The organism is Chitinophagales bacterium, from assembly GCA_020636535.1.
Lineage (GTDB): Bacteria > Bacteroidota > Bacteroidia > Chitinophagales > JADIYW01 > JADJSS01.
This window is the reverse complement of the sequence record JACJXT010000013.1, coordinates 1-57,671: the sequence shown is the minus strand read 5'-3', so window position 1 is coordinate 57,671 and position 57,671 is coordinate 1. Positions and strand designations below refer to the sequence as shown.

General features: G+C 31.0%; 54 protein-coding genes and 1 pseudogene (1 of these 55 running past the window's edge). 22 read left to right on the top strand and 33 right to left on the bottom strand.

Annotated features, from left to right (window positions below):
• From H6553_12400 to H6553_12380, 5 genes are all read left to right on the top strand, one after another.
• A protein-coding gene (locus H6553_12400; GenBank protein ID MCB9034632.1) for a ParB/RepB/Spo0J family partition protein crosses the window boundary here: on the top strand, window positions 1-381 show its final stretch. 540 nt of this gene lie to the left of the window's left edge; only the last 381 of its 921 coding nucleotides appear in the window; its start codon lies beyond the left edge, outside the window; it ends in the stop codon at window positions 379-381.
• Window positions 382-421: 40 nt separating this feature from the next.
• Window positions 422-1,087, top strand: a complete 666-nt coding sequence (locus H6553_12395; GenBank protein MCB9034631.1) for a hypothetical protein — start codon at window positions 422-424, stop codon at window positions 1,085-1,087.
• Between the two features lies 1 nt (window position 1,088).
• On the top strand, window positions 1,089-1,820 hold the full coding sequence (gene dapB / locus H6553_12390; GenBank protein ID MCB9034630.1) for a 4-hydroxy-tetrahydrodipicolinate reductase: 732 nt from the start codon (window positions 1,089-1,091) through the stop codon (window positions 1,818-1,820).
• A 426-nt stretch (window positions 1,821-2,246) separates the two neighbouring features.
• A complete protein-coding gene (gene lepB, locus H6553_12385) occupies window positions 2,247-3,761 on the top strand; it encodes a signal peptidase I (GenBank protein MCB9034629.1) in 1,515 nt (504 codons plus the stop codon).
• Between the two features lie 11 nt (window positions 3,762-3,772).
• The gene (locus tag H6553_12380; GenBank protein ID MCB9034628.1) at window positions 3,773-5,065 is read left to right on the top strand and encodes a hypothetical protein; all 1,293 of its coding nucleotides are present in this window, start codon (window positions 3,773-3,775) and stop codon (window positions 5,063-5,065) included.
• 399 nt (window positions 5,066-5,464) lie between these two features.
• On the opposite strand, the gene H6553_12375 is transcribed toward H6553_12380, so the two are convergent.
• Window positions 5,465-6,448 (bottom strand): transposase, encoded by a 984-nt coding sequence (locus H6553_12375; GenBank protein ID MCB9034627.1) that lies wholly within the window; start codon window positions 6,446-6,448, stop codon window positions 5,465-5,467.
• A 181-nt stretch (window positions 6,449-6,629) separates the two neighbouring features.
• Entirely contained in the window at window positions 6,630-7,928 is a 1,299-nt protein-coding gene (locus H6553_12370; protein MCB9034626.1) for an NAD(P)/FAD-dependent oxidoreductase, read from the bottom strand.
• Between the two features lie 95 nt (window positions 7,929-8,023).
• Between H6553_12370 and H6553_12365 the strand changes: the two genes are divergently transcribed.
• Window positions 8,024-8,785: an enoyl-CoA hydratase/isomerase family protein gene (locus H6553_12365; protein ID MCB9034625.1), complete on the top strand. Its 762-nt coding sequence runs from the start codon at window positions 8,024-8,026 to the stop codon at window positions 8,783-8,785.
• A gap of 67 nt (window positions 8,786-8,852) precedes the next feature.
• Here H6553_12365 and H6553_12360 read toward each other — a convergent pair whose 3' ends face one another.
• Window positions 8,853-9,896, bottom strand: a complete 1,044-nt coding sequence (locus H6553_12360) for an endonuclease/exonuclease/phosphatase family protein (GenBank protein ID MCB9034624.1) — start codon at window positions 9,894-9,896, stop codon at window positions 8,853-8,855.
• A gap of 131 nt (window positions 9,897-10,027) precedes the next feature.
• Between H6553_12360 and H6553_12355 the strand changes: the two genes are divergently transcribed.
• Together H6553_12355 and H6553_12350 are read left to right on the top strand one after the other, a co-directional pair.
• Window positions 10,028-12,631, top strand: coding sequence for a TonB-dependent receptor (locus H6553_12355; protein MCB9034623.1), 2,604 nt, complete (start codon window positions 10,028-10,030; stop codon window positions 12,629-12,631).
• 22 nt (window positions 12,632-12,653) lie between these two features.
• Window positions 12,654-14,006 carry a choice-of-anchor J domain-containing protein gene (locus H6553_12350; GenBank protein MCB9034622.1) on the top strand — a complete coding sequence of 451 codons (1,353 nt, stop codon included), beginning with the start codon at window positions 12,654-12,656 and terminating at the stop codon, window positions 14,004-14,006.
• Between the two features lie 90 nt (window positions 14,007-14,096).
• Here the strand turns inward: H6553_12350 and H6553_12345 are convergent, their stop codons facing one another.
• From H6553_12345 to H6553_12335, 3 genes are all read right to left on the bottom strand, one after another.
• The gene (locus H6553_12345; protein ID MCB9034621.1) at window positions 14,097-15,041 is read right to left on the bottom strand and encodes an N-acetylornithine carbamoyltransferase; all 945 of its coding nucleotides are present in this window, start codon (window positions 15,039-15,041) and stop codon (window positions 14,097-14,099) included.
• Window positions 15,042-15,330: 289 nt separating this feature from the next.
• Window positions 15,331-15,720: a group III truncated hemoglobin gene (locus tag H6553_12340; GenBank protein MCB9034620.1), complete on the bottom strand. Its 390-nt coding sequence runs from the start codon at window positions 15,718-15,720 to the stop codon at window positions 15,331-15,333.
• Window positions 15,704-16,156 carry a hypothetical protein gene (locus H6553_12335; GenBank protein MCB9034619.1) on the bottom strand — a complete coding sequence of 151 codons (453 nt, stop codon included), beginning with the start codon at window positions 16,154-16,156 and terminating at the stop codon, window positions 15,704-15,706. Before H6553_12335 ends, H6553_12340 begins: the two co-directional genes overlap by 17 nt.
• A 76-nt stretch (window positions 16,157-16,232) precedes the next feature.
• Here H6553_12335 and obgE point away from each other — a divergent pair, with 76 nt between their 5' ends.
• Together obgE and H6553_12325 are read left to right on the top strand one after the other, a co-directional pair.
• A complete protein-coding gene (obgE, locus tag H6553_12330) occupies window positions 16,233-17,225 on the top strand; it encodes a GTPase ObgE (protein MCB9034618.1) in 993 nt (330 codons plus the stop codon).
• 113 nt (window positions 17,226-17,338) lie between these two features.
• The gene (locus tag H6553_12325; protein MCB9034617.1) at window positions 17,339-19,756 is read left to right on the top strand and encodes an outer membrane beta-barrel protein; all 2,418 of its coding nucleotides are present in this window, start codon (window positions 17,339-17,341) and stop codon (window positions 19,754-19,756) included.
• Window positions 19,757-19,763: 7 nt separating this feature from the next.
• Here the strand turns inward: H6553_12325 and H6553_12320 are convergent, their stop codons facing one another.
• A complete protein-coding gene (locus H6553_12320) occupies window positions 19,764-20,393 on the bottom strand; it encodes a carboxypeptidase-like regulatory domain-containing protein (protein ID MCB9034616.1) in 630 nt (209 codons plus the stop codon).
• 130 nt (window positions 20,394-20,523) lie between these two features.
• Between H6553_12320 and H6553_12315 the strand changes: the two genes are divergently transcribed.
• Together H6553_12315 and H6553_12310 are read left to right on the top strand one after the other, a co-directional pair.
• The gene (locus H6553_12315; protein MCB9034615.1) at window positions 20,524-22,947 is read left to right on the top strand and encodes a penicillin acylase family protein; all 2,424 of its coding nucleotides are present in this window, start codon (window positions 20,524-20,526) and stop codon (window positions 22,945-22,947) included.
• An 11-nt stretch (window positions 22,948-22,958) separates the two neighbouring features.
• Window positions 22,959-23,354, top strand: coding sequence for a hypothetical protein (locus H6553_12310; GenBank protein ID MCB9034614.1), 396 nt, complete (start codon window positions 22,959-22,961; stop codon window positions 23,352-23,354).
• A gap of 286 nt (window positions 23,355-23,640) precedes the next feature.
• On the opposite strand, the gene H6553_12305 is transcribed toward H6553_12310, so the two are convergent.
• Entirely contained in the window at window positions 23,641-24,354 is a 714-nt protein-coding gene (locus H6553_12305; GenBank protein MCB9034613.1) for an ATP-binding cassette domain-containing protein, read from the bottom strand.
• A gap of 73 nt (window positions 24,355-24,427) precedes the next feature.
• Between H6553_12305 and hemE the strand changes: the two genes are divergently transcribed.
• Both hemE and H6553_12295 read left to right on the top strand, forming a co-directional pair.
• On the top strand, window positions 24,428-25,444 hold the full coding sequence (hemE, locus tag H6553_12300; protein MCB9034612.1) for a uroporphyrinogen decarboxylase: 1,017 nt from the start codon (window positions 24,428-24,430) through the stop codon (window positions 25,442-25,444).
• A gap of 114 nt (window positions 25,445-25,558) precedes the next feature.
• Entirely contained in the window at window positions 25,559-26,107 is a 549-nt protein-coding gene (locus H6553_12295) for a GNAT family N-acetyltransferase (GenBank protein ID MCB9034611.1), read from the top strand.
• An 8-nt stretch (window positions 26,108-26,115) separates the two neighbouring features.
• On the opposite strand, the gene purD is transcribed toward H6553_12295, so the two are convergent.
• Window positions 26,116-27,387 (bottom strand): phosphoribosylamine--glycine ligase, encoded by a 1,272-nt coding sequence (purD, locus tag H6553_12290; GenBank protein ID MCB9034610.1) that lies wholly within the window; start codon window positions 27,385-27,387, stop codon window positions 26,116-26,118.
• A 225-nt stretch (window positions 27,388-27,612) separates the two neighbouring features.
• On the opposite strand from purD, the gene secA reads away from it, so the two are divergent.
• The 7 genes from secA to H6553_12255 all read left to right on the top strand — a co-directional run bounded on the left by secA (window position 27,613) and on the right by H6553_12255 (window position 36,271).
• Entirely contained in the window at window positions 27,613-30,927 is a 3,315-nt protein-coding gene (secA, locus tag H6553_12285) for a preprotein translocase subunit SecA (GenBank protein MCB9034609.1), read from the top strand.
• Window positions 30,928-30,930: 3 nt separating this feature from the next.
• Entirely contained in the window at window positions 30,931-31,335 is a 405-nt protein-coding gene (locus H6553_12280; protein MCB9034608.1) for a hypothetical protein, read from the top strand.
• Window positions 31,336-31,420: 85 nt separating this feature from the next.
• Entirely contained in the window at window positions 31,421-33,580 is a 2,160-nt protein-coding gene (locus H6553_12275; protein ID MCB9034607.1) for a S9 family peptidase, read from the top strand.
• Entirely contained in the window at window positions 33,573-34,448 is an 876-nt protein-coding gene (locus tag H6553_12270; protein MCB9034606.1) for a GNAT family N-acetyltransferase, read from the top strand. The genes H6553_12275 and H6553_12270 overlap by 8 nt, the downstream gene beginning before the upstream one ends.
• A 65-nt stretch (window positions 34,449-34,513) precedes the next feature.
• Entirely contained in the window at window positions 34,514-35,068 is a 555-nt protein-coding gene (locus H6553_12265; GenBank protein MCB9034605.1) for a hypothetical protein, read from the top strand.
• Window positions 35,069-35,297: 229 nt separating this feature from the next.
• Window positions 35,298-35,810 carry a DUF2384 domain-containing protein gene (locus H6553_12260; protein MCB9034604.1) on the top strand — a complete coding sequence of 171 codons (513 nt, stop codon included), beginning with the start codon at window positions 35,298-35,300 and terminating at the stop codon, window positions 35,808-35,810.
• The gene (locus H6553_12255) at window positions 35,810-36,271 is read left to right on the top strand and encodes an RES family NAD+ phosphorylase (GenBank protein ID MCB9034603.1); all 462 of its coding nucleotides are present in this window, start codon (window positions 35,810-35,812) and stop codon (window positions 36,269-36,271) included. Before H6553_12260 ends, H6553_12255 begins: the two co-directional genes overlap by 1 nt.
• A gap of 692 nt (window positions 36,272-36,963) precedes the next feature.
• On the opposite strand, the gene H6553_12250 is transcribed toward H6553_12255, so the two are convergent.
• From H6553_12250 to H6553_12235, 4 genes are all read right to left on the bottom strand, one after another.
• Entirely contained in the window at window positions 36,964-37,131 is a 168-nt protein-coding gene (locus H6553_12250) for a hypothetical protein (GenBank protein MCB9034602.1), read from the bottom strand.
• Window positions 37,112-37,576, bottom strand: coding sequence for a PIN domain-containing protein (locus H6553_12245; GenBank protein ID MCB9034601.1), 465 nt, complete (start codon window positions 37,574-37,576; stop codon window positions 37,112-37,114). Before H6553_12245 ends, H6553_12250 begins: the two co-directional genes overlap by 20 nt.
• 38 nt (window positions 37,577-37,614) lie before the next feature.
• Window positions 37,615-37,758 (bottom strand): hypothetical protein, encoded by a 144-nt coding sequence (locus H6553_12240; protein ID MCB9034600.1) that lies wholly within the window; start codon window positions 37,756-37,758, stop codon window positions 37,615-37,617.
• A gap of 115 nt (window positions 37,759-37,873) precedes the next feature.
• Window positions 37,874-38,407: a GNAT family N-acetyltransferase gene (locus H6553_12235; protein ID MCB9034599.1), complete on the bottom strand. Its 534-nt coding sequence runs from the start codon at window positions 38,405-38,407 to the stop codon at window positions 37,874-37,876.
• A gap of 216 nt (window positions 38,408-38,623) precedes the next feature.
• On the opposite strand from H6553_12235, the gene H6553_12230 reads away from it, so the two are divergent.
• Window positions 38,624-40,165, top strand: coding sequence for an IS1182 family transposase (locus H6553_12230; protein MCB9034598.1), 1,542 nt, complete (start codon window positions 38,624-38,626; stop codon window positions 40,163-40,165).
• A 139-nt stretch (window positions 40,166-40,304) separates the two neighbouring features.
• Here H6553_12230 and H6553_12225 read toward each other — a convergent pair whose 3' ends face one another.
• The 20 genes and pseudogenes from H6553_12225 to H6553_12130 form a co-directional block, all read right to left on the bottom strand.
• A complete protein-coding gene (locus H6553_12225) occupies window positions 40,305-41,402 on the bottom strand; it encodes a YncE family protein (protein ID MCB9034597.1) in 1,098 nt (365 codons plus the stop codon).
• Window positions 41,403-41,499: 97 nt separating this feature from the next.
• Complete coding sequence (locus H6553_12220; GenBank protein MCB9034596.1) at window positions 41,500-42,231, bottom strand: ATP-binding cassette domain-containing protein; 732 nt, start codon at window positions 42,229-42,231, stop codon at window positions 41,500-41,502.
• Window positions 42,228-43,106 (bottom strand): hypothetical protein, encoded by an 879-nt coding sequence (locus H6553_12215; GenBank protein MCB9034595.1) that lies wholly within the window; start codon window positions 43,104-43,106, stop codon window positions 42,228-42,230. Before H6553_12215 ends, H6553_12220 begins: the two co-directional genes overlap by 4 nt.
• A complete protein-coding gene (locus H6553_12210; GenBank protein MCB9034594.1) occupies window positions 43,106-44,098 on the bottom strand; it encodes an ABC transporter substrate-binding protein in 993 nt (330 codons plus the stop codon). The genes H6553_12215 and H6553_12210 overlap by 1 nt, the downstream gene beginning before the upstream one ends.
• Window positions 44,082-45,122, bottom strand: coding sequence for a hypothetical protein (locus H6553_12205; protein MCB9034593.1), 1,041 nt, complete (start codon window positions 45,120-45,122; stop codon window positions 44,082-44,084). The genes H6553_12210 and H6553_12205 overlap by 17 nt, the downstream gene beginning before the upstream one ends.
• Window positions 45,119-45,307 (bottom strand): hypothetical protein, encoded by a 189-nt coding sequence (locus H6553_12200; protein ID MCB9034592.1) that lies wholly within the window; start codon window positions 45,305-45,307, stop codon window positions 45,119-45,121. The genes H6553_12205 and H6553_12200 overlap by 4 nt, the downstream gene beginning before the upstream one ends.
• 69 nt (window positions 45,308-45,376) lie before the next feature.
• Complete coding sequence (locus H6553_12195; protein MCB9034591.1) at window positions 45,377-46,342, bottom strand: IS3 family transposase; 966 nt, start codon at window positions 46,340-46,342, stop codon at window positions 45,377-45,379.
• Window positions 46,339-46,737: a transposase gene (locus tag H6553_12190; GenBank protein ID MCB9034590.1), complete on the bottom strand. Its 399-nt coding sequence runs from the start codon at window positions 46,735-46,737 to the stop codon at window positions 46,339-46,341. Before H6553_12190 ends, H6553_12195 begins: the two co-directional genes overlap by 4 nt.
• 28 nt (window positions 46,738-46,765) lie before the next feature.
• The gene (locus H6553_12185; protein MCB9034589.1) at window positions 46,766-47,260 is read right to left on the bottom strand and encodes a class I SAM-dependent methyltransferase; all 495 of its coding nucleotides are present in this window, start codon (window positions 47,258-47,260) and stop codon (window positions 46,766-46,768) included.
• Window positions 47,261-47,441: 181 nt separating this feature from the next.
• Window positions 47,442-47,972, bottom strand: a complete 531-nt coding sequence (locus H6553_12180; protein ID MCB9034588.1) for a hypothetical protein — start codon at window positions 47,970-47,972, stop codon at window positions 47,442-47,444.
• 60 nt (window positions 47,973-48,032) lie between these two features.
• Window positions 48,033-48,392 (bottom strand): annotated as a pseudogene (locus H6553_12175) (VOC family protein).
• A gap of 171 nt (window positions 48,393-48,563) precedes the next feature.
• Window positions 48,564-48,752, bottom strand: coding sequence for an HNH endonuclease (locus tag H6553_12170; protein MCB9034587.1), 189 nt, complete (start codon window positions 48,750-48,752; stop codon window positions 48,564-48,566).
• An 889-nt stretch (window positions 48,753-49,641) separates the two neighbouring features.
• Window positions 49,642-50,367: a G-D-S-L family lipolytic protein gene (locus H6553_12165; protein ID MCB9034586.1), complete on the bottom strand. Its 726-nt coding sequence runs from the start codon at window positions 50,365-50,367 to the stop codon at window positions 49,642-49,644.
• 173 nt (window positions 50,368-50,540) lie between these two features.
• On the bottom strand, window positions 50,541-52,268 hold the full coding sequence (locus H6553_12160) for a hypothetical protein (GenBank protein ID MCB9034585.1): 1,728 nt from the start codon (window positions 52,266-52,268) through the stop codon (window positions 50,541-50,543).
• A gap of 537 nt (window positions 52,269-52,805) precedes the next feature.
• Window positions 52,806-53,537 carry a hypothetical protein gene (locus H6553_12155; protein ID MCB9034584.1) on the bottom strand — a complete coding sequence of 244 codons (732 nt, stop codon included), beginning with the start codon at window positions 53,535-53,537 and terminating at the stop codon, window positions 52,806-52,808.
• 48 nt (window positions 53,538-53,585) lie between these two features.
• On the bottom strand, window positions 53,586-54,407 hold the full coding sequence (locus H6553_12150; GenBank protein MCB9034583.1) for a hypothetical protein: 822 nt from the start codon (window positions 54,405-54,407) through the stop codon (window positions 53,586-53,588).
• Window positions 54,408-54,475: 68 nt separating this feature from the next.
• The gene (locus tag H6553_12145) at window positions 54,476-54,769 is read right to left on the bottom strand and encodes a type II toxin-antitoxin system RelE/ParE family toxin (protein MCB9034582.1); all 294 of its coding nucleotides are present in this window, start codon (window positions 54,767-54,769) and stop codon (window positions 54,476-54,478) included.
• Window positions 54,769-55,011, bottom strand: a complete 243-nt coding sequence (locus H6553_12140) for a hypothetical protein (protein MCB9034581.1) — start codon at window positions 55,009-55,011, stop codon at window positions 54,769-54,771. Before H6553_12140 ends, H6553_12145 begins: the two co-directional genes overlap by 1 nt.
• 86 nt (window positions 55,012-55,097) lie before the next feature.
• A complete protein-coding gene (locus H6553_12135; protein ID MCB9034580.1) occupies window positions 55,098-57,116 on the bottom strand; it encodes a PKD domain-containing protein in 2,019 nt (672 codons plus the stop codon).
• 412 nt (window positions 57,117-57,528) lie between these two features.
• On the bottom strand, window positions 57,529-57,671 hold a 143-nt coding region (locus tag H6553_12130), incomplete at its 5' end, for a T9SS type A sorting domain-containing protein (GenBank protein MCB9034579.1).

Genomic DNA, 57,671 nt, shown 5'->3' with positions numbered 1-57,671 from the left:
AAGTTGCCACCAGAAATTCAAAAAGCATTGAGTCATAATGTAATTTCTATGGGACACGCAAGAGCCATTATTAATGTTCCAGAAGTAGAAAAACAATTATATATTTTACAAGAAATTAATGCTAAATCATTATCAGTTAGAAAAACAGAAGAATTAGCAAAACTAGTAGGCAATAAACCAACTACCACTAAAAAAGAAGTAAAAGACAATAAAGACTTGCCTGTTGCTTATAAAAAAATAGAACAGCGACTAATGGATGTTTTAGAAACCAAAGTAAAAATTAAAAAAGGCAAAGAAGATAAAGGCGAAATTGTAATTCCTTTTTATTCTTCATCCGATTTAAATAGAATTTTAGATATCTTAGAGCAAGAAGATTATTAAAATGTGCCGATGCTTTAGTTTATTTATTATACTATTTTTATTGTTTAATATAAGCAAAGCTCAAATTAGTGCAAATAATATTGATAGTAGTACTATAATAAGTAGTATAGATAGTAATTTTAGCGAGCTAGATAGCTTTACTCAAAAGAAATTTAAAACAAAATTTTTTAAAGATTCACTAAGTCTAGTTCAAACAGATACTTTGTTAGAATCTAATATAAATATAAACAATAAGAAAAAATTAAAAATATTCGATAGCATACCAAACAGTCCAAAAAAAGCAGCATTACTAGCATTAGCTTGTCCAGGACTAGGTCAGATTTACAATAAAAAATACTGGAAACTACCTATTGTTTACGGAGCAATGGCTGGCACTATCTTTTGGTTAGCACGACAAGCAAAGCAATTAAAACAATACAATGGCTATATTGTTGCTAAAGAAAATGGAGGCAATTTACCAACAAATATTGCAGCTTATAGTAAAAGCGAAATTATATATTATAGAGATAACTATAGAAAAAACACACAACTAGCAGCTTTTGCAACTTTTTTTGTTTGGGGTTTAAGCATTGTAGATGCAGCTGTAGATGCACATATGCAAGGTTTCGATATTTCTGATGATTTAACCATGAAGATTACACCAAAAATTGGTTTACAAAACGAACAAATGGTAACAGGTATAAATATTAAATTTAATTTTAAATGATATGACAAAAATAGCTTTAATAGGATATGGAAAAATGGGAAAAGCCATTCACGAAATTGCAAATGCTAGTAACGACTGTGAAATAGCTTTAATCATTGATATTGATAACAGAAACGAAATTACTATAGAACAATTGCAAGCAGTAGATGTTGCTATAGAATTTACATCACCACATACAGCTGTAGGCAATATTAATTGGTGTTTAGATGCCAATGTGCCAGTAGTAATTGGTAGCACAGGTTGGTTAGATGAATTGCCAATCATTCAAGAAAGAGTCATCAATGAGAATAAATCATTATTGCATTCGCCAAACTTTTCTATAGGTGTCAATATCTTTTTTGAGATGAACCGACAGCTAGCAAAAATTATGAATCAGCATGCAGAATATAATGTAACTATGGAAGAAATTCATCACACAGAAAAAAAAGATGCACCAAGTGGTACAGCACTTTTTGCTGGTTTAGATATCATTAAACATTTAGATAGAAAAATGACTTGGAAAAATGAGCAATCTAATGATACGAATAATTTAGATATTATTTCATTGAGAGAACCAAATGTTCCAGGCACACATACGGTCATTTATGCTAGTGAGATTGACGATATCGAACTAAAGCATACAGCACACAGTAGAAAAGGTTTTGCTAGTGGAGCATTACTAGCAGCCAAGTGGCTCGTAGGTAAAAAAGGCATCTTTACCATGGACGATGTATTAGGATTTAATTCAAAATAAATTATTTTTATAATAATGTGAATTACAGAAATCATTGCGAATTTTTGAGGAACGAAAAAATGATGCAATCTATTTAGAATAAATTGCATCATTCTGAGCGAAGCGAAGAATCTCTAATTAGTTAATATAACAACCTATAATAAATTTAGTTTTCATAAGCTTGTTTTTTGTGGTATTCAAAAACGACCTACAATAAATTTAGAGAGAACAAATAAAAAAGCGTAAAAAATATTACTGTTTGAGCGAAGCGAGTTTTAAGATTTTTAGCATTTTATTCCAAGCAGCGTCTCTCGAAGAGGACGCTGCGTATAGTAAAACACCAATCATTGCAAATTAACAAATCTTAATAGCGTTTTACTCTACTATAGAAATATTTTAGAAATTTTTCCACCAAAGAAAGCTATCTTAGCATAAATTTTAAAGAAGATGCTAAGTGTTTTACTATTTTATTTTATATATTATATTTTACATGTTTCCTTATGGGGAATTTTCAAAAAAGCAGGTAAAAATCCAATTCATACATTAATACCATTTCTTCAAGACAAAACTTGGTTAGAAATACTAGGCAAAAATCCAAATAAAGCTTTTTGGGGTTTAATACCATATGTCAACTTTATTTTTTCACTAACTTGGATAACCGATACACTCACTTGTTTTGGTAAAACCAAATTTTGGCAAGTATTAGCAGTAACTTTTTTCGGTTATATCTATTTCCCAATCATAGGATTTGATAAAACCACAAAATATATAGGACCAATTTACAAAGATGGCAATAAACCAAAACGAAGTACACTAAGAGAATGGTCAGATGCTATAGTGTTTGCAGTAGTAGCCGCAACTTTTGTAAGAATGTTTGCTATAGAAGCATATAAAATTCCTACAACATCTATGGAAGGTTCACTTTTAGCAGGCGATTTTTTATTTGTAAGCAAAATGAGTTATGGTGCAAGAGTACCAATGACGCCAATTGCATTTCCGTTTGCACACCATACCATGCCATTTAATTTAGGTAAAGCGTACTCTAAAATTATACAATTAGGATATCACAGATTACCAGGTTTTACTACAATCAAAAGAGGCGATGTCGTGGTGTTTAATTATCCAGGTGATGCTTATGATTTTCCAGACCGACCAATAGACAAAAGAGAGAATTATGTAAAACGATGTGTTGCCATAGCAGGAGAGACCTTAGAAGTAAAAGACAGATATTTATATGTTAATGGTGAAAAACAACCACAGTATAAAAATAAACAATATGCTTATACCGTGATTACTAATGAGAATAAAATATCGCCAGAAATATTTAAAGATTTAGAAATTAATTGGTACAATGACTTTTTTACTAGACCATACGCCGATGGTATGGGAAGACCAGTTGCTCCTTTAGATAATTTGTATGCTGATTTTCTAAATTATATTAATACCAGTCCTGAGTTAGAAATATTATTGACAGATACACAGTACGACGCATTGAAAAAGATGCCCAATGTTACTTCTATCAAGCCGACAGATATGAGTAAATATATTGACTTAAATAGTGTATTTCCTCATAATATAAATTATTTTCAATGGACAACAGATGATTTTGGACCTTTAACTGTTCCTAAAAAAGGCATGACTATTCCATTAGATACTACAAATTTGGTATTGTATGCAAGTACTATAAAAGACTACGAATTACAAGATATTAGTATGAACGGAAGTCAGGTTTTAATAAACGGACAACCAGCTACATCTTATACCTTTAAGCAAGACTATTATTTTATGATGGGAGATAACCGACACAACTCTTTAGATTCGAGATATTGGGGATTTGTACCAGAAGACCATGTTGTAGGTAAACCATTATTTGTGTTCTTCTCTATGAATAATTTTGAATCTTTTCCAGAACGCATTAAGTTCAATAGAATATTTAGAAGTGTTAAAGCACTATGTGAATAGATAGTATTGGTATGAAAAATATATGTATATTTATACTGTATGTAATTTTTTCTTTTAATGTAGGATATGCTCAAAATGGTTATAGTATTAAGGTTAAAACTATTCCAGCAGCAGATACTACTATGGTCTTAAGTTATTATGTAGGTACCAATGCTAAGTTTTTTACAGTAGATACTTTGAAAATTACGAATGGTATTGGCGAAATAACTCAATCTCAAAATATAAAAGGAGCTATTTATAGAGTAGCATTTAATAATGCAGATAAAAAAGAGTACATCAATCTAGCAATAGATAATGGAGCAATAGTTGATTTAGAAATTCCATTAAACGATATAAAAAATAGTATTAGTAAAAATAGTATCAATAGTAATTTTATTAAATATCAAAATAATACACTTGTTAAGCAAGATAGAATTACAATGCTTAATAATTTTATCAGTGAATATCCACAAAGTATATTGGCAATTTTTAGTAAAGTAGAATTATTAGCGTTCAATGAAGTACCTAAACAAGATTCCGCAATAATAGAATTTCAAAACAAATACTTCAATTCTATTGATGTTTTGGATAAACGAATACAACTCTTACCTAATATTTATAATAAATTATATGACTTTGTTTCACTACGACCAATCAATGTAAAAAATTATATTAAAGCAGAAGATATATTACTTACTAAGTTAAATTGTAATGATGCTAACTTTTCTTTTTATATAGATTGGTTGGTTAAGAATATATATTATTATAATGAAAAATATAAATTAACCGATGCTTATAATTACCTAGTAAATGAGTATTTGGTGAAAAATTACTGTTTTCAAACACAAAAAGAGTTATACAAAAAAGTAACAGATTATAGAGATAAAATACAAGAAAATCAAGTAGGAACAATATTGCCAAACTTTAATTTGAAAATATTTGATACTCAAAATGAAACTACATTCTATGATTTGATACAATTAAAAAAATACACTTTTGTTATTTTCTATGATCCAGAATGTTCTCATTGCAAAGAAAAAGTGCCAGTTGTTGCCAATAATTTAAAAAGTATATTAGCATCTTATTCAAACTTACAAGTGATTACTGTAGTTAATGCTATTCGTACAAAAGAAACAATCCAAAGCTTTATAGGTAAAGCTCAACTACAATCATTTACCAACTGCGAAGTAAATGGAGATATAGAAGAATTTAGAAATCATATAAATATTCATAGCAATCCAAATTTCTATTTAATTAATCAAGAAGGTGAAATACTTGTAAAAGACAATAATATAAATGAAATAATAAAAAGCATTAGTTACTAAATATAGTGTCAATTAGTATTGTATTTTTATTCAAGTTTGAATTGTATACAAAATATAGTATTGTAAAATATACTTTTTAACCCAAATTACGCATTAGGAAAAATAGGTTTTCATTATATTTATTTTTAAGGTTGCGTAGCTATGTCATGCTTTACTACTTAAAAGTTAGTGCTAATAAAGTTGAAGTACTACGCACTACCTATTTAGGTAATGTACTGAAAAATAGTTGGTGCATTTGACAAAAATAATGTTTAGCTTTCTCCAGTTAATCTGAAGAGGATAAAAGCACTGGTGGAGACCAACTTTTTAGCAATAGGATTAATGTATATACAAAAAATGGGTTGATAGATAACTATCAACCTTTTTCATTTTTTGGTATACTTGATGGCTAAAAAAACTCTATTTTTCATTAGATAAATACACATACCATTTGATGAAATTTATTCTATTTTTTAAAGTCAAACCTCTGTGCAAATCAAGATGATTTTTTAGATGGCTAAAATAACCTTCAATTCCATTTGTTGTTCTTGGTATTTTTGGATTTTCTAAATAGTGAAACATATTAGGCAATGCTCTTTTTATTGAGAAGTAGGATCTTCTTAGTAGTTTATGAGTATACCAATACCTTCTAGTTTCTAAGTTAATAGTCTTTTCATTAAGATAGTCTTTGTGTCTTTCATACCATAGCTTTAACTCTCTTGTCCACCATATTTTATCATTCTGTGTTTCTATTTTGAGTAATAGCAAAATATGTTTTCTAAGTTCTTGTCCTGCTATGTGTTTAGGGTATTTAGTAAGCCATAGTAAGCACATTCGTTGAATATGTACCAAGCATCTTTGTATAACTATATTACTGTCAGTATGTTTAATTGCTTTTAATATACTTTTAGCACCATCTGAGGTAATACTTTCTAATTTAATGCCTAAGTGTATTAAATTACTTAAATCTTCCTTAATCTCTTCAAAATGCTCTCCATCTGAAAAACGGATAAGTTGTGTATAGCCATCAAGATTATCTTGATAAGCTATTAAACAGAACTGTGCAAAATAAGTACCGTCCACTCTAAGATTAACTTGTTCTCTTTTTATGATTTTAACCGTGGGCGAACGCTCTAAAATTTTATAAAAGGTTCTTTGTAAGGTGTCTTTTGAATAACCACTATCTCTACATAATGTGTTGTAGGTTTGTCTTTCTATTATCCATTTCTTGAACCATATGAATCGGTTCTTTATTTTTTGTTCTGGTCTATTCCTTGTGAATAATATGCCACAGTTTTTACACTTAAATCTTTGCTTGTTTTGTTGTTTGCCCCAGCATATTACATCTAAACTACTACAGCTCCAACATCGCTTTTTTTTGCCATTTTTTAACAAAGAAAATATTTTATGAAATACATTTCATAAAATATCTAGTTTAACCTTTATTTATAGTACTCTTGATACAATACACCAACTATTTTTCAGTATTATGCCCCTATTTAGAACAAGAAGTATGAAATACTTCAATTTGAGTAACCATGTGTGGAACTCATGGTATAAAAAATACCTAATGTGTAATTTGGGTTTAATGTATTTCTTCTCTTTCTTTGTGTCGGTATGGTCTAATAATTAGTCGAAGAGTTCTATCATATGTAAAATAATTATATATCCAACCCATTACAACTACTAATTTATTTCTAAAGCCAACTAGCGTAATAACATGCACAAACAACCAAGCAATCCAAGCAATAAAACCACCCATTTTAATATTTTTGGCTTCCATAACTGCTTTGTTTCTTCCTACAGTAGCCATTGATCCTTTATCAAAATAGCTAAATGCTTTGATTGGTTTGCCTTTAATGGTATTAATAATATTTTTAGCGACCAATTCTCCTTGCTGAATAGCAACTGGAGCAACCATTGGATGTCCTTTTGGATTTTCCTCTGAAGTCATACAAGCAACATCGCCAATAGCATAAATATTATCATAACCTTTTACTTTGCAATATTCATCTATTTCATATCTGCTTCCACCATTAATAACATCGTGTTTTAAACCTTCAATAGGTTTGCCTTTAACACCAGCTGTCCAAATAACAGTATCTGTTGTTACAGACTTACCATTGTTTAGCTGAATGTTTTTCCCATCATATCCAGTAACAATAGTATTGAGCCAAACATTTACACCAAAATCTTTAATGTATGCTAGTGCTTTATCCGAGTTTTCTTTACTCATAGCACCTAAAACTCTGTCGCCAGCTTCAAAAAGATGAATTTGCATTTTTCTAAAATCCAATTCAGGATAATCTTTCGGCAAAATACTTCTTCTCATTTCGCCCAATGCACCAGCCAATTCAACACCAGTAGGTCCACCACCAACAATTGCAATATTCATTAAACGATGTTTCTCCTCTTCGTTTTCTGTAAGCAGTGCTTCTTCAAAATTTTCTAATATAAAACTTCTTAAATCCAATGCTTGTGGAATGTCTTTCATTTGCATCATCTTAGACGCTACTTCTTGTGGAAATTTAAAGAAGTTAGTCGTACTTCCTGTAGCAATAATCAATTCGTCGTATGATAAATCGCCAATATCAGTTTTAATAATATTATTTTCAGCATCAATAGATAAAACATCTGCCAATCTAAAAATAGCATTGGGAATTTCTTGTAACAACTTTCTCAATGGATATGCAATAGAACCTGGCTCTAATCCACCAGTAGCTACTTGATACAATAATGGTTGAAAAGTATGATAGTTGTGTTTGTCTAACATTACCACTTGTATATCTTGGTTTTTAAGTCGTTTTGCAATTTCAATTCCACCAAAACCACCACCAATAATTACAATTCGTTTTTTGCCTAATGCAGGAATTTTTAAATCCATTGTTCTTCAGTTTGCTACAAAAGTAAAAACAAAAGTAAACTTCAATTTTACCAATATATCAAATTGGTATAGCTGATTTATTATCTTTGCGTTACATGTTAGCGTATATTAAAATAAACATTGAAGAACAAATAGCTGTTATTCAATTAGATAGAGGAAGTGCCAATCCAATGAATCATCAATTGGTAAGTGAACTTAGAGTGGCTTTAAAAGAAGCACAAACAAATGAACAAGTATTAGGTGCTATTATTCATGGCAAACCTAACTTTTTTTCGGCTGGATTAGATTTACCAGAATTGTACAATTACAATGAACAACAATTTGCTGATTTTTGGCAAAACTTTATGGATTTAATTGCTGATTTGATTGCTTTTAACAAACCTTTAATTGCTAGTATTACAGGTCATGCACCAGCTGGTGGTTGTATTATTGCTATTGGTTGCGATTATAGAGTGATGGCTGAAGGCAATTATAAAATTGGATTGAACGAAATTCCTGTTGGTATTATAGTGCCTAAACCAGTTTTTGATTTGTACAGTTTTTGGCTAGGACAAAGAACAGCGTATCAGTATTTATTGGAAGGAAAATTATATAGTCCAGAACATGCTAAAGCAATTGGTTTGGTAGATGAAGTAGTTGATGCAAACGAAGTATTACATCAAGCAAAAGTAAAATTGCTACAATATTTTTCTTACGAACAAAATGGTTGGCGAGCTACAAAACGACAAATGCGAAAAGATTTGTTGCAAAGTATTCATAGTATAAGCGAAGCAGAAATGCAATTGTTTCAACAGCAATGGTGGAGCGAGCCAGTAAGAACCATACTAGAAGACTTTACTAGAAAGCTGAAGAAGTAGTTTTTATTTTGAGAAAAATTTTTATATAAAAAGGTAAATAATACTTTTAAATATCAAACTAAAACTATCACATCTTTTTCAATAAATAGATACAAGTAGGAAAGTGATCGCTATAACCACCATTATATAATGCCCAATCCCAAGTTCGTTTAGGATAACCTTTATACTGTCCAGTTTTTTGTATCATAAAAGGTTCATTTATAATTTGTGCTTTATGATAAAAGTAACCGTTACTACTGTTGTTTTTTGTTAAGTAGTTTCCAGATACTACAATTTGGTCAAATAAACTCCAAGAATCTCTATAGGCAGTAGTACCAATACCTTTTTTGTAAAAATCTACCCAAGGATTATACATACCATCACTAGCAGTTTTTTCCTGTTTGTCTTTACAAGCTAAAACTTTGGTCATACACTCATTAGTTGGATTGTCATTTAAATCGCCCATTAAAATAATTTTAGCATTTTTATTTTCCTTATAAATAGAATCAATTGCATTTTTACACAATTGAGCAGCATAATTTCTTAAAGGAGCAGAAGCTTCTTCGCCGCCTCTTCTCGATGGCCAGTGATTTACAAATACATGCACTTCTTCACCATCTAGTAATCCTTTTACATATAAAATATCTCTAGTGGTATATGCATTTTCAATCACTTTGCTTAAATCTACAGTAATGGGATGACTGCTAATTGGCTTAAAATACTTCGGATTATAAAATAATGCACAATCAACACCTCTATAATACGGACCATCATAATGTATAATTTGGTAATTTCTATCTTTTAATTTTTCAGAATTAGCTAAATCTATCAACACATCTCTATTTTCAATTTCGGCAACACCTAATAATGCAACACCTTCTTTGCTATACTCTGTTCCTATCAAAGAAATTACATCAGACAATTTACTAATCTTATCCCAATAAATATCTCCAGTATAGTGTTTATCTCCATTTGGCGTAAACTCTTCATCTTGTACATTAAGTTGGTCTATGGTATCAAACAAGTTTTCACAGTTGTAAAAACCAACACTAATTACTTTATACTGACTTTGCTCTGCAAAACCAATAATACTAAAAAGCAATAAAACAAGAAATACATTTAATTTTTTCATACACTTCAAAGTTAACACAAAAATTGTTGTGGAAAATACTTACACAGTATTTTAACCATGCGTTAATTTTTGTTACTATATTTGAACCAAAATTAGTTTTACTTTTACACATCAAATAGAATACCAATTTTATGAAAAAAATAAAAATCGTTCTCTTTTTCTTGATTTTGATGCCAATACTATCGGTTTCAGCTCAAGAACAAGAAGCAGTACAAACTACTGCAACTAGTGCAGTCGATTCATTTGCACTAGAAGATCAAAGCATCGCCAACTTAAAAGACATTCCTATTATTACACTAGATGAGTCAGAGTTAGGTGGTTCTGCCATGGGTGACCAAAACATTTCCTCTCTACTAGGAGCTTCTAGAGATCCATTTTATTCAGCAGCCATTTTTTCTTGGGGTTCTATGCGTTTTAAAATTCGTGGTTATGATAACGACCAATGGAAAACTTTAGTTAACGGCGTACCTTTAGATTATATAGAAAATGGCTATGGTGCTTATTCTTTATATAGTGGATTAAATGATGTTACTAGAAACAGAGAGAATGTTATCGGTATAAAACCTACTACATTTACTTACTCTGGATTAGGTGGAGCATTTGCTTTAGATACAAGAGCTTCTAAACAAAGAAAACAACTATCTATAACTTACTCTGCAACAAATCGTTCTTATAGAAATAGACTAATGCTAACTTATGGTTCTGGTTTAACTAAAAAGAATTGGGCATTTTCTGCTTCTGTTTCTGGAAGATGGGCTAAAGAAGGATATATTGATGGTACTAATTATCAAGGTATATCTTATTTTGCTTCGATAGAAAAAGTATTAAAAAAACACTCTTTAAGCTTAACTACATTTGGTGCTCCTGTTAAAAGAGGTAAAGCAACGCCAGTAATGCAAGAAGTATACGATTTAGCAGGTAGTAATTACTATAATCCAAATTGGGGTTACCAAGAAGGTGAGAAAAGAAATGCCAAAGTTGAGTATAATCATCAACCAACTTTTATTTTAAATCACGATTGGGATATTAAAGAAAATATCAATCTAAATACAAGTGCAGCTTACTCTTTTGGTCATAGAATTGTAACTGGCATAGATTGGTATAATGCCTATGATCCAAGACCAGATTACTATAGAAACTTACCTTCTTATGCAGCAGCAGGTAATTATAGTGATATGACTGTTGAACAAGCTACACAATACATTAAAGACCATCCTGAAGTATTACAAGTAAATTGGAATAAATTCTATGAAGACAATACTTTAACTATGGACACTTTTGTAGATAGAAATGGAGATATCATAATTGGCAATCAGTCTTCTTATATTTTAGCAAATTATGTTCAAGATATTCAAAGAGCTAATTTCAATTCTGTTTTTAATGTTAATCTTAAAAAAGATGTAGATATCTCTGCTGGATTGGTGTATCAATTCCAAAAATCTCATTACTACAGAGAAGTAAAAGATTTATTAGGTGGCGATTTCTTCTTAAATAAAAATCAATTTGGAGAAAGAGATTTTCCTGATAACGAAAATGCAGCAGTATTTAATTTAGATGATCCATCTTTTATCGTAAAAGAAGGTGATAAATATTCCTACGATTATGATATTGTAAATCAAGATGTATCTGTTTGGGGACAAGTAGTAAAACGCTTTAATAAATTTGATATTTATGTAGCTGGAGAATTTAGTAATACTAGATTTTTTAGAAATGGCTACTTTAAAAGTGGTTTGTTTCCAGATAACTCTAAAGGAAAATCAGCAGTAGTTAATTTTCATAACTACTCTGTAAAAGGTGGTGCTACTTATAAAATTAACGGAAGAAACTATATTTCAGTAAATGCTATTTATCAAACAAAAGCACCTTATTATCAAAATGTATTTGTATCTGCAAGAACTAGAGATTTTATTATAGATAACCCTCAAAATGAAACAGATTATTCAGTAGATTTATCGTATACACTAAATACACCTAAAGTAAAATTAAAAGCATCTGGTTATTATTCTGGATTAAATGATGTATCTAAAGTAAAATCTTTTTATGATGAAAGGTATAATTCATTCGGAAATATAGCTATAACTAACATAGATGAAGTACATTTTGGTGGAGAATTTGGTTTAGAATACAATATTGCAAAAGGAATAAGTGCTACAGTTGCCGCTGCTGTTGGTAGATTTTATTATACCGACAGAATGAAAGCAACTACTTATGTAGATAATACACAAACTATTTATGATGCAGACCAAACTATTTACTCTAAAAATTTCAGAGTTTCTGGTACACCACAACAAGCTTATTCCCTTGGATTGAGTTATCGTTCTCCAAAATATTGGTTTATTTCTTTAACCAGTAGCTTCTTTAACGATACTTGGGCAGATTTTTCTCCAGTTAGAAGAACAGACGAAGCAACAGATTTGGTTCCTTATGCGTCTGAACAATGGAACTCAATTGTAGACCAAGAAAGAATCAACGATGGTAAACTAGCTTACACTCTAGATTTATTTGCTGGTTATTCTTGGAGATTGAAAAACCAATTTAGTAATTTAAAGAAAGATATGTATTTAGTATTAAATGTAGGCGTTAATAATATAACTAACAGAAAAGATTTAAGAATAACTGCTTTTGAGCAATTACGATTTGATTTTGATACTAAAAATACCGACTTATTTAAAAACAGATATGCTTATGCATATGGTATTAATTACTTTGTAAACCTTGCACTTAGAATAAATTAAAAACGAAAATAAAATTTAAAAAATGAAAAAGAATTTTAAATATTTAATGATGCTGTTGGCTTTCCTAAGCGTTAGCATTACAGCTTGTCAAAAAGATAATTTTGACGAACCAAATGTTACTATCGAAGATCCAAATTTGCCAGTAACACACACTATTGCTGAATTAAAAGCATTGTATACTACATTGGGTAGTCCATTAGAACTTACCGATGATATTATTATACAAGGTGTAGTAATTGCAGATGATGAAACAGGTAACTTTTACAAGCAAATAATTATAGACGATGGTACCGCTGGTATAGCTATATCTATAGATGCAAATAACCTATACACTACATATCCTGTTGGACGAAAAATATATGTAAAATGTAAAGGATTATATCTTGGAGATTATAATGGCTTAATTCAATTAGGTGGAGGAATTAATCAAGATGACCCAACTGAAGTAGCAAGAATTGTAAGCACATTAATACCAGAATACATAGTAAAAGGACCAGCTTACCAAGATGTTCCAATAATAGATGTAACAATGGACGAATTAGATGATAGCTATCAAAACAGATTAATTAGATTATCTGAAGTTGAGTTTGCATCTTATGATATGGGACAAACATATGCTCTACCAGCTACTCAGCAATCAGACAATAAAGACTTGGTTGATTGTAATGGAAATTTAATTTTAGTTAGAACTAGTGGTTATTGTAGTTTTGCAGGAGCACTTACGCCAACTGGTAATGGTACATTGGTAGCAATATATTCTGTTTTTGGCTCAGACGCTCAATTATTACTCAGAGATACTACTGATGTAGATATGAGTGGACTTACTTGTGATGAACTTTATATAGATTTGTTAGATGAAGATTTTGAAACTACTACAACTAATGGTGTTATTAATCTAACAGGTTGGACACAAGTTCAAACAAAAGGAACAGTAGATTATATTGGTAGGCTATATAGTGGTAATAGATATGCACAAATTACTGCTTATAGTTCGGGAGATGATTCTGTTCAAACATGGTTAATTACACCAAGTATTAATTTAGATGCTACTATAAATGAGGCGTTGAGTTTTAAAAATCAAGATGCATTTCAAAATGGAGCTACACTTACTGTTTTAATTTCTACGGATTATACAACAGGAAATAATCCAAATAGTGCAACATGGACAGAGTTACCTGCTATAATTGATACTAATGGTCCATCTAATGGATTCTCAAATGCTTTTATATCATCTGGTATAATTGATATTTCTGCTTATAGTGGAGATATTCATATTGGCTTGAGATATGATGGTAATGATCCATCTGGAAGTGCTAATGACCATACTACAACTTATCAAATAGATGACATTAAAGTAAGCGGTAAAGTGCAATAAATACAAACACTTAATTAACTATAAAAAAAGGTCGGAAAAATTAATTCCGACCTTTTTTATTTGAAAGACTAAAGTCGGTGAATATAATCACTACCAACTTTCTAATATTTTTTTAATCACTATTTGTGCTGCAAATTCTCGATTGCCTGCTTGTTCTATTACAATTGAATTTTTACTATCAATAACTGCATCACTTACAACTACATTTCTTCTTACTGGCAAACAATGCATAAATTTGGCATGATTGGTCAGTTGCATCTTTGCTTCGTCTATCATCCAATCATTATGATCGCCTATAATTTGTCCGTATTGTTCTACACTGCTCCAATTTTTGGTATAAATAATATCGGCATCTTTAAATGCATCTGCTTGGTTGTGATATACTTTGGCATCTGCTACAAATTTTATATCTAAATCGTAACCATTCGGATTGGCAATACAAAAATCAACATCGGCTTTGTTCATCCATTCGGCAAAAGAATTGGCAACACATTGTGGCAATGCTTTTATATGTGGTGCCCACGATAAAACTACTTTAGGTCTTTTAGTATAATGTTCTCTTATGGTCATTAAATCGGTTAGCGATTGTAATGGATGAACCGTAGCAGACTCCATATTGATTAATGGAACAGTTATGTTTTCTAAAAATTTATTTAAAACATATTCGCTATAATCTTTTTCTTTATCAACTAATGATGGAAAACTTCGTAGTGCAATAATATCTGCATATTCATTTATAACTGCAGCTCCTTCTTTAATATGTTCGGCTGTAGTACCATTCATAACAGCACCATCTTCATATTCCATTTGCCACGAATCTTGACTTAGATTCAATACAATAGTATGCATACCTAAATTCTGTGCTGCTTTTTGCGTGCTTAACCGAGTTCTAAGTGAACTGTTTAGGAAAATTAATACCATGGTTTTATTTTTTCCTAAGTGTTGATGTGCAAAAGGATTTTGTTTTATGGCAATAGCTTCTTGTGCTAATTGTTCTACATTATTTACATCATTGACCGATAAAAAATTTTTCATACTAACTGTTATGCATTTAATAACAAAATAAAGCAAAAATCGTCATTCTCAACTTGATTGGGAATCTTTTTTACGATTTTTACTTTTTTCCATCAGTGTCGCTCGTAGAGGATGCTGATTACTATAATATAACTTAATAGTATTAAATAATTCATTATGATTTTTTATACCATGTAAAGTGTTTTTAACGCAGCAGTCAATGAGTGAACCTTCAGTTATAGTGATTTAGTAGCTAAGAAGTATGAAATACTTTAACAATATTCGTAACTATCTTCTCTAGGTTTGCATATTACACCTTTCCTTCTCTAATAGCATTTAATTTATAGAGCATAGTTTGTGCAATTAAGTCGGCTCTATACTTTGCCAACTCTGCTTTTTCACCAGAAAATAAACTATCAATAGTCGTTTTCCAAAGCACTAGCCATCTTTCAAAATGTTCAGATAGTAACGCCGATTTTTCACTCAATTCTATATGTCGCAACATCGGATTGCCTCTATAATTATTGCCATTTAACAAAACGCCTTCCCAAAAATTTACAATCTTAGGAATATGATGTGGCAAATCAATTTTGGCAACATCGGTAAAAATATAACCAATGGTCTCATCTTTCATCGCTTCAGTATAAAAATCACTTACAATTTGTGTAATATCATCAACACTTTCAATATCTCGCTTCATATTTTATCTCTTTAAAACTAAAAATACTAAATACGATCAAGAGTAGTACTTTAAAAATTTCTATGATAACATAAATTAAATGCAAACTACTTTTTGCTACACTTGCTCCATCAATAATTGCTATAGCTCTAGTGTCTAATTTTGGCAATAAATAAAATGTTTGAAAAAGTAAAATAATTAATAATATAATTATAAATATTAATAAAATATTTTTATATTTTATAGCAGATAAAAATCCAACAGAAGTTAAAATTAAGCACAACCACTCTATTTTGTTTAAAGCATTAAAAACTAGTCTGCCAATACCTAATCCAAGTGCTAGTGTAATATTCGGTGCTTGAAACTTTAAAGGAGCTTCAACAAAAGAAATACCTAAAACCATACCTAACCAAATTAAAGGAAAACACATTAATAAATATTGAGTAGTCGATTTCATGGTATAAAATTACTGTTCTATTATTATTACAAACATGATAATTATCAATTGTGTTTATTTAATTACTTTTACACTAATGGAAGGGGGCAATTTTATAGACTATGTAAAGATTTTTGTTCAGAGTGGCAATGGTGGTGCTGGTTCTGTACATTTCCGTAGAGAAAAATTTGTGCCAAAAGGCGGACCAGATGGTGGTGATGGTGCTAGAGGCGGACATATTATTTTAAAAGGCAATCAACAGCTTTGGACATTGTTACATCTTAAATATAGAAAACACATTAAAGCACAACATGGCGAAGCTGGTGGAGGTGCTCAACGAACTGGTAAACAAGGTGAAGATATTATTTTAGAAGTACCACTTGGTACTGTCGCTAAAGATGCTGAAACAGGAGAGGTGTTAGCTGAAATTTTAGAAGATGGACAAGAAATGATTTTGATGGAAGGCGGAAAAGGTGGATTAGGTAATGTGCATTTTAAAAGTGCTACTAACCAAACGCCACATTATGCACAACCTGGAATTAGCGGAAAAGAAGCTTGGGTTGTTTTAGAGCTTAAAATTTTAGCAGATGTTGGCTTAGTTGGATTTCCAAATGCAGGAAAATCTACTTTGTTGTCTGTAGTGAGTGCAGCAAAACCAAAAATTGCAGACTATGCTTTTACTACCATTGTACCGAATCTTGGTGTAGTGGCATATAGAGATAATCGTTCTTTTGTAATGGCAGATATTCCTGGAATTATTGAAGGTGCTAGCGAAGGCAAAGGACTTGGCTTGCGTTTCTTGAGGCATATTGAAAGAAATGCAGTTTTGTTATTTGTTATTCCATCAGATGCAGATGATATTAAAAAGACTTATAAAATTTTAGATAAAGAATTAAAACTATACAATCCAGAGTTATCTGTAAAGCCAAGAATGATTGGTATTAGTAAAGCAGATTTATTAGATGATGAGTTAAAACAATTATTAAAAAAAGAATTGCCAAAAGACATTAAATGTGTTTTCTTTTCAGCTATTAAACAAGAAGGATTACAAGAACTCAAAGACCAACTTTGGAAAATATTGATAGAATAGTTTTTAAATTAAATTTTTTCTATTAAAAAATGAAAATATTTTTCTTTTTTTTCAAAATATATACGATATTGCACAATATTAATTTTTGATAATACTTATACTATAGATATAACTTGAGAACATCATTAAGTGTCATAATATTTTTTCTATTACTCACTGTTGCTGAATTTATTTCAGCATTTAATATTATTGGAACTGTAGTTGACGAAACCAATACAGCAGTAGAGTTTGCTAATGTAGTACTCTACCAAACAGTAAATGATAGCTTATACAATTTTGCACTAACCGATAGCAATGGAATATATAGTTTTCAGAATATAACCAATGGTAATTATTACTTGGTATTTAGTTTTATGGCATACCAAGATGATACCATAAAAAATATTATAGTAGACAACCAAGATATCCATTTACCACAACATCAACTAACACTTTTATCGAATATATTGGATGGTGTAACCATTACAGCAAGCAAACCTATTATTGAACGCAAAGCTGATAGAATTGTTTATAATGTAGAAAACAGTACTGCTACACAAAGCAATAATGTATTAGAGTTATTACGATATATGCCTAGCGTAAGCGTAGATGCTAATGACAATATAAAAATTTATGGCAAACAAGGCGTACAAATTATGTTGAATGGAAAATTGCAATATGTTAGTGGCGATGCATTAAAAAATCTACTAAAATCTATACAAGGAGATAATGTTAAAACCGTAGAAATAATTTCAAATGCTGGTGCAAAATATGATGCCTCAACAAAAGGTGGAATAATAAATATTGAATTGAAAAAAAGCTATAAAACAGGTTTAAGTGGAAGTGTTTGGGCAAATTATCAACAAGGAAAATATGCAAAAGGTGGCGTTGGTGGTAATCTTTCTTTTAGCTATAAAAAAATAATATTTTCAGTAAACTATAGTCCATGGTTCAGTAAAAATTATAATTATAGTGATGAGTCTAGAGTATATAAATTAATGGATAATGCTCAAATCTATAATGAAAACTCTAATGAAATATATGCTTATAAAGGACAATTTCTTAGTACATCATTAGACTATATGATTTCAGATAAACATCAAATAGGTGTGTCTACAAATTTATCTTATAGTAATAGAAATGCCAATACAACAAATAATACATTTATTAAAACAAACAATAGTGTAGATTCTACTATTATAAGTATAACAGAAGGAAATTACCAACTAAAATATCCAATGCTAAATGCTTACTATACTTATAATATAGATAGTATTGGTAAGCAATTAGAAATCAACTATAGCTTTGCCAACTACAATTTTACACAACAAACTTTATTCAATAATCGTTTTGTAGATGCTAATCAAATAGAATATAGACCAGCAAATACATTTAACCAACGAAATCCATTTATCAATCAACTTAATGCAATTGCAGTAGATTATACCAATCCGTTTAAAAATAAAAGTTCGTTAGAGTTAGGCACAAAATATGTAAATGCTAATCAAATCAATGATGTTGAAATAAATAATTTAGTAAATAATGTTTATATTGTAGATACTATACAAAGTAATCAATATAGTTATAAAGAACAAATAATTGCCTTTTATGCCAATTGGTCTACAACAATTAAAGATAATATGAATATTATTATTGGTTGTAGAACAGAACAAACTATTGCAGTACAAGACAATAAAACAATTAATACTAGCAATAAACGAAACTACTTTAATGTATTTCCTACATTTACTATCGATTATTTATTGAAAGATAAGCACTATTTTAACTGGAATATTAATAGTAAAATTGAAAGACCAAACTACAGACAACTTAATGCATTTATATATTATTATAGTCCAAATGGAGTTTCTACAGGAAATCCAAATTTAAAACCAGCCAAAACATATACAACAGAATTTAATTATGTTTTTGATGATATTTATTCTTTCATCGTAGGATATCAATACTACAAAGATGTAATTATTGATATGACATTGCAAGATGATGTAAATAGAAAATATATTTATACTTTTCAAAATTATAAATACGCACAATCATTATACTTTAATTTTAATATTTATAAAAACTTATTCAAATGGTGGACATTTAGTTTCGACCTAAATGCTTTCTACGATAAATACAATTTGTTTCTAGTAAACCAATTTGAAAAGAAACAATCTTTTTCTACAGATTTTAGTATTAGCAATGATTTTTTATTACCTAAAAGTTTTAGTATTAATTTATCGGCGTGGTTTTCTGGACCAACATACTACGGAATTGATTTTTATAAAAGTAATGGTAGTGTAGATTTCACCATAACCAAAAAATTCTTTGATGATAAATTGATGGTGCAACTAAAAGCATTCGATATATTCTTTACGAACAAAGTTAAATCTATAGCCAATTATCAAAATCAAGAAGTAAACTATTTAGGATATAATGACTCTAGGCGATTACAAATTAAATTGAAATACAATTTTTCAAACGGACTAAAAATTAACAAAGAAGAAAAGAGCAATAAAATGCAAGAAGAATTGAATAGAGTAAATTAAAGTTAAACTACTTCTTTTTCTTCTTTTTATCTTTTATAGATTTAATGAAATTTGCCCAAGCAAAAGGATCTGTTAAAGAAATTCCAGGTCTTTGGTTACCAAATCTATTGTAATAATATTCCGTCTGCGATTTTACATAAGAATTATAATTTTCAGCACCATCATATTGCGTATTGCGTTCTATCTCATCATTCATAATAGAATAAGCAATAGTTTGTTGAGCTAACTCTGCTAAATTATCTGGAATATTTAAATTTAAAATTGCTTGTTTTAACTGATGTGGCTCTGGCAATGGCGTAATTAAAACTTCATCTAACATTATAGGATCTCTATCTAATAAAATTTCCTTAGCAAAACTAGTTTGCCCAATATTTTTCGGAATTATTAAAGTAAACGATTTATAACCTAAGCTACTTACTACTATAGTATCACCTTCTGCAGCAGCAAACGAAAAAAAACCATCAGGACCACTAATTGTTCCTCTACTGTTTTCTAAAATATAAATAGCAGCATAGGGTATCGGACTGCTAGTTTCTATATCTCTAATAAAACCAGAAAACTGAACAATATTTTTAGCACTACTAGAAAACATAGTAGCTGTCATCATCACAGCAATTAAATATAAATTCTTCAACATATCTATTTACTGCAAATCTAAAGCCAAAAAAGTGGTTTGTAGCATTTTAATCGTTAAATACTTGTAATTTCTAAAATTTATTACCATATAGTATTTAATTACTATCTTTGAAAAACATTATAGATTACTAATGATTAAGAAGATTATTGGCATAGTTTTAAGCATACTACTATTTGTTTTAATTTATTTTTTAAACAAACCTTTAGGAGAGATTCCACCACTAGGAAAATTTTTGTCGCCAACACACGGATTTTGGCAAAACAGCAAACCAAAAGAGCTAGTTAATTATAGTTTTGAATTAGACTGTAAAAATGGTACTGCTACAATTGTATACGATAGTGTTGCTATTCCACATATTTTTGCAGATAACGAAGCCGACTTATACTATGCTCAAGGATTTGTAGTAGCACAAAATAGATTGTGGCAAATGGAGTTTCAAACCATTTTTGCTGCTGGTAGATTGAGCGAGTTTGTAGGAGAAAAAGCACTAGAACTAGATAAATACAATAGAAGAGTCGGTTTAGCTAGAGCAGCTAAAGTTGCAAATGATACACTACAAAAAGACGAACAATCACTAGCAATTGCTACAGCTTTTGCAGATGGTGTTAACGCTTACATTAAAAAATTAAGTAATAAAAAATTACCTATAGAATATAAACTATTAGGATATAAACCAGAACCATGGTCAACCTATAAATCTTGTTTGCTCATGAAATACATGGCTTACGATTTAACTTATAGAGATTATGATGTAGAATATACCAATGCACTACGATTGTTTGGTAGCGACATCTTTAAAAAACTATATCCAGATTTTCCTTTACCACAAGATCCAATCATTCCAGTTAATCACAAATGGAATTTTAAAGCAATAGACATTCCTAGTGCAACAGTTACTAACAGCGATTCTTTATCAGCTACCTTGTATCCACATCCATATAAAGAATTTTTACCACAAAAAAACTTAGGAAGCAACAATTGGGCAGTAAGTGGTAAAAAAACAGCCAGTGGCGAACCTATTTTGTGTAACGATCCACACTTGAGTTTAAACTTGCCTTCTATTTGGTTTTCTATGCAATTGCAAACACCAGAATTAAATGTAATGGGAGTGACTATTCCAGGTGCTCCAGGTATTATTATCGGATTTAATGATAGCATTGCTTGGGGAGTTACCAATGCTTCGAGAGATGTAATCAATACTTATAGTGTAGAGTACAATCCAAAAAACAAACAAGAGTATAAATTTCATGGAAAATATATTCCTTTAGAATATGAAATTGAAAAATATAAAATAAAAGGTGCTAAAACAGTTTACGATACTATAAAAATAACCAAAGCTGGAGCTATTGTTTACGATGAACACTTTGGCAACATCGATGATAAAAAACATTTGGCTATTTATTGGCGAGCCATGGAACCATCTAACGAATTAAAAACTTTTTATTTGTTGAACCATGCTCAAACACATGAAGACTATTTAGATGCCTTGAACTCTTTTGGCTGTCCTGGACAAAATTTCGTATACGCCGATGTAAACAATAATATTGCCATTAAACAACAAGGTCATTTTATGCTAAGAAGTTTTGAAAACAATGGAGCATTTATTCAACCATTAGCCAATGCCAATTTAGATTTAGCCAACAGACAAATTCCAAATAATGAAAATCCGTATGTTAAAAATCCAGAACGAGGTTTTGTTTCAAGTGCCAATCAAAAACCAGTAGACCAAAATTATCCTTACGCTACCAATGGATATTACGAAAATTTTAGAAACAGAGTCATCAACGAATCTTTAACCAATATGTATCGTATTAAAGCTAAAGATATGATGAAGTTACAAGGCAATAATTTAAGCTTGTCAGCGAAAGAAACACTACCATACTTTTTAAGTTATGTAGATAGAAATCAATTTCAGAGTGAAACGGCTAAACAATTATTAAAAGCATTAGATGTTTGGCAATACAATACCGATTATGATTATAGAGCACCAAGTTATTTTTACAATTGGTTTGATAGTTTTGAACAGCTAACTTGGGACGAATTTCAGAGCAAGTCGGTGTCTTTAGTTATGCCAGAAAATTATGTATTAGCCAATTTACTAGCACAAGAACCTAATTTTATTTTGTTTGATTTAAAAACTACCGACACCGTAGAAACAGCAAAAGACATTGTTAATTTGGCATTTAAACGAACGGTAAAATTCTTTGAAAACTATAACGAAAATCCAGATAACTCTTCAGTTTGGCAATACTATAAAAAAACATCAGTAGAACACTTGGCAATGATTCCTGCGTTTAGTGTGTTCAATGTGCCTATTGGTGGTTGGCATAATGTAGTAAATGCTACTTCAGACAGATGGGGAGCTTCTTGGCGTATGGTAGTAGATTTTAGTGATGGAAAACCTACAGCATATGGTATCTATCCAGGTGGACAAAATGGAAATCCTGCTAGTCGCTACTACGATAATATGATTCCAATTTGGGCAGAAAATAACTATTATCCGTTGAGTTTTTACCACAACAAAGCCGAGGCATTAAAAGATATAAAAGAATAGATATGTTAATTATGAAAGCATTAATTATTGGCGTTTTAAGTTTTTTGGCTACACTAATTTTACCATGGTATATTCCTTTCTTAATTGCCTTTTTAGTAGGACTAATTTTAAGCAATAAAGGCGGAAATAATTTTTTTGCAGGATTTTTTGGTGTAGGCATATTTTGGTTAACAATGGCTCTATTACTAGACATTGGCGATAAACAATTTTTTAGTAGCAAAGTAGCATCAATTTTTGCTAGCAACTTAAATGCAGATATTACTAGTGGCGTATTGGTAATTATTACAGGTTTTTTAGGTGCATTATTAGGTGGTTTAGCATGTTGGTTTGCCAGTATGATAACGCATAACAGTCAAACCAAATACCAAAGAGTACACAAAGGCAAGTACAAAATTAACTTGCAGTAAGTTACTTAACTAAAACTATTGTATTACAAGCAAAACCTCTTAACACTTGCTGAATTTATTTCAGCATCTACTTAGACAACAAACCAAAACATCTCCAACAGAATCGTCATTACGAATTTTTGTGAAGCATGAACAAAAATGAAGTAATCTAGTTTCTATAGAATAAAACTTTCTTTGCACTCGTCTTACTGAACTTGTTTGAGCATCTCTATTTTAATTCTAGTAAATATAAATTAATATGTTGCTCTTATCATTAGCATAAGAATTGTCTACAATCTAAAAATCTTTATTTTACTACAACATAACTTTCATCTTTGCTTACAATTCCGTTTGCACACATGTAAATAATACCTTTAAATTTTTCTATTAACTGGTAATTATGTGTTGCCATAACTACTGGCGTTTGTTGTTCTTTAAAAATATTATAAAATAGTTCCATAATTTCATCAGAAGTCTCTGGATCTAAATTTCCAGTAGGTTCATCTGCTAAAATTAATTCTGGATGATTAATTAATGCTCGTGCAATAGCAATTCTTTGTTGTTCGCCACCAGATAATTGCGATGGATAATTTTGTTCTTTGTGTGGCAACTTTACTAAAGTCAATGCTTCATCTATCTTTTGTTTAATAATAGGTTCGCTAGTAATTCCAACTGCTTTTAAAACAAAGGATAAATTATCATATATAGTTCTATCTTGTAATAATTGAAAATCTTGAAATACTATACCAATTTTTCTTCTAAAAAAAGGAATCGTCTTTTTGTTTAATTGTTTTAAATCATAGCCACAAACCATACCATCACCTTTTTGTAAAGGCAAATCGCCGTATAAAGTCTTTAATAAACTACTTTTACCTTGTCCAGTTCTTCCAACCAAATAAATAAAATCGCCAACTCTAGCTTCAAAATTAACATCATCTAGTACCAAATGCTTATTTTGAAAAATAGCAGCATCTTTTATTTGTATAATCGTTGGTTTAATTACAGACACATCGGCTTCCATCATGGATAATCTTTTTATATTCATAACGAAAATAATGAATAATTCATTGTTCTTTTATTTACTTTTGCATACCATGTTGAAAAATGATTTAATTTTAAGAGCTGCAAAAGGCGAAAAAGTAGAAAGAATTCCGATTTGGTTAATGCGACAAGCTGGCAGAATCTTACCAGAATACAGACAGGTCAGAGCAAGTGTAAACGGATTTAAAGCACTCGTAAAAAATCCAGAATTGGTAGCAGAAGTTACCATACAACCTGTTGATAGATTAGAGGTAGATGCAGCTATTATTTTTTCTGATATTTTGGTGATTCCAGAAGCAATGGGTTTAAACTACGAAATGGTAGAAAGCAAAGGACCTTTCTTTCCTAAAACCATTCAACAAAAAAGCGATGTAGATAATTTAACTACAGAAGTGTGTCAAACATTACAATATGTTTTTGATGGCATTAAAATCACCAAACAAGAATTAGCTAATCGTGTGCCTTTAATTGGATTTGCTGGTGCACCTTGGACTATCTTTGCTTATATGATTGAAGGCAAAGGCAGTAAAACATTTTCAGAAGCCAAGAAAATGTTATATGTCAATCCATCGTTAGCACATCAATTACTAGATAAAATTACTACAGCAACCATACAATATTTAAAAGCACAAGTAGCCGCTGGTGCCAATATGCTACAAATTTTTGATAGTTGGGCAGGTGTGTTAGGCAAAGAACAATATACTGAATTTGCACTTCCTTATATGCAGCGCATTACAGATGCTATAACTGAAGTTCCTGTTACTCTATTTGCAAAAGATGCTCATTATATTATAGCTGATTTTGCAAAAACCAATTGTAGTGTTATTGGCTTAGATTGGACGATGGATATTGCACATTGTAAAGCAGTAGCACCTAATAAAACATTACAAGGCAATTTAGATCCTTGTGTTTTATATGCAGATGAAGCTAGTATCACTAAACATACACACCGTATGATAGAACAGTTTGGAACACAGCAGTATATTTGTAACTTAGGTCATGGTGTATATCCAGATGTAGATTATAAAAAAGTACAACACTTTATAGATGTAGTGAAAAGCTCTTCGTAAATTACTAGTATTAAGATTGTTTTTAAAAAAGTATATTTTGCGTGTAGTGTAATGAAACGGAGAATATCTAAGTGATAACTTGCTTTATCTAAGTAAACATAAAATAGTTCTTAAATGAAAAATAACTACATCTTTACATCAGAGCGACTTGGATTTAGAAATTGGAGCAAAGAAGATATTGCTGCTTTTGCTGCTTTAAATGCAAATATGGAAGTAATGCAGCATTTTCCTAATACACATACCAAAGAAGAAACTAAAGCCATGATTACAAGATTTCAAGACCACTATGAAAAATATGGCTATACTTATTTTGCTACTGATGTTTTAGATACTGGAGAATTTATTGGTTTTATTGGATTGGCTTTTCAAAGCTATACCAGTGAATTTACACCAGCAACAGATATTGGTTGGCGACTCAAAAAAAATGCATGGAACAAAGGTTACGCTACCGAAGGTGCAACAAGATGTTTAGAATATGCATTTACAACACTTCAACTAGATAAAGTTATTGCTACTTGTACTATTAATAATACTAAATCTGAAAATGTGATGAGAAAAATAGGCATGACAAAATTGGGATATTTTAAACATCCATTACTAAAAGAATATCCAAATTATGAAGAATGTATTTGTTATGGGATAAAAAATAGTAATTTTAAATAGTTCGCATTTTACTTCAAATCAAAACCAATATCTTTTCTATAATATTTATTTTTATAGTCAATATGTGTAGCAGCATTATTGGCTTTGGCTAGTGCAACTTGCCAATCATTATCTAATGCAGTAACGGCTATAACTCTACCACCATTATTTATTAATTCACCTTGTTCGTTTAAAGCAGTTCCAGCATGAAAAACAAATGCATCTTCAACAGTAGTTGTATTAGTAATCACATTTCCTTTTTCAAATGCTTCAGGATATCCATCACTTGCTAAAATTACAGTCACTGCTGCTTCATCACTAATAGATAATTCGACTTCGTTTAAATTGCCATTTCCAACAGCATCAAATAAATTCACAACATCACTTGTAATTCTAGGAAAAACAGCTTGTGTTTCAGGATCACCCATTCTACAATTGTATTCTACAACTTTAGCAACATTGTCTTTGCTAAGCATCAATCCAATATAAATAAAACCTTTATAAGTGATATTGTCTTTTTTAAGACCATTAATAGTTGGAATAATAATTTGTTGTTCTACATCTTGCATAATAGCTTCTGTAACAAATGGTGGTGGTGAAACGGCACCCATTCCTCCAGTATTTAAACCAGTATCTTGTTCACCAATGCGTTTGTAGTCTTTCGCAATAGGTAAAATTTTATAGTTATTACCATCGCTTAGTACAAAAACCGAAAACTCAATACCATTCATAAATTCTTCTATCACTACTTTTTCACTAGCACTACCAAATTTACCAGAAAGCATATTTTGCAATTCAGTTTTGGCTTCATCAAGTGTACTACAAATTAAAACACCTTTTCCAGCTGCTAAACCATCTGCTTTTAAAACATATGGTGCTTGTTGTGAGTCTAAAAAGGTTAATCCTGCTTCAAGATTATTTTTATTAACTTCTATATAAGCAGCAGTTGGTATATGGTGTCTTATTAAAAAAGACTTACAAAAAGATTTACTGCCTTCTAACATTGCTCCTTGTTGCGAAGGACCAATTACACTAATATGTTGTAGAGAAGTATTATTGACAAAATAATCGTAAATACCATCTACTAATGGAGTTTCTGGTCCAACTACAACCATATTGATATCTTCCTGAATACAAAAATGACCGATTGCCTCAAAATTTTTCAACTCAATATTAGTGCCAACTAATGCTGTACCAATATTTCCGGGGCTTATAAATAATTTTTCAGTCTGTTTACTTTCACTAATTTTTTGAGCTATAGCATGTTCTCTACCACCAGAACCAATAATTAAAATATTCATGGTGCAAAGATATTCTATTTAGTTTTACTTTTCATGCTGAATTTATTGCAACATCTTTTTCCATACTTGTACACAGTCTATTTCACGAATCACATTTTCATTTAAACAACCAGTCATTTTGTCTTGGGCATATTTTTTGCACAGCTTAACTAAAATTAGTTTTATTATTAATTCAATAAAATAAGAAATCGTAAATTTGCAAAAAACAATTAAAGCAACATTTTTATGTTAGATATACTAAGCAAAGGCATTTCAAAGATTTTTGGAAGCAAATCATCAAGAGACATCAAAGCAGTTTTACCATTAGTAGACCAAATTAACAGTCAATTTGAACAATTAACGAATATTTCTAATGATGAGTTAAGAGGAAAAACACAAGAGTTTAGAAATAGAATTATGCATTATGTGTCAGAACACGATGCACAAATTAAATCTTTGTCAGAGCAAGCCGAAAATCCAGAAACAGAATTAGAAGAGAAAGACCAAATCTTTCATAAGATTGATCAACTCAAAAAAGATAGAGACGAAGCACTAGAAGAAATATTAATAGAAATTTTGCCAGAAGCTTTTGCTGTGGTTAAAGAAACTTCTAGGAGATTTTGCGATAGCAACGGGCTTACAGCTACGGCTACTCAACTAGATAGAGATTTATCTGTAAAACATCCACACATTACTATAAATGGAGATAAAGTACATTATGCTAACAAATGGTTGGCTGCTGGAAATGAAATTCAGTGGAATATGTTGCATTACGATGTACAATTAATTGGTGGTATTATTTTACATCAAGGAAAAATTGCCGAAATGGCAACAGGTGAAGGTAAAACACTCGTTTCTACTTTGCCAGCATACTTAAATGCACTAGCCAGTTGTGGTGTACATTTGGTTACGGTAAACGACTATTTGGCAAAAAGAGATAGCGAGTGGAATGCACCTTTGTTTAATTTCTTAGGCATTACAGTAGATTGTATCGACAAGCACGAACCACATTCTGAAGGTAGAAAAAAAGCATACTTAGCAGATATTACTTATGGAACAAACAATGAGTTTGGTTTCGATTATCTAAGAGATAATATGGTAAGAGATGCAGACGAACAGGTACAACGAAAACTACATTTTGCAATGATAGATGAGGTCGATTCTGTATTAATTGATGATGCAAGAACACCATTAATTATTTCAGGACCAGTTCCAAAAGGCGATGAGCAGATGTACTATCAATTAAAACCAAGAATTGAAAGAATAGTTAATGCACAACGAAAAGTATGTACACAGTTCTTGGCAGATGCTAAAAAGCTAATAGCAGAAGGAAAAACAGGAACTAGTGAAGGCGAAGGCGGAATGGCTTTGCTTAGAGCTCACAGAGGTTTACCTAAAACAGGTGCTTTAATTAAATATTTAAGCGAAACAGGTATCAAACAAATCTTGCTTAAGACAGAAAACAAATACATGGCAGAGCAAGAAAAGCATATGCATTTGGTAGATCAAGAATTGTACTTTGTAATCGATGAAAAAAACAACCAAATTAATCTTACAGAAAAAGGTTTAGACTTAATTACTAATACAGGAGAGGAACACGATTTATTTGTTATGCCAGACATAGGTGCTATTTTGGCAGAAATTGATAACGATAAATCATTAGACGAAACTCAAAAACTAGAAAAGAAAAACGAAGCCATGAGCGATTTTTCTTTAAGAGGAGAAAGAGTACATACTTTAAATCAGTTATTAAAAGCATATTGTTTGTTCGAAAAAGATATAGAGTATGTAGTGATTGAAGATAAAGTGAAAATTGTAGATGAGCAAACAGGTCGTATCATGGATGGTCGTAGATATTCCGATGGTTTGCACCAAGCAATAGAAGCTAAAGAAAATGTAAAAGTAGAAGCAGCAACTCAAACTTTTGCTACGGTTACACTACAAAATTTCTTTAGAATGTATCACAAATTGTCAGGTATGACAGGTACTGCCGAAACTGAAGCAACTGAGTTTTGGGAAATCTATAAGTTAGATACAGTGGTTATTCCAACTAATAAACCAATTGCTAGAGATGACATTGACGATTTAATTTACAAAACTAAAAAAGAAAAATACGAAGCAATTATTGCTAAAATCATAGATTATCAAAATCAAGGCAGACCAATTCTTGTTGGTACAACCAATGTAGAAGTATCTGAAAAACTGAGCGATTTGTTAAATAAAAAAGGCATTAAACACAATGTATTAAATGCAAAACAGCATCAACGAGAAGCAGATATAGTTGCAGAAGCTGGTAAAGCTGGTCAGGTAACTATTGCTACCAATATGGCTGGTAGAGGTACCGATATTAAATTAAGTGCTGGTGTTAAAGAAAGTGGTGGTTTGGCAATTATTGGTTCAGAAAGACACGATTCTCGTAGAGTTGATAGACAGTTGCGTGGTCGTGCTGGTCGTCAAGGTGATCCAGGTTCTTCTATTTTTTATATTTCTTTAGAAGACGATTTAATGCGTTTGTTTGCTAACGAAAAACTAGCAAGCATGATGGATAGAATGGGTTTCAAAGAAGGTGATGTAATTCAGCACAAGTGGATTTCTAACTCAGTAGAAAGAGCTCAGAAAAAAGTAGAAGAAAACAACTTTGGTATTCGTAAGCGATTACTAGAGTATGATGATGTAATGAATGCACAAAGAGAAGTAATCTATAAAAGAAGACAACATGCATTAGATGGTGAAAGAATTACATTCGATTTAATCAATATGTTCTACGATTTATGTGAGGAAATTTGTATCCAAGCAAAAAATACACAAAATATAGAACAGTTTAATTTAAATACTATTCAAAATTTTGGTATAGAATCTATTATCAATCAAGAGCATTTAAAAACTAAAAATGTTCAAGAGTTAACAGGTAAATTATATACCGAAGTAATGGAAGCTTACAATCAAAAATCTGAAAGAATCATCAATAAAGCTTATCCAGTTATTAAAGATGTTTACGAAAACAGAGGCAAAGAGTTTAAACGAATTGTAATTCCGTTTACCGATAATAAAAAGAACATCAACATTATTGCACCACTAGAAAAATGTTATCAAAGTGGAGGCAAAGAAGTCATTAAAACTTTTGAGCAAAATATTATTTTGGCGTTCATGGATCATCATTGGAAAGATCATCTAAGACAAATGGACGACTTAAAACAGTCTGTTCAAATGGCAGTTCACGAACAAAAAGATCCATTAGTAATCTATAAATTAGAAGCATTTGAATTGTTCAAAAAGATGTTGAGCGAAGTCAATAAAGATGTAACTGCTTTCTTGCTAAAAGGACATATAGATGTACAAAGTTCTGATGAAGTAAAAGAACATCAAAAAAGAAGAGTGAAAGAAAAAACTAACGAAAGTAGAGGCGGAGAATTAGGTAATACTAACGAAGGTGCAGATACCAATACACAACATGAAAAACAGCAAACAGTAGTAAGAGCAGAAGCAAAAGTTGGAAGAAACGATTTGTGTCCATGTGGAAGTGGTAAGAAATACAAACATTGTCATGGTAAAAATGTATAATATATGAGAAACTTATTTTTATTAATTGTAATTACGCTCATTACTATAAAAGTACAAGCACAAAACGATACTTTAGTAAATAATATGTATGACAATAATATTATTATATTTAAAGATCCAAGAGTAGATGTACTAGAAAAATTTTATCGCTATAAAAAAACAGTAGCAGAAAAATTAATTAGAGTACATGTTTTTCAAGCAACTAACAGAGACGAAGTATTTAATGCAAAAAAAGAATTCTCTGCTAGATTTCCTGGTATAGAAACTTTCATGAGCTACCAATCACCAAACTTTAAATTAAGAGCAGGTACTTTTGCTACAACTAAAGAAGCACAAAACTTTTTAAAACAAGTAAAACCATATTTTCCATCAAGCTTTGTAATAGAAGAAAAAATTAAACAACCTTAAAATATAAGTATTAGTTTAAATCGTCATTCCGTAATTTCGAAGGACGAGAAACTTATGGAATCTATAATTAAAATATATAACTAAAATGAATAAATATGTATTATTATCATTTTTAATAATTGCAATGAATTTATTTGCTAAGAAAAAATCAGTATTTGTACCAATACAATATCCAAATACAGAAAAAATTCCACACGAAGATGTTTATTTCGGTACTACAATAATCGACAATTACCAATGGTTAGAAGACGACAATGCTCCAGCAACAAAAGCATGGGTAGAAGCAGAAAATAAAGTCACTACACAATATTTAGAAAGCATTCCTTATCGTAATCAACTCAAAGAAAGGTATAAAGAAATGTACAACTATACCAAGTTGTCATCACCACAAAAAGTGGGCAATTATTTTTTCTTTTCTAAGCAAGAAGGGCTTAAAAATCAAGCTACAATTTATATACAAAACGGACTTAATGCTACGCCAGAAGTGTTCATCGATCCAGAAAAAGAAGATCCAAACGGACTAACCACTTTTGAGTTGTCTGGTGCTTCATCAAATAATCAGTACATTGCTATCGTAGTGCATAAAGCTGGTAGCGATTGGTCTAACATCATTGTTTATGATATTGCTACTAAAAAACCATTAAACGATAAATTAGAATGGGTGAAATTTTCAGATGCAGCGTGGTACAAAAACGGTTTCTTTTATTCTCGTTATCCAAAACCAGAAGCAGGAAAAGAGTTGTCTGCTGCCAACGAAAATCATAGCGTGTACTATCATCAGCTAGGCGATTCGCAAGACAATGATGTATTGGTACATAAAGATGATAATCCATTGTTGTTTCATTCATTAGAAGTAACCGAAGATGAGCAGTATTTAATATTGTATAAATCTTCTGGAACAAATGGATTTGAAACTTATTATAAAAAAACAACTGAAGAAGGTTGGAACTTTAAACCATTATTTACAGGTTTTGATAATAAGAGTAGAGTTATTGATGTACAAAATGGCAAATTTATTGTTTTTACTGATATTGATGCACCTAAATACAGACTGATAAGCGTTGATCCAAACAACAATAATCCTAAAAGTTGGAAAGATATTATTGCCGAAAGTAAAACAGGACTGCTAGAAAAAGTAGTTATTGCCAACGGAAAATATTATGCACAATACTTAGAAAATGCTAGCAATCAGTTGTATAGTTTCGATTTAGATGGAAAGAACAAACAAGCCATTGCATTACCAACTATTGGCACTACAGAGTTATTTGCAAGTAAAAAAACAGATAAAACAATTTTCTATAGCTTTACTTCATTTATATATCCAAAATCTATATTTACTATTAATACATCAACTGGTTATTCTGATTTGTTCTTTAAACCAGAATTGACTTTTAATCCAAACGATTATGAAGTAAAACAAGAATGGTATAAATCGCACGACGGAACCAAAGTGTCTATGTTTATTGTACACAAAAAAGGATTAGCACTCAATAAGAAAAATCCAACTTATTTATATGCTTATGGTGGATTTAATATTAGTATGACACCAGGTTTTAGTTCATCAAGATTTTTATTGCTAGAAAATGGTGGCGTATTTGCAATGCCAAATTTAAGAGGAGGAGGCGAGTATGGCGAAGAATGGCATCAAGCAGGTATGTTGATGAAAAAGCAAACTGTATTCGATGATTTTATTGCAGCAGCAGAATATTTAATTAAAAACAGATATACTAGTTCGCAATATTTAGGAATTGCTGGTGGCTCTAATGGCGGATTACTAGTTGGTGCTTGTATGACACAAAGACCAGAGCTATTCAAAGTAGCATTTCCAGCAGTTGGCGTAATGGATATGCTAAAATATCATCAATTTACAATAGGTTGGGGTTGGGTACCAGAGTACGGAAGTTCAGAACAATCTAAAGAAATGTTTGAATATTTAAAAGGATATTCGCCATATCATAACTTAAAACCAAATACAAAATATCCAGCAACTTTGGTTACCACTGCCGATCATGACGATAGAGTAGTACCAGCACACAGCTTTAAATTTGCAGCACAGTTACAAGCTTGTAATGATAATGTTGCTACGAAAAAATATACACCAAATCCAGTATTAATAAGAATTGGTGTAAATGCTGGACATGGTGCAGGTAAACCAACTTCAAAAATTATAGAAGAACAAGTAGATATTTGGAGTTTCTTTTTTTGGAATGTAGGTATAAAATCTCTAAAACCAATTATTGACTAATAAAGAAAAATATATTGAGTACTTAAATAATAGTAGTATTTATAATAATACACCTATTTTTTTATTGCCAGATTTTTTAAACATCGTAGCAGAAGATTGGGAAGTTGTATTAGTAGAAGAAAACAGTCAATTAAAAGCAGTCTTACCTTATGCTATTAAAGGAAACCTATTAACCAAAAGAATATATTTGCCATTACTCAGTTTCTATCAATCATTTTTATTGTACGATGTTAATGAAGAAACAGCAATCATCAATCAGTTATTTGCACAATTGCCTAAAACAGTAAAAAGCTATTTTAAACTATTACCACAATATCATTTAGTCGACTTAAATGCACTAGCGTATAAACAAGAAAATTATTGTACTTATATTATTAATAAAAATATTGAATTATATAGTATAAGAAAAAACCATCAACGAAATATAAAAAAAGCAATTAATAATAACTTAGTAATAGAAGCAGCACAAAATGTCAATACTGCTTTCGATGTAATCAAGCAAACTTTTAGCAGACAGAACACTACATTAGATGTTGATGCAGAACAATTTAATCAACTAGTTAGTTGGACAAGAACAACACAACGAGGAGAAATTTGGAACTGTAAAGATCAAAATCATCAAATACATGCTTCCGTTTTATTGTTAAAAGATGCTACTACAACTTATTACATATTAGGTGGTTATAACGATGAATTTAAAAACAGTGGTGCTAAAACTTTTTTATTGTGGACACTCATACAACAAAGCATAGTAAAAGGAAAAATATTTAATTTTTGTGGAAGCACTAAAAAAAGCATCGCCAATTATTTCGAAGGATTTAATGCTACACCAACACCAATCTCCATTTGGAAAAAACAATTGTTATAGAAAACAATGTGTACATTTGTAATGTAATTTTATTGTTTCCTCATATAATTTATGAATACTAATAAATGAAGATTAAAATACAGTTGATACTGCCAATATTTACTACTTTCTACTTATTAGTAGTATTGTTTACAGATATATCATTAGTTGGTTATTGGACTGATGTAATCTTTTCTATTATTCTAGTATCTATAAGTTTAGTAATCATATTTAAATTTAAGATAAAAGAAATGTGGTTATCTTTTGTGCTTCGTACTTTAGCAATATTAAACTCAGTAGTAGTATATGGATTACTTATATTGAATATAATAAATCCTTTTGCTTGGGATATTTTAGAACTGAAAACTTTTTATTATGAAATTGTTGATGAAAGACTTTATAATGCATATTTTAAACCAGTAGGATCTTATTCTGGTGGACAAGGTAATTTTTGGATTACAGAGATTCCAAAAGTTTTTCCAATTATTGAAATTGACAAATACTATAACAGAACAGTAGATTGGAATTTTAAAGTAGATGAATTTGATGGTGAAATAGTTGATCAGAATGAAGTAGTTAAAAGTTATATCAAATCCGAAGTGATTGAAAAAGAAAATAATAATGATTATTTTGAAGATTAGTTGTTTGTATTACAGAACTTATGCCATGGTTCGTGTCTCACGAACAATTTTTTCTCAATAAGCTCACTCAAATTTAGCGTAGTGTAACGTGAGTGTATAAATAAAGCAAGTTTATAACTTGCTAACTTTACATTGCCAAGCATTTCCTTGCTATACTTTCACAAAATAATACAAGTAAATTTTGAATTTACAGACAAATGTCTTATATTTACAGACAAATGTCTTGGATATGATTGCAGAACGAGAAAAAATCAATAAAAATTTAACAGCTATAAATAAATCAATAGGTGTATATATTCAAAAAATTAATAAGTCTGATGAGCTTGTAAACAAAATAAAAGATATTACATATTCAGAATTTTTAGATAACAAAATGCTTATCATCAAAGCAATAAGAAATGGTCTGCCTTATAAATTATTTAGTCAAATAATGGAAATTACGCCTTTTTCTGAAGATGATTGGGCAACATATCTAAACATATCCAAAAAAACATTACAAAGACACAAAAACGAAACTAATTTCTTATTTAAACCAATACATACAGAAAAAATAATAGAATTAGCAGAAGTTACCAATTTTGGCAAAACTGTATTTGATTCAATAGAGCAGTTTTATTTGTGGTTAAATACACCATCTTTCGCTTTAGGAAATTTAAAACCTGCTGAATTATTAAAAGATTCTTATGGAAAAGAGTTAGTAATGGCAGAATTAAATAGAATTGAATACGGAATCTTTGCCTAATGAAAGTATTTAGATTATCAAAGAAAAAATACGCAAATGAGTTAAACGGAAAAGGTGCTGCTAAATTTGGTAACAGATGGAACTCAAAAGGAATCGAAATTATTTACACTTCAGAGAGTAGAGCATTGGCAATGGCAGAAGTTGCTGTACATTTAACACTTGCAACACTACCAAAAGATTTCGTTATGATTGAAATTGAAATTCCAAATGATATATTGATAAAAACATTACCAATAAAAAAGATGCCTACAGATTGGAACAATCATCCACCAAATATTAGTACTCAAAAAATAGGTGATAAATTTATAGATGATTTAGCATTTTGTATTTTGAAAGTACCTTCAGCAGTTGTACAAGGAGATTACAATTATCTAATCAATCCACATCATAAGCAATTTAAGAAAATAAAGCTTACTAAAGTTATTCCTTTTTCATTTGATACAAGAATGTTTAATGGATAAGTTCATGCTTCTTTACTTGTACTCGAGAGTTTCCGCTCAACATAAATAAAAGATTCTGAAATAAACCTGCCTACTGCAAGCAGGTTCAGAATGGAGTATGATGTACTAAAATTATTGTGTTGTCGAGAGTTTCCGCTCGCACTATATAAAAATTTTTTTTAAATTTATTTGCAGAACAACAGAGCTGTTATGAATATTTTTCTCATTTATGCCATGGTTCGTGTCTCACGAATCATTCCTTTTTTTGGAGTTTTAAATGGTGAAAAAAATATTCCTTCTCCTTTTGATAAGGAAGGAATGCTTGAGTATAAATATGTTCTTTTATATTAATCTTTTGATGAAAGAATAGGGTATTTATTAATATGGTGTAATAAAACATTTAAAGGAGTCCAAGTATCAAGAGTAGGAGTTCCTATAGATGTTGATTACATATCTTCAAATAATATTGAAGAACTTTCAAAATTACCTGATATTGATCTTCAAGATATGGATAAACTTATTGGTGCATAGTCAACAACCTCTAAAAATAATTATTGCAAAAATAAGAGGGCATATATTTAAATTTATAAAATAGACTATTGATAAGGGCTTTAATAAACGCAGGTAGCGATTTACTTGCCTTGTACTTGCAAGATACTGCAAATTATATTAAAACACAAAGCGAGCAAGCTGGCACTTGCCCGTTATTGCGTTTATTTTTTGTTATGGACTTTTATTCGTTTCTTTTTCAACTCTTCAATCTGTTTTTTGATATATGCTCTTTGTTCTTCTAAAGACATATCCAAAATATCCAGACTAAATTGGTCACGAATATCTCTCATCATTTTAACTAAATTTGGTTTAACTATTATCGTTTCCATAATCAAATATTTCTTTTGGTGTTCTGATTTCTAAAGTGTTGTACCCTTCTCTTAAGTTTATAGAGTTATATCCTCTAATTCTTTGAAGATTCACAATGTGTTTAAAGTTCCAACTTGCTAATACATCAACATTGTAAATAGTAGCTATTGCAATATGTTGACAGTCTGCTAAACTCGTTTTACCGACAACTTTCTCCTCAATATATTTCAATGCTAAATTTTCTGCTTCTGTAGACAATTCAACTTTAATAATATTTTTTAATGACTCATAAAAATCTACAATAAAACTAGGTGCACGGTATATTTCAAGTTCAAGAGGTTCAGAAACAATAATTTCAGTATTAAGTTTCTTTATTTCATTAAAGAAAGGTATTGTGTCTTCCGAAAACTCTTTATCAAAGTAACCTCCAAAAACAGAAGTGTCAATGAAAACTTTTTTTAACATTTATTTTTTGTCATTTGCTGTTAGGGATAAAGTTACTATTATTTTCTGTATTTCCACATATAAAACAATGTAATTCCTCCAACTATAACACCAATTCCTTGTGCAAAAACAATTGTGTAATCCTCTTTTAAGAGTCCGTAGATAACCCACAGAACAAATGAAATAAAAGATAACCCTATCAAAATTGGTGATAAGGAACTGCTGTTTTAGTGGTGATAATTTTCCTGATTTGATGTGGGAATCCAATTACTTTTATACTCCAACTCATTATCACAGTGATGATGCTTATAATTTTAATCATTTTATAGTTTTAGGAACTTTATAAACAAGTAATTTTTTTTCTGTTTCCCCATTACCTTTATTTGAACTCGGGATATCACCTATGACATTCCAGTTTAATTTAGTGGCAAGGTGTATTAATTTTTGAGCGTCATTATTTATCCAGCCATATATGTATTTTATATCAGAATCTCTGGCGTGTTCCATTGCATATTTGACTAAGTCTTGTCCAGCAGAACTGTTCATAAATGAGGATTTAACATAAGTGGAACTTTCAGCGTAATAGCTTTTGAAAAAATTCTTCTCTCGGAATGAAGTTAAAGATTGAAATCCGATATATTCTGTATTGTTAATTGCTACAAAATATTTAAAATTATCATCTTGATTGATAAATGCCTTATAGAAAAAATCTTTGCTTTTTGGGATTAGTTTATGGTCAAATATTTGATGTTTAATCCAAATCTCAAAAATTTGCTCAAAATCTTCAGGTCTTGATTCTCTAATGATATACTTAAACTTACCGTTATCTATTTCCTTGCGTAAATTGCCCATAACGGGAAAGTATAAATGCAGTAGCGGAAATCGAATCCTAAATGTTCAATTTGGAACTAAGTTTCAATAAATGGATTAACGCTGAATTTAGTACTTAACCCGCTATTGCGTTTATACATTGTGTTTGTTGCATAACTAAGGTATAATTAGTTTTTGATATAAACAAATGTTTATAGTAAAAATATTTTATATTGTATATTATTTGTATTCTTGTACATGCAAGGTCGTAAACAATTTCAAGCTAAACTATTTGTAAGTGCATCACTTCAAAGCTTAGTGCCAGAAAACAACTACTATCGCCAGCTCAATAGTGCATTAGATTTACATTGGCTCTACCAAGCAACGGCACCATACTATGGCACAGAAGGTAATCCAAGTATAGATCCAGTAGTATTTTTTAAAATCATGATAGTAGGTTATCTCAATAATATTAACTCCGATAGACAGTTACTAAGTTTTTGTGCTGACAGTTTAGCTATCCGTTTGTTTATAGGTTACGATTTAGATGAACAATTGCCATGTCATTCAACACTATCAAGAACTAGAGCATTGTATGGTAGCGAGATATTTATAAGTATGTTTCAACAAATATTACAGTTGTGTATCTCAAAACAAATGGTAGCAGGTAAACGCCAATGTATAGATAGTGCTTTTGTAAAAGCCAATGCAAGTATGGATAGCTTGGTAGAAAAAGAAGTGTTAGAAGATGTATCAAACTATGCTAACGCGTTTAATGAAAACAGCGAGTTTAAGGTAAGTCAAAGCGTAAAACAACAAGTAGAGCAACATCACAGATGGAAAACAGAAGCGTATAAAAAGATGCCAGGGCATGTGGTTAATCCAAAAAGATTAGATGAACAAGGCAAACCCATACGCCCAAAATTTGTGAGCAATCATACACATTATAGTACTACCGATAACCAAGCAAGAATATCAACCAAACCCGGCAAACCACGACAATTAAACTACTTAGCACAAGTAAGTGTAGACGACAAAAACCATGTAATAATAGGAGCATTAGCAGATTATGCCAACAAAAAAGATAGTGATTGCTTAGAGCAAATAGTTAATCAAACACAAACAAATTTACATCAAAACCATATTACGATAGCAGAAGTAATAGCCGATGCTGGATATAGCAGTGGTAAAGCATTGAAGTATTTAGAACAACAAAACATAACAGCATATATTCCCAACTTTGGACAATACAAATCAGAAAGAGCTGGCTTTAAATATAATGAAAAAGATAACCAGTATGAATGTACACAAGGTAACCAAGCGATATTAAGATACAAAGGCATTAAGACAGACAGCAAAGGATATGAAAAAAAACAATATAGAAGTAGCGAGAGCGATTGTAAAGATTGTCCATTAAGAGCAAACTGTTGTGGCAAAGTAACCAAGTTTAAAAAGATAGAAGACAGCATAGACAAACCTTACTACGACAGAATGCACGAACGACTTACCAAAAATGCAAGCTATGCCAAACGCATGGTAAGCAAGCGAAGCAGCACAGTAGAACCAGTATTAGGTACGCTGATAAACTTTAGAAACATGAAGCGAGTCAATACACGAGGCATAGCATTAGCCAACAAACATGTACTACTAGCCGCCATGACTTACAACTTACAGAAGTACTTAAAGTTTATTACCCAAACCAGAAAAACAGCCATAAAAGCAATGGAAATAAGTCAAAAAACACTAAAAAACACCATAAAAAGCTTAATCTTTAACATTTGTGTAGCAGTAAGCTACTAAAATTACCACATAAAAATATCAAAGCCAAAATATAATTTACATAAATAAGTATATGTAATACTGTATACTTATAGTTTTTAGCATTTTTTACCCAGTTGTGCAACGGTCACCATTGTTGCCTGTAGTGTTTTTTTATTTATCATTTTACTGTTACTGACAAAACTCCGTCAGGTCTTCCTATTTCAATTTGCTTCATTTCCTTTCTTGTATTCAAATCAATTACCGAAATGTAGTTGTCAGGAGTACACGAAATGAACATTCGATTACTTTCTTTATCCATGAAAATTCCTGCTCCTCGTCCTATTTTCACTTTCTTTTCTAATTTTTGTGTTTCTATATCATAATACAATAAATCGCCCGTTTTTACACTTACAATGCACACAGTTTTTCCATCTGGAGTTATTTTCAGTCGGTGCAAACCTTGAACTTTTGTATTAATTTTTGCTTTTACTTCTTTGTTTTCTAAATCGACCACAACCACATATCCGTCAGGTCTTGCTGTCCATAGTTCATTTTTTTCCGAGGAAATATCAAAACCTTCTGCACCCAAACCAACATCAATTAAAGTTTGTCGCCATTCTGTTCTTGGCTTTGCGTTGGGAGGTAAAACTCCTGTTGGCGGCATATAGGGTGGGATTTCTTTTTCTTCGTAAATGCTTACAGTTCCCGATTCTACATTGGTTGTGTAAAATGTTTTGCCGTTTGCAGAAACATTAATCAGATGTGTGAAATCTTGTCCTGTTCCAAAAACTTGCTCAAAAACATCATTTTCAATGTCATAAAGTCCTACCACTTTTGAGCCTTGAGCTGTAATCCATAGTTTTCCGTTTTGGTAAACTAAACCGTGTGGAATAAAAAAAGGTTTTGTATCTATTGTTTTTTCAGCTTCCAAAGTTTTGAGGTTAACAACTGCAATTTCGTGTCCGTTGTTTTTCATTAAAGGTTTAGATATATAAGCGAAGTTGTCCAAAGAATCAGTTACGATTTCGTGTGGGTCATCGCCAACATAAATATTTGTTATGGAATCGAGTGTTTTATAATCGTAAACTATTAGTTGTTTTTCGGCTTTGGATAATGCTAAAATGTAAGTTTCATTTTGTCCGAATGTCCAATTTGTGATTGCACAGCAAATAATAAGAATTATTAGTTTCAAATTTTTCATATAGTCTTTATGCGTTTTTTTGGCAACATTACAGGCAACGGTAAAGTATAAGCGTAGTGCGGGATTACGAAGCACTTACTTTCAACTTTGCAGATATGTTTGTTAATAGTTCATAAGTTTAAATTTATCACTTTCGCCCGCATTAAGCTTATACAATGTTGTACCCAGTGTTTTATTTTTCCATTTGGTTTATTATGAAATTTTCTGTCCAATTTTCAGAGGTTTTTTCTATCTGTGTTTTTATTTTTCCATTTTCAAATATGTAAATTAAGTCAGCATCTTCCAACGCCACTTTAAAGTCGTGGCTTACTATAATTACAGCAGAGTTATTTTCTTTAGCATATTTTTTTGCTTTTTGTCTAAGTAACATAGAGGTTTCGTAGTCTGTTGAAGATAAAAACTCGTCTAAACATAAAACCAACGATTTATTAATCGTATTTGAGATGAAAGATAATGTTTGTTTTTGTCCACCAGACAGATTTTCGCAAGGTTGTTTCAACTTTTTTAAAATCTCAGAATGTTCATTTAAAATTTCCGTTATTTCTTTTTTGAAATATCTCTTAGGAAATACTTTTTCATTAAACGACTTTGGTTTTAGGCGTAGAATTAGGTTTTCTTCTACCGTTAGCTCATTACAAAGGTTATCTTCAACTTTCTGTCGTACTATGGATATTACATTTTTATTTTTAATGAATTTATTTTCATTATCTAATAATTGTATTTTGCCAATTGTATTTTTTTCCTCGTTATTTAACAACTTTAAAAACAAACTCTTGCCACTTCCCATTTTCCCCAAAATAAAAGTTACTTTACCATAAGGGAATTTTATTTCAGAAATCTCCAAGTTGAAATCTACATCGCCATTTGGGAGTAAAAATTGTTTGTTTGCATTTTTAACTGTCAATTCCATTTGAGCCCTTTTAAATAGTCAATGTTTCTACTTTTCATTATGATAAAAAGCAATATCAAGGCACAAGCTGACGCTAACCTAAACAATTCGGCAGGCAATCCATATTCCAAGATGAAAAATATGATAAACTTATAAATTATTGAACCTAAAGCAATCATTAGTAGAATTAAGAACATTTTCCTGCTTTTCGATACGAGAATTAATCCAGCCAACATTGAAACTAATCCCACAATTGTTTGCCCAATTCCCATATTCACATCTGCCGAATAGCTTCTTTGTAAAAAGAAAGTTCCTGCTAAAGCTACTAATCCATTGGCAATTCCTAATAAAAGGAGATAATATAAGTTCTCTTTTATGTTTAGATTTTTACCAATTTTTGAGTTTTCGCCAATCGCTCTTATTCTAATTCCCCAAATTGAATTGGAAAATATATTTAAAGCAAAAACGATGAAAGTCAAAATAATTAGCACCAAAAGGAAAAGTAGTAAATTGTATTTAGACATTTCAAAATTCCCAATCAAAGATTGACTGTTTTCAAGAAATTGATTAGGCTTACCTAATATTACCCAAGCGATAGAGTAAAGGGCGATACTCATTAATAATCCAGCAATGACAGACGGTATTTTTATATATCTATTTATTGAGCCTGTGAGCAAACCGCAAACAAATCCTGAAAATGTAGCTAATATTAAAGCCAAATAAGGCGAATATCCAATAGCAACAAGTTTGATATAAACACAACTTCCTATTACAAAACTCCCATCAGGCGTTAAGTCTGGAAATTTAAGCCATTGAAAAGACAAATAAACGCCAAATGAAAAAATGGCAAATATTAATCCTTCTGTTATTATGGGAATCAATTGTTCCATTATTTCACTTCAACATTTTTATATTTGGTTATTGTATTTAAATCCAAATTTAGCATTTTTAAAATACTACCATTTATATAAATATTAGGGTTTTCATTTGGTACGATTGGAATTTCTCCCGCCTTTTTCTTTTTCTCTAAAATCAATAATGCAATGTCCGCAGATTGTTGACCTAATTTAAAGAAATCTAATGACAAAGCAACTAAAGCTCCATCTTCAATAGAACTTTCAACTGTTGCAAATACGGGAGTCTTGTTGTTATTCGCTATTTTGCAAACCACTTTTAACCCAGCGTGAACGGTATTATCTGGTGGAATATAAATTGCTTGTACTTTGTTTTTTAATGATTGGGTAATAGTTGCCAACTCCGAGGTGTTTGATATTGGTCTTTCTTCAAGTTTAATATTGAGATTATTTTGGACAATATATTCTCTTATTCGTTTTATAACCGCTACCGAATTAACTTCACCAGTATTATAAATAACCCCTAATGATTGAACATTTGGAATTAAATCTCTAATAAGGTTTATTTGTAAGGCAATAGGAGGTAAATCGGTTGTTGCTGCATAATTTTTTCCGGGATTTTCCCAAGAATTAGCCAAGCCTGCCGCAATTGGGTCGGTTACTGTTCCTTGTACAATAACAAGCGAACTATCTCTTTTTTGTAGTGCTTGTGCCAAAGGTGTACCAAGAACATATACCAAATCAGGTTTTTGGCGGATAATTTTATCAACAATTTGGTTTTGCAAACTTGCATCGCCTTGAGCATTATCGTAAGTAATTTTTATACTGTCTTTTTGTGCAAATTCACTTTCTAAAATTTGTTTTTTAAAACCATCTTCTAATTGAGTTATTGGGTCAATTTTGACGATTGAAACGATTGAAATTGTTTTAGAATGTTCCGTTTTCTTTTTATCTAAAATATATAGAGATAATATTGCAATTCCAATTAAAATTAGTGTTAAAACTAACCATTTATGATTCTTTTTCATTTGTTATAGTTGTTATTTTTTCTATTAGTAAATCTGCAAGAATCTTATCTTCTTGCTTATAAATATATGCTTTGGCAAGTTTTTCCTTTGTGTTTTCACTTGAATTAGGAGAAAAAAAAGTACAATCTGAATAATTATATTCAGGTAAACCAAAAGTATTAATTAAATAGACCGTATTATCAACTATTAAACAATGGCTAGGAAATTGTTGGGGTTGAACTTCAAATGTTTTACAATTTGTGTGTGTAGAACTATTAAAATCATTAAACCTGTTTGTTGCTTCAGTAATACAGTTCTGTATAGCCAAATCATTTGCAACATCAGTTACAAAATTCATTTCTCCATACTTCTCATATAAAGGTTTATAAAGTGAAACTGGATAAGTAATTAAAGTAAAATCAATTTTTGTATTATCTTTTGCAAAATTTAATGCAGTAATAAAGTCAGAATAATGTTGTGCAGGAACTTCATCTATTTGTTCTCTATAATAGCCGATGTTAATTGCTGGATAAACCAATATAACTCTACCGCTTCTACTAAACCTTTTCTCCTTAATGTCTTCCGAAGCAATATTTAAAAATCTTTCAATACTTGAAATAGGTGCTATTTCTTGAAAAATACTCCTAAATAAAATAATTGTAGAGATAATTGATAAAAGAATACCAGATATTCCAAAAATGTTGCTTCGTATGAAACTTTGTCCGTCAATATTTTCAAAAAAGAAAGCTGTGCCAGCAATAAAAATAAGAGCAATTCCTGCTCCCCAGAATAAAGGAATCGAAAAATTTTGCTTTAGATAATTTATCTCTCTTTCAAATTCAACTTTGGTGTCTTCTTTTATAAAAAGGCTATTAAGTAGAAACAACAAAATACCAAAAAAAGCAATAGCGAGTAATAAGGCGAATTTTTGATATGATTTAGTTTGAATAATTGATACTATTAATAATTCTAATAACCATAAAATAAGATAAATACCAATTATTGCAACAATTATAAATATTGCTTTTTTGCCAAATTTCTTCATATTTGCTTTATTGTAGCTGTATAAAATCCACCTTTTAAATTTTCCCAATCTCCCAGTTTGTCCAAATTTAAAACTGAAAGACCTGCATTTTTTACTTCTTGGATGAAGATTTCAGGGCTTTCTTTAAGGTCTCCACCATCATCAGCAGTATTTAGTTTTTCGTGTTCAAAGTATTCGGTTTCCATTTCCATTAGTCCTTGTAATAATCTTCTTTTGGCTTCCTTTATTACATAACCGTACCATATTGTCCATCCCTAAATAGAGTTGACCGTTTTGGTTAAAAAAATATTGTTCATTTTGTTTAAATCCATCGGACAAATAGGAGCTTGCAGGTCTTTGTTGCTAAAAACGAAGTGTGGCTCAAAGCCACCTTCGTTTTTTAAACCTTCGGCATAAATAATCGCTTTTGGTCTTTGTTGCTTTGGTAAAGCTACTACTTCTTTTTCAAAAGCTATGGGTGTTTTTCTGCCTACTGCATTGTGTAGTCTTTTGTTGTTGTAATGTTTTACTGCTCTGTTTGTCATTGTTTTTAATGTTTGATAATTTTTAGGTTGCCAATAAGCTAAATATTCGTTTTTTATGGTTTGATTAATGCGTTCTGCATAGGCATTATCTAATGCTGTTTCTCCCATACTGATTAAAGTATTTTGAGATTTTAGCAGTTTAATATAATCCTTATAAATGTATTGACTACCTTTATCTGAATGATGTACCTGTGGTGCTTGGTTTTGTTTTAATGCCATTTTTAGTGCTTGTACATTAGCTTCGGCTCTTAAACTATCTGATACATGATATCCTACTATTTTCTTGGTATAAACATCTATAATAAATACAGCATAATAAAACTCGTTGTTTACTTTAATATAAGTAATGTCGCTTTGCCATACTTGGCTCGGACTGTGTAACAACATGCCTTGAATTAAGTTAGGATAATACAATTTAGAAGCAGTAGTTGTTCTATGATAGTTTTTCTTTCGTTTGATCCTAAAACCTAAATCCATAAATAAATCTACAAATTTGTCTCTGCCAATAAAATTTGGCTTTAGTGTGTAATACATCTTTTCAACTCCACAACCTGGATGTTCTTGTCGAAGCGTTTCTGCTTCTTTAAGTAATAACATTACTTGTTCATCAAACACGGCTTGCCTTTTAGCATACTGATTTACAGCTTGTTTGCTAATGCCTACCACTTTGTATAACTGATTTAAAGAATAACTCATTTTGTTTTTGTTTGATTTGAAGTGTTGGATTGTGGAGTGGAGTAGTTTTTTTTAATATCAATATCTAGTTCTTCTTTAGCAATGTCTATCATCTTTTCCAAGAAGTCTATCTTAATCTGTTTTTGACCAACTATGGCTTCTAACAATTTAATTTTGTCTTGTAATTCTTTTACTTTTTTTGTGCTGCTTTCTGTGTGTTCCACCATACGATATCCTTTTTCATTGTACTTTGAATACTTATAAATCCAGCTGTAAATTAGAGAATCTGATATGTCATGCAGTCGCTCAAGTTCAACTACACTATACCTACCAGTTTCAAACTCTTTTACTAGACTTAGCTTAAATGAGTCACTAAATTTACGATGTTTTCTAATCTTTTTTAAATTTGCTTTCATCTTGTTTTCCGTTTGTAAAACGGTCAACCTATTTCAGGGACGGACATATTTTGCAATGCTCTAATCTTTCTTCTTCATTTTTATATTCCAATATGCCTTCGTCAGCATTTATTACAACTTTGGCTTGTCGGCACAAATTGGCTAATAATTTACTTCGTTGCGATTTGGGTATGTGGTGGTAAACTCCACGAATAATTATGGCGTCATAATGTTTGTCGAAAGTGTCATTAATTATATCCCAATCATAATATGGAATATTAGCCGTTTCGGGATTGTCTTTAAAAAATTTCTTTGCTTCTGGGTCAATATCGCAAGCATCAATTTCTAAATTTGGAATTCCTTGTAAAAGTCGGCTAACTTGCCCAGAACCCGCTCCTGCATCTAATACTTTTTTTGGTTTATAATCAATTCCAATGTTTTCTAATAGCCTAAAAATAATTGAAGAATTACAAGCATCAATATACGGATGACAAGAAATGCCTTCATCGTATTTAAATAGGTTTACATATTCTGAATAATGCATAATTTTGTATTGGCACAAATTACTAATTTTTTTGATTAAATAGGAAGTGGTTCGGATTTTTCTAACATTGGGTACAACGGTTTTGGCTATATGTAGTGCGGGTTTACAAAGCCAAAACTTCCGACTAATATACAAATTTTCGTAAAACGCACGACCTTTGGTTTTAAGACTTTTGCCCGCATTACATATAGCCTGTGTTGTGTGCAGGTGTTTTTTCTTCGAGTTGTTTTATACATTCTTCCCTTATTAGCCAAATCTCATCAAAACTCAATTTAATATTTTCTTGTTCTATCCATTTTTGTAAGTAATTTTTATGATATTCAACCTTAAAAGTATTCACTTGTTCTGGTTCAATTTCCATTTCATCAATAATATCATTTCTCAAATTTTCGATATCCGAGTTTGAGTTTGTAATGTCAATTCGTTGGTTGTTTAGTTTTAAGTAGCAATGTGCTTCAGGGATATGTTTCAACCCGTTTCTTGAAATTAAATCTCTAATTTTTGGTGTGTTCAAATGGTTCATTTTGTACATTCCTAATATAAGTTTTACATTTTTGAATCCGTTTAAGTCAGCAACTTTTTTTAGAAATGAATGTTTTGAACTGCAAGTTCCTTTATTTTCTTTTAAGACAAGTGAAAAATTCTCTCGATTTGAATTACGTCCATACGGTAAATTTCTTGTAAATTCAATCAATTCACTCCAATTTTTAATTGATTTGGATTGAATCAAGTCGGTTAAATCATCTTTTGAGTTGAATTCTAAATCTTTAATTGAAAATATCACTTTATATTTGTCAGGGTCTGAAATCATTATACCATTTTTCGACCAATATGGATTTTTGGGTTGTTCAAAGTTTAGATCTTTTTGCTTTAGTATTTCTTGTATTTTGTAAAGTTCAATTTTTGAATTCACATAAAAAACGAGAATGTCATCTTCGTCAAATTTGCTTTTTGGCTTTTCGTTTGAAGTTGTAAATTCTAAATGCCAATCAGCGTTTTTGTGACCTAAAAATAGTCCATTATAATTGTCGTGATTTTCGAAACTTCCTAATTTTTCGAGCCCAACAACTTCTGTGTAAAATTTCTCAATTTTATCTAAGTCGTTTGTATGTCTTGCATATCTGAATGTCATTCTTTTACGCTGTCTTTTTTACTTGCACACAACGTCCCGCGGCTTCACGAAGTGGCGAACTTCGTAACCGATTATTTTCCGTTAAAGATAAAATTTCTTGCGGAAAATAAACGTGAATTTACCACAAATTTCGCCATTTTGTGAAACCGCTGTTAGCTGATGGTGTTGTTATTAATCGATATGTTTGTTACTTTTGCTTAAGTTACACTCACTACATAATGTTTGTAAATTATTTAATTCGGTTAAACCTCCAAGTGAAAATGGAATTTTATGGTCAACGTGAAGTTTAGCTCCATCATTTGCGTTTTTTCCACAAGCTACACATTTAAAATTATCTTTTTTGAATACTTTGTATCGCATTCCTAAAGGAATATTTCGTTTAGTTTTGTTTTCAATTACTTTCAGCGGTAAATTTTCTATTTCGTCATCTTTACCTGTAAAAATGTAATCTAATTTATTATAAGTTGGTAATATTTCAAGTTGATAACCTTTATTGCCTTGAAAATGTCCTTTCAAAATTGAAACAACAATAAAATCATTCAAGAATTTTTCTAACGATGTGTTTACAAGTTGCTTTTTGGTTGGGTCAAATATTCCTAAAATAATATCGTTATTGTCAGTTACGTCAAATCCAAGTTTTTTAAGTTGTTCGCAAAATACTATTTGTTTTTGTCTTCTATGAGCTTGAGCTAATTTTTCACTTCCTTTATATTGTTCGGAAAATTTTATTTTTTGAGTTAGATAAATTACGTTATCACTTTCTTTTTCTGTTGTCAAGTTTACAGAGAAAGTCATTCCTTCTTTACCATTAATTTTCGTGTAGCAAAATAAGCGATAAAAATCACTCGTGTTTTCGTAAAGTTGCAATGAAACTTGTAAATCGCCATCTAAAATAGGAAAAGTGTATTCGTGTTCGTTTTGTAAACTTTCAAATCCATCTTGATTATATTGGATTTTATCTTTTACACCTTTTGTTCCTTTTAGAATAAATTTTCCAATAGTAATTTCGTTCGGAAGTTTTGTTTTTCTTAAAATTTCGGCAAATATTTCAGCGTCTTTATGTCTGTCGTTTTTCGTCATTTTTCTTTTTTACGTTCTGTTCAAATACACTATCAGCTAACGGTCGAGGCTATTTGCAGTAAGGGATTGCGGGCTACTATCCTGTCCACCGACACCGAAGTTTGAGCGGGGCAGAATGCTTGAATTACCACTGAAACCCTTATTGCATATAGCCTTTGTTAGCGGTATGTTAATTTTTTACATAGTTTTCAATCACTTTTTTCCATAAAAGGTAACCATTTCCGTTCAAATGGAGTCCGTCATATGAATAAGTTAAGTCTAATTCATTTTTCTCATTTCTAAATGATTCAAAAAGGTTAATAAAAACCGAGTTATACTTTGCTGATAATTTCATTAATCCTTTATTGATTTCCAAGATGTCACCATTTTTCCGAGTTTCTTGATTATGTGTCGGCAAAATGCTCTGAATGTATAACTCGGTCTTAGGTGTTTTGTCTTTTATTAGAATTATTAATCTCTCATAGTCAGATAAAATCTGATTTATTGATTTATTTCTCGCAAGGTCATTTGTACCAATTAATAAAAAGATTTTTTGTGGATGTGATTCAACTACTTCATTTATGCGGTTAATTACACCTTCAATAATGTCACCGCTAATACCACGATTTTTAATTTTAGAATTTCTGAAAAGTTCAACCCAGTCACAACCTTCAGTAATGCTATTCCCTAAAAATATTATTTCGTTCGTGTCATTAGGCATAGATTCAAAGAATTGCTTTTTTGCCTCATAATAAACACCAAAACCTGTCTGGGTTGTCTGGGTTGTCTGAGTTGTCTGGGCTGTTTTAAACTTTCTTTCTAAATAAACAATACCACCTTTTTTGTGAATTACGTATCCACCAAATCCAACAAATAAAATGTTGATAATAATCGAAATTGTAAGTGCTTTTCTCATTGTGTCTTTCTGTTTTTATTAATTACCGCTAACGGTTTCGGGCTTTGCGTTCGGGCGGGTTTCGGAGCACAAAACTGTCAACCAGCACTGAACTTGAATAGAAGCACAAAGCTCCAAGTTTGCACGTCACCCCGCCTGACGCAAAACCCGTGTTACCAGCCGTATTTCTTGTTTCAGTCATAATAAAAGTCTATTACGTCACCTTTTTTTGTTTTCTCTAAAACTTTGTCTATGTCGCCACGAACACCATTTCTGTTGTAATACTTAATCCCACTTGCAAAATGTTTTACATAGGGCAGTTCTTTTTCAACTGTCCGCCAAGCTAAGTTCCAAATATTCGGTGTGTCTGTCGTGTGTGGGTGTTGTAAAATAATTTCAGGTTTGAACTTCTTGCATAGAGCTTTAAACCTGTCAGCCAATTGTTTTTTCCAACCGTCTGGATTTGCAGTTGCTTGTCCACGAGGACTAAATACATTTAGGTCGTGGCAACCGAGAATTACAACCTTTTGGTTATTCAATTCAACGAAATGTGTTTCAAGGTCGTTTATTTTTATCAAGTCCCTTTTTTGTCCTTCGGTAGGATAAAATTTTCCTGTCCAACTAATTACTTTCTCCTTTTGTAAATCGTAAATAGCAACAAGTTCAATAAGTTGATAGTTATTTGGGTTGAAACCGTCAATGCCTATGGTAAAATAGTCAGCAGTTTCTTTAAGTTTTTTTAAAGTTGCAGGGTTTAAACTCTCAAAAAATGAAACAATAACGGTATTTGCTTCTTTTTGTAGTATTGAAACGCTTTGCCTTTCTGCCTTTATAATGTCAAGGTCATATTGAAGACTTTCTGGAAAGTCAAAAGTCAAGAAGCCACCAGGAGTTAAAATAAACTCATAAGTTCTTTTCTGATATTCTGTTGAAAGAAACTTTTCAATCAATTTTTCAAGTTTAGAAAAGTTTGGATTGCCGTATTTGTCATACTGCTTTCCTGTAACTACAAGTCGTGCAATTTTGTGCTTTGTGGGATTTTCATTTTGCTTGTCTGCAATGGAAACAAATTGCTTTAAATATTTTTCTGCTCCGTCTGCTTCCCAATCTATATCACCGTGTTTAATTCTTACAAGTTTATAGCCGTGTCTATGTGCTTCAATATCTCTTACGGTGTCGTAAAAGGCTCTTTTCTCATCTCTGTCTATTGGGCTGTTATCTTTTGCGTTAATTTTTTTGCAAGCATTTATCCACGTTTCTTTTGAAAAATTGAGCTTAATAGTTGAAGGATAGTTTAATAAAGTGATTTCTCTTGCTTTGCTGAAATGTTGATTTTCATCATACTCAATAATCAATTTATGGTCTTCCAAAACAATATCGCAAAGGAGTTGGTAATTGGATTTTTTAAAACCGTTTTGATTTCGGTATTCATATAATGCTTTTACGATTTGAGAGTATTCTTTTGGTAACTTTTCTTGGTTTGGAGTTTTTAACCAGTCAAACTTTTTCTCGGTCTCAATATGTCCGAAGTGCTTTTGTAATAGCCGTTGGATTGCATTTTTTTGGCTAACGACATTTAATTTTTTAGTGATTGACTTTCGTGGTTCGGTTAGTTCAATTTGTTTTGGGGTCGTTTTTCTTTTCTCTGTCGGTGTAATTGTGTCTTTTTTATATTGAACCGTAAATCCTAATTTTTTGAAAAAAGTCGCAGTTTCTTGTCCGCCACTATATTCACTTTTGGAAATTTCTTTTTTGTTGGCAATAAAGTAAGCAAGGCCCCGAATGTGCTTGGCGGGGTATTTTTTGTCGTTGAAAATTAAAAATGTGTTTCGTGGTTCAGGATAATTTTCATTTGTCCTGTCAAAAAGTTCGATTGCCTTTTTAACGTCACTTGCTGTTATATTGTCCCAAAGTTTATTCATTTTTCTATCGTCTTAATATGGCTGGTAACGGCGAAGCATTGCTGAAGTGCGGCAGTTTACTACTATACTTTTTGCAATGTTTTGCTTGTTAAATATACAAAGAACTTTTAATTGTTTGCACTTTTCGCCGCATTTTAGCAATGCAATGTTGTAGGTAGCCCTTTTTCGAGTAGGTTTGCATTGTCTAATTGTCGAACGAGCGGAACCGAATGGCGTTGGGTTGCATAGGCTTTTGCATTTTAAGCATTGTTTTAGCGTTGGCTAAAATGCAAATGTATATGCAACTGTCTGGCTTTTCGCAGTAAGGAGTATTATTTCCGCAGTTGCTATAATATAAACCGCAGTTACTATAATTGTTAACTCAGTAAGCAGAATATAAACCACAGTAGCAAGGTTTATTAATGCAGTAGCGATTTATATTGTCGCAGTAGAAATTACTCAAACCGCAGTTGCGTTATTTGTTAATGCAGTAACGATAATTGTTGTAGCAGTAGCAATTATTATAAAAGTGGTAACTGTAATGTAAAAAGTGGTCGTTTATTTTTTCACTTTTTTAAATTCGATACTTTTTACTTGTGCATATTCTGCACTTGATGCTCCAAAAACGGATTTGATGTATTGTTTTACTGCTTTTGCGGTGTCAACAAGTCCAGTGAGGTCTTTGTATAATACTTTATCTCTCGTAATGCGTGAGTTACTGATAGCTGTAAATGCTGTTGCTAACGCTGTATTTTTTGCAGTTAAATCTGTTTGTTTTGCTGTGAGTGTTGCAATTTTTAAATCGGTTTCGTTAGGTGCGTAGCTTGGTTCGGATTGCAAAACTGAAATTAAACCTGCAAAGTGCTGTATGAGTTGGTCGTAAGATTGGTGTGATGAACTGATGGTTGCTGGTGCTGGTGTATTAGGGTCAACTGTAGTAGCGGTCTTAGTGGAACGTTGTCCTTGTATTTTGCGATTGAAACCTTTTGCATCTGCTATTTTTTCTGGTGATGCGTCTGTAATTTGTAGCGCATTTATCAAACGAGTGCATAGTGCACGAAGTCCGTCGAAAGATGCAATTCGTCCATTTACAGCGTTGTTGTATGCGGTATTTTTGGTAACTACATCTGCTAAGGCATTTTGCCCTGCTGTAAAAAGTGTATTGAGTTGAGGTAGTTTAAGTGCGTTTTTGGTTGGATTGTAAGTTGCACCATAGCCAGTAACAAAAGCGATAAGGTCTTGGAAGTTGGCTACATTTTTGGCATGTCCGGTTTCATAATAGTTTGGCATAATAATATTTTTGGTTAGTTAACGATTAAAATGAACAAATATTGTACTCTAATATTCTAATTCATAAATATTTTCTTTGCCTGAAATAACTTTTATTTCTTGAGTATCTGTTCTTCTTATAGAACTTTTATAATCAGAATAATAGTACCAACTCATCTCAATTTGATAGATACCGCTGGGAATATTATAAACACATGATGCATTTTGATAGGCAAGAACATCAATTGTTTTAATTTTTTCATTAGAACCAATTTTTTTAATAGATAAAACAGCACTATAATTACTACTTGATATTTTAAAACATACATCGCCAACAGCTGATGTTTCTTTGGGTACATTATAGTCTTTAATTTCTTGTTGTGGTTTGTTTTTTACTGTGGTGGAACTTTCAACAATTTGTTTCTGGAGTTCTTTTAATGATGATTCTTGTATGAAAGATGTTTTATAAGATGCTAATGAATTTCCTGTTTTGGTATCTAATAATTTTATATTTAAACGATAGAGACCATTAAATTCTGTTATAGTTGCACTTATTAATATATCTGCGGCATCAATTTTCCCTAAATCTTTTGCCAATTGCGACCTATCAAATGATTTTAAGATTCTTTTTTCTTCTAAAATTTGATCGAGATTTGCTCTTTCTAACACACTAAATTTTGTTTGATTTGCAGTAAGATTTGATAGTGAAGATGAAATTTCATCTGCTAAAAATATACCAAGTTGTGTTTGGCTATTATCTAAGTTTTCAAACTCTACAATAGCTACTTTCTTTTTGCCTGTATTAATAATTGTTTTTGCTAATTCATCTGCTGTTGTATTTATTTTTGTGTCGAAATCTTGACTGAAAGCATTTATGTTAATTGCTAACATAAAAAATAACAGCAAATTTTTAAAGCTGTTTGATATTGTTTGTATTATTTTATTTTGCATGATATTATTTATTTTTTTACAAATTTATGTTTTGGATTTCTGCTAGTATGAAAGATTCTAAAAATTACTATTTTGTTGTTAATAAGCTCATAAACTATTACATAAGGGAAAATATTTATTTTTGTTTGTCTGTATTCTTTTGCAATCTTTCTAAAATGTTTTGGATTTTCTACAATAAACTGAATAGATTTTCTTACTTCTTGTAATAATTGTACACCTAAGTTTTCTAATTGTTCTTCATACCAAAACATGGCATCTTTTAGGTCTTCTCTTGCCTGTTCTTCTATTTCTAATTTATACATTATTTTTTTATGCTTACCATTAGTTCTGTTTCTACTTCTTCCCAATTATAGGTTTTAGATTTACCAGCTAAATAGTTTTCGCGTTGTATGTCTAATGCTTCTATTTCTTTATCTGATAGTTTTAAATTAGTAGTTTCTATCTCTTCTTCAAACATTACATACATTGCTTGTACCTTTTTTTCATCTACGGTATCAATGAATTGATGCAATTTATCTCTGAGTATTACTGTTGATGTTGCCATTGTCGTTTTGTTTTTATATCAAAGTTAGTATTTTTTATATTATTTCTATTTTTTTGATTTAATAAATAATAAAAGTACAAAATATTTTAATCTTTTATGCAACGCACCGAAAAGCCAAAAAATTTGTAGTCGTGTCCTCTTTTAGAAGTGACAAGAACATTTCTTAAAGCGTGTAAATATGCATAAGGTGGAATAGCATATTCAGTCGAAGACCAAATCCAAGTTTCCTCGCCTATATATATGAATACCGTTCCGTTTCTACCACCTGTTGGAAGCCCTGAAAAACCACTACTATTAGTTGCTCCTGTATTTGGTGAATTCCATAATGAACTTGTTGATTTCATTTTACCACCAGCTATGCTTTCTCCGCCTAAATAGTTTATTAATGTTGTCCATTCTGCATCAGTAGGAACATGCCAACCCGTAGGAGCTAATTTTCCTGTGTTTACCGAATACCAATTATACAATTTACCATAAATAGTATTATTACTCACATCATTGTTGTAATAACACCATCCACCTGTAGTTAAATTATTCCATGCTGTATTATCTGTAATATTTGGTATAATTGTACCATCATTATAATGTGTAGTTTTTAAGTTTTCTGCCATCCAAGTTTGTGTACCTATTTGTATAGTCTTATATATATTGCCATCTATATCTGTCATTGTGCCGTATGTTAGATTTGGATTAAATATACTATTACTGTTATTTACAACAATATAAGCTGTTTTTGTTTTAGTATTACTGCCATTGGCATTGGTAGCTGTTAGTGTAACCGTGTATGTACCTGCTGTGTTGTATTGTACAGTTGGGTTTTGTGCTGTTGAGGTTGCTGGTGTGCCACCTTGAAAAGTCCATGACCATGATGTAGGCGAACCTGATGATAAATCTGTAAAACCAATACTTGAACCTGTGTTTATATTGGTTTGGCTCGCACTAAAATCTGCAACTGGTGGATTGCTTGCATTGTTGCAAGTGTATAATACTTTTGAGTAATCAAAAATATCCGGATAGGAAGCGGCTACAAAGTTCCAACTGAAAAATTGTAAATTGGCTTCTGCACCGGCACTTAAACCTGCTTTTAACTCACAATCTGGCGTTGGCAATAAAGTACCAGATGCCTTTAAATAACCTTGTGCTAATACGCTGCCTTTTGCCCAATTAGAATTGTATAATTTAAAATCAATAGCTGGTTCTACATATATTTTTGCAGTTGCACTTCCATTAATACTTGGTGTTGTGTGTGTGGTTGATAATGTTTGTGTATAGTTTTTATCCCAATTATTGTTTTTGTATTCAATGTTTGCTTTTACATTGCTTGTTATTGTTTGCGATGCTGTAACAGATACATTTAGGTTGGCATTTGCACCTAAACTAACTCTAAGGTTTGGTACAACGACTAAAAACGGAAGACCAGGCAACGGATATGTAGCTAATGGTTGTTCGTAAATATTTATTTCTTTAGAAACATTGCCAACTGTGCCGCCTGCCACTACTGATTGGTCTAAAACTGTTTGAAAATTTCCTTCTAAAATGGCATATTGTAGTTTAAATCTGCTAATATCTACTGCAAAACGGAAACTTGGAGTAAGTTCGATATTTTCACTTAGTTTTATTTGGTCGGTTGTGGTGCTATTGTTGCCATCTGCATCATATAAAACAATGTTAGGCATATCAACCGTAAAGTTGGTGCTTGTAACTCTGTGTGCTGTATCGGCAGTTGTGAATGATTTTGTATAATCTACATGTAACTCTTCAAATGCTTCTTCTAAAGGTACTTCTACAGTTGTAAATATATAGGTGGTACCTGTTTTTTGTATATTGGTTATTTTTCTTAGAAAACCATAAGGTGCATTGGGTGCAATGCCTGAAATAATAATATTACCAACTGTTAAACTTTGTAGTTGTGTTGTGTTTCCGTTGAATACAACTTTAGTAGAATCTACGGTTTGTATTACTTGCGATGATGGATTATCAATGATAACGGATTTTGGTGCTAAGACGTAAGATGCTGGTTTGTCTGTGTTGTTGGTTTTGTCTTTTTTGCAAGAGAATGCAAAGAAAGTAATTAGTAGAATGGTAATTAGTTTTAGATTTTTCATAGTATGATGTTTTAGTATTTTATAATTTTTGGTTATGCAGAATAAAAATAAAATAAATTATTATGATTTTGTAGTATTCAACAATAATTTTCCCATCCACCACAGGGTGGTGGGTGGGAATAGATAGAAGCGTTGGGCAAAATAAATGTGGCACAAAATTGTTTCGCACGCAGTAGCGTGGCTTTGTGCCTCTTTTATTTTGCTGAAGCGTTGGTAATATTTCTTGTCGCTTTTGCACTTGCCGTTTTTTTTATGTAGTGTCTCTCAAGGGTTACCTACAACGGTGAGTATATGGCAAGTAGGCGATTGCGGACTTCAAACCTATCAAACCGAGATGAAGTTGAAGCGGGCTACAACCGTTGAATTTACTACTATTTCGCCTATTTGCTATATACATTGTTAGCGGCTGCACTTATTTTTCAATTATTATTTTTCGTGTTAAATAACCATACTCTGTTTCAATTTTTATTAAGTACAAACCATTTTGTAAGTCTGGGAGATGTAACTGATTGGAATTACTTTCGCGCAAAATTATTTTGCCAGTCATATCAATTA

Bases quoted from the DNA above. Each gene is read 5' to 3' on its own strand.
- H6553_12355 (MCB9034623.1), top strand. From the start codon at position 10,028: ATGAAAAAAATAAAAATCGTTCTCTTTTTCTTGATTTTGATGCCAATA.
- H6553_12200 (MCB9034592.1), bottom strand. From the start codon at position 45,307: ATGGAAACCGAATACTTTGAACACGAAAAACTAAATACTGCTGATGAT.
- H6553_12185 (MCB9034589.1), bottom strand. From the start codon at position 47,260: ATGCATTATTCAGAATATGTAAACCTATTTAAATACGATGAAGGCATT.
- H6553_12170 (MCB9034587.1), bottom strand. From the start codon at position 48,752: ATGCGATACAAAGTATTCAAAAAAGATAATTTTAAATGTGTAGCTTGT.
- H6553_12145 (MCB9034582.1), bottom strand. From the start codon at position 54,769: ATGTATAAATTAGAAATAGAAGAACAGGCAAGAGAAGACCTAAAAGAT.
- H6553_12320 (MCB9034616.1), bottom strand. From the start codon at position 20,393: ATGTTGAAGAATTTATATTTAATTGCTGTGATGATGACAGCTACTATG.
- H6553_12165 (MCB9034586.1), bottom strand. From the start codon at position 50,367: ATGAGAAAAGCACTTACAATTTCGATTATTATCAACATTTTATTTGTT.
- H6553_12265 (MCB9034605.1), top strand. From the start codon at position 34,514: ATGAAGATTAAAATACAGTTGATACTGCCAATATTTACTACTTTCTAC.
- dapB (MCB9034630.1), top strand. From the start codon at position 1,089: ATGACAAAAATAGCTTTAATAGGATATGGAAAAATGGGAAAAGCCATT.
- H6553_12345 (MCB9034621.1), bottom strand. From the start codon at position 15,041: ATGAAAAATTTTTTATCGGTCAATGATGTAAATAATGTAGAACAATTA.
- H6553_12230 (MCB9034598.1), top strand. From the start codon at position 38,624: ATGCAAGGTCGTAAACAATTTCAAGCTAAACTATTTGTAAGTGCATCA.
- H6553_12205 (MCB9034593.1), bottom strand. From the start codon at position 45,122: ATGAAGAAATTTGGCAAAAAAGCAATATTTATAATTGTTGCAATAATT.
- H6553_12135 (MCB9034580.1), bottom strand. From the start codon at position 57,116: ATGAAAAATCTAAAACTAATTACCATTCTACTAATTACTTTCTTTGCA.
- H6553_12260 (MCB9034604.1), top strand. From the start codon at position 35,298: ATGATTGCAGAACGAGAAAAAATCAATAAAAATTTAACAGCTATAAAT.
- H6553_12335 (MCB9034619.1), bottom strand. From the start codon at position 16,156: ATGAAATCGACTACTCAATATTTATTAATGTGTTTTCCTTTAATTTGG.
- H6553_12155 (MCB9034584.1), bottom strand. From the start codon at position 53,537: ATGCCAAACTATTATGAAACCGGACATGCCAAAAATGTAGCCAACTTC.
- H6553_12255 (MCB9034603.1), top strand. From the start codon at position 35,810: ATGAAAGTATTTAGATTATCAAAGAAAAAATACGCAAATGAGTTAAAC.
- H6553_12315 (MCB9034615.1), top strand. From the start codon at position 20,524: ATGATTAAGAAGATTATTGGCATAGTTTTAAGCATACTACTATTTGTT.
- hemE (MCB9034612.1), top strand. From the start codon at position 24,428: ATGTTGAAAAATGATTTAATTTTAAGAGCTGCAAAAGGCGAAAAAGTA.
- H6553_12150 (MCB9034583.1), bottom strand. From the start codon at position 54,407: ATGTTAGCAATTAACATAAATGCTTTCAGTCAAGATTTCGACACAAAA.
- H6553_12245 (MCB9034601.1), bottom strand. From the start codon at position 37,576: ATGTTAAAAAAAGTTTTCATTGACACTTCTGTTTTTGGAGGTTACTTT.
- H6553_12235 (MCB9034599.1), bottom strand. From the start codon at position 38,407: ATGGGCAATTTACGCAAGGAAATAGATAACGGTAAGTTTAAGTATATC.
- H6553_12140 (MCB9034581.1), bottom strand. From the start codon at position 55,011: ATGGCAACATCAACAGTAATACTCAGAGATAAATTGCATCAATTCATT.
- H6553_12350 (MCB9034622.1), top strand. From the start codon at position 12,654: ATGAAAAAGAATTTTAAATATTTAATGATGCTGTTGGCTTTCCTAAGC.
- lepB (MCB9034629.1), top strand. From the start codon at position 2,247: ATGCTAAGTGTTTTACTATTTTATTTTATATATTATATTTTACATGTT.
- H6553_12365 (MCB9034625.1), top strand. From the start codon at position 8,024: ATGTTAGCGTATATTAAAATAAACATTGAAGAACAAATAGCTGTTATT.
- H6553_12380 (MCB9034628.1), top strand. From the start codon at position 3,773: ATGAAAAATATATGTATATTTATACTGTATGTAATTTTTTCTTTTAAT.
- H6553_12195 (MCB9034591.1), bottom strand. From the start codon at position 46,342: ATGAGTTATTCTTTAAATCAGTTATACAAAGTGGTAGGCATTAGCAAA.
- H6553_12280 (MCB9034608.1), top strand. From the start codon at position 30,931: ATGAGAAACTTATTTTTATTAATTGTAATTACGCTCATTACTATAAAA.
- H6553_12360 (MCB9034624.1), bottom strand. From the start codon at position 9,896: ATGAAAAAATTAAATGTATTTCTTGTTTTATTGCTTTTTAGTATTATT.
- H6553_12340 (MCB9034620.1), bottom strand. From the start codon at position 15,720: ATGAAGCGAGATATTGAAAGTGTTGATGATATTACACAAATTGTAAGT.
- H6553_12190 (MCB9034590.1), bottom strand. From the start codon at position 46,737: ATGAAAGCAAATTTAAAAAAGATTAGAAAACATCGTAAATTTAGTGAC.
- H6553_12160 (MCB9034585.1), bottom strand. From the start codon at position 52,268: ATGAATAAACTTTGGGACAATATAACAGCAAGTGACGTTAAAAAGGCA.
- H6553_12295 (MCB9034611.1), top strand. From the start codon at position 25,559: ATGAAAAATAACTACATCTTTACATCAGAGCGACTTGGATTTAGAAAT.
- H6553_12210 (MCB9034594.1), bottom strand. From the start codon at position 44,098: ATGAAAAAGAATCATAAATGGTTAGTTTTAACACTAATTTTAATTGGA.
- H6553_12215 (MCB9034595.1), bottom strand. From the start codon at position 43,106: ATGGAACAATTGATTCCCATAATAACAGAAGGATTAATATTTGCCATT.
- H6553_12305 (MCB9034613.1), bottom strand. From the start codon at position 24,354: ATGGAAGCCGATGTGTCTGTAATTAAACCAACGATTATACAAATAAAA.
- H6553_12370 (MCB9034626.1), bottom strand. From the start codon at position 7,928: ATGGATTTAAAAATTCCTGCATTAGGCAAAAAACGAATTGTAATTATT.
- H6553_12275 (MCB9034607.1), top strand. From the start codon at position 31,421: ATGAATAAATATGTATTATTATCATTTTTAATAATTGCAATGAATTTA.
- H6553_12250 (MCB9034602.1), bottom strand. From the start codon at position 37,131: ATGGAAACGATAATAGTTAAACCAAATTTAGTTAAAATGATGAGAGAT.
- purD (MCB9034610.1), bottom strand. From the start codon at position 27,387: ATGAATATTTTAATTATTGGTTCTGGTGGTAGAGAACATGCTATAGCT.
- secA (MCB9034609.1), top strand. From the start codon at position 27,613: ATGTTAGATATACTAAGCAAAGGCATTTCAAAGATTTTTGGAAGCAAA.
- obgE (MCB9034618.1), top strand. From the start codon at position 16,233: ATGGAAGGGGGCAATTTTATAGACTATGTAAAGATTTTTGTTCAGAGT.
- H6553_12310 (MCB9034614.1), top strand. From the start codon at position 22,959: ATGAAAGCATTAATTATTGGCGTTTTAAGTTTTTTGGCTACACTAATT.